This is a genomic window from Microcoleus sp. MON1_C5, assembly GCF_036701875.1.
GTDB lineage: Bacteria > Cyanobacteriota > Cyanobacteriia > Cyanobacteriales > Microcoleaceae > Microcoleus.
Genome location: NZ_JAUBRN010000016.1, coordinates 1 through 57671, shown reverse-complemented (window position 1 = coordinate 57671; position 57671 = coordinate 1). Strand labels below are relative to the sequence as shown.

The window sequence follows — 57671 nt, the reverse complement described above, 5'->3', positions numbered from 1 at the left end:
TTCTAAATTGACCTTGGTTTGACCAGCCGAAATTGTGCCCAAAGATCGAATTGCAGCCAAGCGCAAAGCTTGCGGAGTACCGGCGGCGGTGTATTTCAAAATTAGATTCAGCGCATCTTCAGAAGTTTTCATCTGCGCCAAACCTGCGATCGCACCCGATCGCACTACCTCATTCCAGCCCTGACGCTCTTTCAGCACCAATTTTAACTCTTTCAGTACCTGTTCGTCGGTCGGTTTTTCGTCGGGGTTAGCCCCTGCAATGGAGCCCATAGCACTCGCTGCTGCTGCTTCTACGTAATAGCTGTCGTCGCCTTTTTCCACGATCGACCTCAGCGCTTTATAAGTTTCGTGAGTTTGGATTTTACCCAGCGCATTCACCACAGCCCGACGAACACGAGCATCTTTATCTTTTAAACCACTTACTAAACCTTCAAAAACTTGGTCTAGTTTAATTTCAGCTAACTGACCGGCAACTTCGGCCCGTACTGCCCAAAACGGCTCTTTCTTGAGAACTTCGGACAGCGTTTTCACCGCTTCCAGCCCTCCCTTTTTCGCCAAAGCGTGGGCAGCGTAAATCCGGGAAACTGGGTCTGGATCGAATTGCAACTGAGCTTTGAGTTCGGCAACTCCATACTCTAAAACGACTGTTTTTAAGTAACTATTGCCCACATCGAAACTGATAAACGCCGGCTTCTCTTCTAGGGGGAAATAGAAGCTTTGCTCGCGTTCGTATATTCTGACGGTGAAAGTTTTTAGATTAGCAGTAGAACGGGCATAACTGTTATCTTCTGCATCTTTTTCCGGCTTGTAACCGAAGCCTATGGGAATTTTTAGGTCAAAGACCTCTTTGCTGTTGCCGTTGCCATTTTTGCTATCTTTTACCTGAGTTTGGGTGACAGTAACTTTTGCTAATTTGCTGTCGCCATCCCAGGAATAAGCAACTTTATAATCTGGATGACCGCCGCGATAAACGTACTGGTCAAACAAAAACATGAGATTGCGACCAGTAGCCTTTTCTATCGCCCTGAGCAAATCGATGGTTTCTACAGTTTTGTGAGCGTTATCCCGCACAAAAGTGTGAATTGCTTTGTAAAATAATTCGTCGCCCAACTCGGCGCGAATCATGTGATAGACGCAAGCGCCTTTTTCGTACAAATGGCGATCGTACAATTCAATTGCTTCGCGGTAAACGTGAGTAACGATCGGGCGGCGGTAGCGGGAACTGTCTTCAGCTAAATAATTGCGGGCTTCATTTAACATATAGTAAGCCGCGTCTTCTTTGCCGTATTCTTTGTCAGTCCACAGCACCTCGGAATAAGAAGCCATGCCTTCTTTTATCCAAGCATGAGACCAATGTTTAATTACTACTAAATCACCGAACCACTGGTGAGCCAATTCGTGGGCGACTAAGCTTTCAGTACCTCGATTGTCGAGGGTGGCACGTTCGTCTAACAAGCACCTATCTGTTAGCAAAGTTGTCGAAGTATTTTCCATACCGCCGAAGATGAAATCATCGACGCAGACTTGAGCGTATTTGGGAAAAGGGTAAGGATAGCCAAATGCTTCAGAGAAGAATTCAATCATTTGAGGCGTTTTGCCCATGCTGCGCTTAGCGTCTGCTTCGCGGCTTCTTTCCACGTAATAATTAACTGGTTTGCCGTTCCATTCGTCTTTAATTTCGGCAAAATCACCGACTGCTAAGGTCATTAAATACGTCGGATGTACCTGGCTTTGAAACCAGTGATAAATTTTATCGTCGCCTTCGTTTTTTGTACTAATTAATTCCCCGTTGGAAATAGCAAATAGTTGTCTGGGAACTTGGACTCGAATTTCTGAAGTAGCGAGTTGTCCAGGATAGTCGAAACACGGAAACCAGAAGCGGGAATCTTCGTCTTCGCCTTGAGTCCAAACTTGTGTTGGTTTGTCTGGATAGTGTTTGTCCGGGCCGACGAAATAGAGGCCGCGCTGGGGTTTTTCGACCGAGTATTCGATCGCAATTGTAATTGGTTGGTAAACTTCGGTGGGTTCGTGCAGTTGAATTTGCAGCACTTCGCCATCGCTGTCGAAATTTTGCTCAATTTCGCCCACTTTTACTGATTTAATATTCAGGTTGACCGCATCTAAGGTTAATTTGTCAATACCGCTGCGGACTGGATTGAGGCGGATACTGCAAGTGCCGCGAAAGCTTTGTTTGGGAATATTCAGCACTAAGTCGAGGAAAATATGCTCTACTTGACCGGGGCGATCGGGATTGTAATGCGGCCGAGCACCGGGCATCTCGAAGGATTTGTGACCGTTTTCAGAATCAAAGTAAGTGTGTGACATTGTGGTGGCAAAGTTGTGAGTCGATCGGCGATCGCTGGCAGCGCAGATCCGCCTGAAGTGCCAGCTTATTATAGAGTAGCGCGTCCTACTTGCTGTTGTCCCTAATCTGGTTAAAAACTGGGTCGATCGTTGACTGAAGGGAAAATATGATTTTTTCGCTACAATATCAGCAAGGCTAATGTCTGTAATCATCAGCCTGCAATTGAAATTGAGAGGGAAATCTGTATGACAGCTACACTATCAGTTCCCAGTTCGATCGAATCTTGGCTTGGCGACGAAGCCGAAGACTTGCTCACCCATCAAGCGAAAGTTTCTAAAGATTTGTTGCACCTGCCGGGGCCGGATTGGGTCGATCGCATTTTTGCTCAAACCGATCGATCTCCCCAAGTTTTGCGATCGCTTCAGCAACTTTATTCTAGCGGACGCTTGGCAAATACCGGCTATTTATCCATCCTGCCGGTAGACCAAGGAATCGAACACTCGGCGGCCGCTTCTTTTGCACCGAATCCCATCTATTTTGACAGCGAAAACATCATCAAACTAGCAATCTCTGCTGGCTGCAATGCTGTCGCGACAACGCTGGGAGTTTTGGGAAGCGTATCTCGCAAATACGCGCATAAAATCCCTTTTATTGTCAAGCTCAATCACAACGAGTTGCTAACTTATCCCAATCAATTCGACCAAATAATGTTTGCGACCGTCGAGCAAGCTTGGAATTTGGGAGCGGTTGCAGTGGGAGCAACAATTTATTTTGGTTCGCCGGAATCGACGCGACAAATCCAAGAAGTCAGTCAGGCTTTTGCTCACGCTCACGAATACGGAATGGCGACTATTCTGTGGTGCTATCTCCGCAACGATATCTTTAAACAAGACAAAGATTATCACGTTGCAGCCGATTTAACCGGGCAAGCAAATCACTTGGGAGTAACAATTCAAGCTGACATTATCAAGCAGAAATTGCCCGAATGCAACAACGGCTATGGAGCAGTTGCTAAAGCTAGCGACCACAGTTACGGCAAAACCGACAAGCGGGTTTATTCGGATTTGACAACGGATCACCCGATCGATCTAACTCGCTATCAAGTGCTCAACTGTTATGCGGGAAGGATGGGTTTAATTAACTCGGGCGGTGCTTCCGGGAAAAGCGATTTTGCAGAAGCAATTCGCACGGCGGTAATCAACAAGCGCGCTGGCGGCTGCGGCTTAATTTCCGGCCGCAAAACTTTTCAGCGTCCTTTTGAAGAAGGCGTAAAATTGTTCCACGCCATCCAAGACGTTTATTTGTCGCCAGAAATCTCGATCGCCTAAAAATTTACCGCACAGAGATTTGCCTCAATATTACAACCTAAATGTAGGTGGACACGACCCACAAATCGTCGTAAACGTAGGGTGCACACTGTGCACCTTATGTGATTTAAATTCCTTAATCTAAGTTGCAACTTAGCTGTAGTATTAATACTAGCTGAACATCTATACAGACACCGTATATAAATTTAAAAATGCCCTACAGCCTTGTTTTAAACCTGCGGCCAGTTGCACCAATTCCATCCCAGTTTTTAACGGGACGGCATCTCCACGCTTTGTTTTTGAACCTTGTGAGTGCTGTAGACACCGATTTGAGCGCGTACCTGCACGACCAATCTCAGGAAAAAGCTTTCACTTTAAGCCCTTTCCAAGTAAGGAGAAAAGAGCCTTACAAAAGCAGTACGCCGCAGCCGCAAAAGAGAGTTTTGCCTCCTGCTGCGCGCACAATTTCGCAGGCTGTACAATGGGAACACAAGCAAGCTATTCAGGAAAATACGCCGATTTGGTGGCGAATTTCTCTGCTGGATGACGGTTTGTTCGATCGCCTAACTCAACTTTGGCAGCAACTTAATTTCGAGAGCCCTTGGCATCTCGGGCCGACAAATATATACATTACTAATATTTTGAGCGAACCGCAATCAAACCAGCCTTGGGTAAACTTTTGTAGTTACGCCGAATTGTTCGATAGAGCTTCGGAAACTGAGCGCCAAATTGCTTTTACTTTTTGCACTCCTACTAATTTTCGGCAAGGTGTATACGATAGTGCTATGCCAACTCGTGAGAGTATTTTTGGCAGTTTAGCGAATCGCTGGAACAAATACAGCCGGATTGCGATCGAACCTACTTTCACAGAAGCTATTTTCCCCAGTTTCTTCGATATCCGAACAGAAGTTAGTACGGATTCTCGCAGTAAATTTATTGGCTGCGTCGGCGATATTAGTTACCGAATTATGGGAGATATAGCTCCTGCTACTATCAAGCAAATTAACACTTTAGCAGATTTTGCGCTTTACAGCGGAGTCGGGCGAAAGACGCCCATGGGTATGGGAATGACTCGCCGGTTGCAGGATTTTTAATCATTCACTTTTGGGCTGAATTTCACTGACGATTTCATAAACATCAGTGTCGGGAAGTTTCGCAAACAAAGGCGTCATCTGCTTTAATATTTCCTGATAAGCTTCGCTTTGATTGGCGGCCATCTCTTCTACGCTTTCCCAAAAAATGATGGCAATACCTTTGTCTGTATTGGGCAATTGCAGCAGGTATGCTCCCTTAAAACCTGTGGCATAAGTTGCAACGGCTTTTTCAAAAAGTTCTTCTGCTTCTTTAAATTTTCCCGGTTTAAATTCGCCAATGGCCACGTAGGCAAACTGATGTCTGAGAAAGTCTAGAAATTCTGACATATCTTTTTCCTCACTCAATAGCGATACACCAAGTTATATTTTACCCGATCGCCCGAAATTTGTGAACTTCACAGGTTGCAGTTTCGCCCTCAGCTCATCGGCGGATTTATTAATTACACGTAACTGCGATCGCCACTCAAATACAAACTTTTTGAGTCAGGCGGCTGGAATCTTTATTAAATAAACTATTGAATCGCTGATTTTAGACGTTCACAATCCTCGGTACCCTGGAGCGACTTCTACCGCTAGTACCCAAGGTAAAGCTGCGGATAACTCAAGTCTTGTGTGTAACTGCGAGCCTACACAAAGCCGTAAAAAGTTGCCAGTCAAAAGCGGTTTTTTGCAATAACCCTATTGAATTCTTTAAAACTCACCTGTAACAATAATAACAGAGGAATACAAACAAAGTAAATATCCAGCTCAAACCAATGAAAAAAATATTAGTAATTGAAGACGATGATTTAATTCGAGAAACGGTATTAGAACTTCTGCAATCGCGCGGTTTTGAAGCTGTGGGTGCTGAAAACGGAAAAGTCGGTATCCAGTTAGCAGCCGAAATTCCCGATTTAATTTTGTCTGATGTCATGATGCCAGAACTAAACGGTTTTGAAGTATTCGCAGCCGTGCGATCGCACCCTGCAACCGCCAGCATTCCGTTTATTTTTATGACGGGTTCAGAAATGGAAAAAGCGCTGGAACTTAAAGCAGACGGCTATCTCAAGAAACCTTGCAGCCTCGCAGAAATGCTCCGGGCGATCGCCACTCAACTCGAAAAACCGACAGTTGCCAACCCAAAATATCAAAAAGTACAGGACAATTCTGCGCCATCAAATCTTAGCTTGCGCGCCAGGAATCAAAAATCTCGGTTTGAGATTGCCTCGGCTTGCTGACAATGACGCTCACAGTAACGTTAGTGATACAGAAGTTGAGGGGATTTCAAATTGGTTCCAGCCAGGGGTGGCTTAGACTGGGTATGTTGAATTTGGTTAAATATTTATGAACGCACAACCCAAAGGCCGCCTAGTTTGGAATCACTCTACCCACCTTCCCGGTTTGATACCAATTTTAGAGCGCCTCACCCTAAAAATCGGCATTCAAACTGTCACTCCGGGCGTCATCAACAAAGTTAAAGGACACATCCCCCGCATGACATTAAGAGTGTCAGTACCCATCCGCGGGGGATTTAAAATCATCGCCAGACAGGGCAAAACCGTACAAGAAGTCTTTATATTAACCACTCTCAGTCAAGGGGACTTGGAAGAGACGATCGCCCAAACCCTAGCCAAGTGACAATATTTTCTTAGCAAGCAAAGCCCGAGCCCTAACTGAAGTAGTTTCATCGCTGTGGGTGATTTCCTCAAGTCTGGCCGAAACTTCCGCTAACCAATCCGGTTTAACAGTCGCAGCACCCGCCAAAGCTTGCAAACCCCCCGCTGCTGCGTAGCGAACCACCCATTCGGGATCTCGGGACGCTTGCAGTAGCGTTTTCACAGCGCGAAGTTGAGCATCTGCTATTTGTTCTGCCGGCATTAGTTCCCAACAAATAGTCCCCAAACCCCTCGCCGCGGCCCGCCGCACGCTCAAAGCAAAGTCATTCGCTGCTGCATCGAGCAAAATCTCCAAACCCCTGGGGTCGCCAATTCCCGCCAAAGCCCGAACAGCCCAAGCTCTCGCCCCGTAATTGTAGCCGTCAAGCTGTTCTAGAAGCGGCAGCACCGCAGGTTCTCCGAGCTGAATTAGCCCATCAACGGCGGCAACAGCGGCGCCTGGGTTGTTGTAACCGAGCACTGTAATTAAGGTAGGAATTGCTTGTTTTGAGGAAGCTGCAGCCAGTGCTTTGACTGCGTTTAACAAGCCTTCGGAAGAATCTGCTTGTTCGACAGCCTGAATTAGTTCTAATGCCATTTATTTGTAAGCTTTACCGTGACTATTTTGACACTCCCTGGCCTGAAGGCACAGGGATTCTTGGATCAATCAGTCGATTTGCTCGTTGATGCTACCACCAACGAGTAGAGATCGGTCTGTCCCCAAGCGTTAATTTCGGTGTGTGCCACCGTATTTAAGTTGACACCTGCCTGCTTCAACCCTTTAGCCAAAATGTTTTTTCCAGCGTTGTGGTCGCGATCTAATGTTGTACCACAACCGCAAATGTGAGTTCGGGTTGACAGCGTTTTTTTGACTAAATTGCCACAATTTGAACACGCCTGGGATGTGTATTGAGGTGGAACAGCAATTACCGTTTTACTGTACACTTTTCCAAAGTATTCTAACCATTGAGCAAATTGTGACCACGCTGCATCGCTAATTGATTTGGCAAGCTTACGGTTTTTAACCATATTCTTAACCTGAAGGTCTTCGTAGGCTACAAAATCGTTAGATTTTACCGCGCACAACGCCATCTTAATGGCGAAGTCTTTGCGCTGTCTACTCACCTTCAGGTGTTTTCTTCCTAACTTGTTAATCGCTTTTTTTCGATTCTTGGAACCTTTTTTCTTTATAGAGACGCGCTTTTGCAATCTCTTTAAAGCTTTTTCACTTTTCTTGAGATAGCGTGGGTTGGCGACTGTTTTGCCATCGCTGTCGGTATAAAAATGGTTCAATCCCACGTCTATTCCAATGGCTTTACCAGTCGGAACAATTTCCTCTTTGCGTTCAACGTTGATGCAAAATTGGGCGTAGTATCCGTCAGCACGACGCACAATCCTGATTCGCTTAATCTCATCGGGCGCGTAGAAATGCAAGTCCCGGCTACCGATTAATGTGAACTTTCCAGCAGCAAAGCCGTCCTTAAATGTTAGGCATCTTTTGTCCACAGAAAGCGCCCAACCTGATTGCTTGTATTCAAGTGAGCGAGTATATTTTTTGAACTGCGGATAGCCCTTTTTTCCTGGTTTTTTAGCCTTGCAATTAGCGAAAAAACGTTGGATAGCAAAAATGGCCCGCTCCGCCGAAGCTTGACGTGCCGTTGAGTTAAGTTTGCCTGCCCATTCAAACTCTTTTGCCATTACGGCGCATTGCTTGTACAGATCGACCAGCTTAATTCCTTGATTTTCTGTCCAGTATCTAAGAGTTTTGTTGCGAACAAATTGAGCTGTTCTGATCATCTCGTCGATGATCCGATATTGCTCCGCTTTGCCTTTTAATTTAAACTCTAATACTATCATGGGAATAGTTTATCATCCTTGCAAACACTTTCACCTGCGAAATGTGTGTATTTCACAATTATTTACAAAGTGTAGAAATTAAAGCCGTCCTATAAGGACGGGGCTTTCAACCCAGTTTCTTGGTAATTGTAGGTTGGGTCGATCGCGCGCTCGAACTTTTTGCCACCTCACCCACCAACATTCTCATCAAAATAGGTAGGGAAACAGCACTGCTGTGTCCTGCCTAAAATACAGATATGCCGTAGGGAAACAGCACTGCTGTGTCCTCAATATACTGTGTCCTAAATATACGGCAGACAATTGAGCATTGCTACAGCAATACTATTTCAGTTATGAACTAATTTTTTAAAGTAAACTATCCATTAAGTTCATAACTTGGATAGCTTCATCTGACAAAGATAGAGATTCTTGTTGATTGAGGTGATGCTCCAAAACTCCTTTGAGCGCTATCAATTTCAGGCTATTTTCTGCTAAAGTTTCAGAAATAGCTTGCGCTCCCGGCAAATAGCCGATCGCCCCCAAGTCCATCAAAGCCGAGCGCCTCAACTGCAAATTATCCCCATTCAAAGCACTTACCAACCGCTCTCCGTAAACCCGCTCACCAGTTAACTGATACATCGCCCGCGCCGCAGCGTACTGCACCCGCTCCACAGAATGTTCTAAAAAAGGTGAAATTAGGGGTATTGCTTCTGTGGCTTTCAGCGTTCCCAAAGCTTCAATTACCGAGTCGTAAGGTTGCACGAGGTGCGATTTTCCTGGCACTCGCACGGCCACAGGTACGCCCCCATCCAATAGCTTCATTAGCGGCCCAATAGAATCGATCTCGCCCAGCATTTCTAGAGCTTGAGCCGCCGCTTCTCGCACGTAATAATCAGCGCATTCCAAACAACGAATCAGGGCCGGTAAGGCTTGTTTGTCACCCAATTTACCCAGAGCCCGCGCCGCATTTCGTAATAGGGAATAGTCGCCGATTTTTGTTTGTTCTGACTCTTCTTCCAATGCGGCAATTAAAGCTGCAATAGCTGCCGGTTCCTTGACTCGAAATCTGCCAACCCACCAAGCAGCATAATACCGGAGACTGTAATCTTGGGAGTGCAAATTTGCGATCGCCTGTTCAACAGTTAAAGACTCGCCCTCAGCTACACCCGCCGGCGGTGAGTCGGATTCGTAATAATCCATAGTCATTAGTTATTAGTTATTAGTTATTAGTTATTCGGCGATTGAAATCGCTGCTAAACAGACAAAACCCGCCTGCGCGGGTTGCATTAACTCTTATTCCGCGCAGGCGGACTTGGTTTGACAAGAAGCGATTTTCATCGCCCCTTCTAGCTTGTGCAGGAGCGATTTTCATCGCCCCTTCTAGCTTGACAAGAAGCGATTTTCATCGCCCCTCCCACCAAACTATTGGTGATCACCAGATGACTCATGGGATGATTCATGGGATGATTCATGGGATGACTGATGGGATGATTCTGCACCCGCGTTTAAAGGATGAATGCTGACAATTTTCCCGCCCATGCGAGTAATCCGCTGCATTTCTTGATTCATCCGATTGTAAGGCACGTTGATAAATGTACTCGCGCTCGATCGAATCGAATAATCCACATTATTTGTTTCATCGCTTTGGCGCAAACCGACAACTTCATACCGAAAGCAGCGACCAGCCGAAGTTGTATTGCCACTTATTCCAGCTACAAATTGACCCAACATAAGCTTCTTGGTAATTGGTAATTCTGACTGTTGACTGTTGACTGTTGACTGTTGACTGTTGACTGTTGACTAAAAGCTAGTAACTGCCAACTGCCAACTGCCAACTGACTAAATTGGAGTAATGCTGGCGATTTTCGCGCCCAGGCGTTGAAATTTCTGCAGTTGCGAGGACAAATCCTCAACAGGTACGATGAAAGCCTTGCTGCTGCGGCGCACGCTAGGATAGCCGCCCGTGCGAATGCCGGAAACTTCCACGCGCACCAGCCGCCCTTCTTTGCCGTAAGCTGCAGCGCCGCCGAAAGTGCTGCTGGGAGTTACGTTTCTGGCAGAAGGCCGATATGCCCAACCTTCGTTACCGCCGGAGGGACCGACTACAGGCGTAGCGGTGTTAGTGCCGAGTTCGACAGCTAAGCGAGAGTTATTGCCTTCTAGTTGAGATGTATCGCTGTTTGCATAGCCGCGATACAGGCGAAACATCCGGGTAAAACCAACGGTTTTTTGACCACGCTGGGTGTTAAAACCGCGGTAGTAAGGCACGATACTGTCGCCGAAGTTTTCTTGATACTCTACTGAATCGATGTAAGAATCAATATCAGCGTCGTAGCCTTGTGTTTGGTACAAATCTAAGTGCTCAACTACTTCAGATTCGTCGTAGGGAGCCCGACCGAGCAAGTGTTTGTAGTTTAGTTCGATCGTCCGAGTTTGGAAGCTGTTGTAGAAAAACTTGGTTTTGTACAGTTCTGACTTAGCTACAGCGCGTACAAATTCTCGTACCGTCAAACTGCCGTCCCGCAGCAAAGACTCGGAACTTGTAAGTCGATCGGATTTCATTAAATAGTCGTTGCCCAGCACCTGACGGTAAACCGCACGAATCACAGTTTCAACGTCGTCTTTGCTGTAGTTCGGGCGCAATTCTACCTTCGGCGCATCGCTCAATGCGGATGTTCCCAGTCTGGACGCTGCTGTTGTAATCGCCACCAGATTTCCTCCTAAATTATTAATGACAAAAGTTTAATGCTTGGTTGCACTTGAAATTTTTAGGACTAAGGATAATATGCCTCAAAGTAGGGTGTGCACTGCACACCTTACCTATACACATAAAATTGAAGAATTTTTTAGCCTTAGTCCTAATTTGCTAAAGACGTTTCAAAAAAACGTCAATACACAAACTTTAAGCTGTGGTAATACTTACCACTTTGCCGCCACGTTTGTTGATTTGCTGCAAGCGGCTCGAAAGTTGCTCGTAAGGCACGAGATATTCGGTAGTAGTCCGCCGCACTTGGGGCGAAAAATTAGCCGAACCTTGCATTGCGGTGACTCGGTAGAGCTGGTCGCGAGAACCGCCGGATGTGCCGCCAAGGGCTTTTCCGGTGGAGGCCGTGTATATCGGCGAAGCCATATTTCTCGCTACTTCCCAAGTCAGCCGGGCTTGGGTTTGGTTTTGCGATCGATCGCTAGAAGCAAAACCCCGGTACAGTTGAAACATCCGGTTAAAACCGACGGTTTTTTGACCTCTTTGAGTCGCGAAACCGCGATAGTAAGGCACTATACTTTCGCCAAAATTTTCTTCATACTCAAGCGAGTCAATGTAAGAATTAATTTCAGCTTCGTAGCCTTCTGCATTGTACAAATCAACGTGGAAAGCAATTTCCGACTCGTCGTAAGGAGCGCGGCCCAACAAATGCTTGTAGTTAAGCTCGATTAACCGCGTTTGCGAGTTCGGATAAAAAAACTTTTTCCGATAGGTTTCGGAATGTGCAATTGACCGCACAAAATCTTTCACTGAAATCTGCCCTTGCTGCAGCAGAGATTCAGCACTGGTAAGTCGTTCGCTCGACATTAAATACTCATTACCGAAAACTTGGCTGTAAGCAGCGCGAATTACTGCTTCCACATCCTCTTGCGTCCAGTGGGGGCGCAGTTCTACCCGTCCGGCTTCTTCAAATGCTTTTATTCCCAAACGTTCTGCTGCACCTAATCCCGCCATTTTTGCTTCTTCCTTTTTTGCTTTAAAAATTGAAAACTGCTTAAAAAAGTATTTGCAAAACTAGGCTTGGATCGCAGATGCCCGGAATTGTAAACAACCGCTAACACTTAAGCTAACAGCAGCTTACAATTCCGGGCATCACGCAAATCTAGCTTAGAGCGTTGATTGCGTAGTCGATGTAGGAATTCGCTTCAGTTGCAGCGTCGCCACTCAGACCGTGGTTGCCTTTGATGTACTTGAGAGCTTCAACGTACCAGCTAGGAGACAATTCAAATGTCCGGTTGATTTCGTCAACACCTGCAATCAGGTACTCGTCCATCGGACCTGTGCCGCCTGCAACTAAGCAGTAGGTTACCATCCGCAGGTAGTAGCCGATGTCGCGAGAGCACTTCGCTTTACCTGTTGGGGTAGAAGCGTAGTTCGGGCCTTGCATTTGTTGGGTGTACGGGAATTTGTTGTACACAGCTTGAGCTGCACCGTCGATCAAGCGCTGAGAGTTGGCGGTCAACGCTTTGGCTGCTTCCAAACCTGCTGCTGCTTGGCGGAAACGGCCGAAGGCGACTTGCAGTTCAGTGCTGCTCAGGAAACGGCCTTGAGAATCGGCTGCGGTTACTGCTTCAGTCAAAGGGGTTTTCATTGTTCTGGTTTCTCCCTAATGTTGTGTTGTTTTTGTACAAAAATGATTGTTTGCAAAAATGCGATGCTCGCTTCTTTACAAGAAAGGTTCGCTTGGCTATTTTTAGCCGACTGCATTGGCTGCGCGGTCGAAGTAGCTGCCGATTTCAGACATCAGCGAGCTGCAATCACCACGGGTAACACCGTTGGGGTCGTTAGCGATCGCGATCGCTGCTTCCTTCATTTTTTGCACGCCGGCTGCAACTGAGCCACCGGGAACTCCCAGAGCTTGGTATGTTTCACGCAGACCGTTCAAGCAGCGGTCGTCCAAAACGCTGGCGTCGCCTGCAAATGTTGCATAGGTGACGTAGCGCAAGATGATTTCCATATCGCGCAAGCAAGCTGCCGCGCGGCGGTTGGTGTAGGCATTGCCACCAGGAGCGATCAGTTGCGGCTGTTCGGCGAACAGGGCGCGAGCTGCATTGGCTACGATGCTGGATGCGTTGCCGGTGATGCGGTTTACTGCGTCAATCCGCTTGTTGGCGTCGGAAACCATGCTGCTGAGAGCATCTAGTTGACCCTGAGCTAGAAATTCGCCCCGAGCGTCAGATTGGGAAACCACTTTTGTAAATGCGTCAAACATGAAAGAACTCTCCTATTTGAGTTAATTGAGTTTGGTTGCGGTATAAAACCGTTAAGTTAAATTTGTTCAGGCTACGAGTGCCTGCAAGGGTTGAAATTTGATGCCAGCTAATCTGCTGGTCCCATCGATCTCTCCCTTTCCGCTACCTGCACTATTGTTACATTGCAACGGAGGTTTAAGAAACCTTAGAAAATTTTACACCTTTTATGAGATGCGACAAACCTTGTCAATCAGGGTTTTTGTTAACTTTGGCCTGTCGTTTCAACCCTCTGATAATCTTTATACAATGCTCGCCTGCGTTTGTTTATTACAAATTATTACAGAAACTTATCTCTCTAAGAAGGTAAATCTCGGGAGGGCAAGTGCGGGCAAATCTCCTTCCTCGGGTAGATGCGGGGTTGTCCAAATAAACGCAGAGTTTGCTTCTATCGCCCTGCTGTGGCGGTAGAACCGCCCGGAACCGTCCCGTGGCCCGATCGCCTTTGTTGGCTTTCTCTGGAAAAGCCGAATTGTTAAGAAGTATTAAGTAAATTAAAGTTTTCGTAAAAGAAGGCTGGGGGAATAGGGAAAAAAGCAAAAATTCTGCCCCAAGTCAGGATGGCTGCAGAATTGGGTGTGGGCAAAATCCAAAAGATTGGGAACCCGATCGCCACAGCCTCAGCTTTTGCCGGAAATATCAGCATTTAGTGACAAAACTCAGCCGTTGGAAGTTGAAAGACCGGGCCCGGTCTTTCATAACGCGGGGATGCTGGCTCTGGGGAGTCATGGGACTTGACCCCAGAGCCAGCATCGACTGTTTGTCCTGCAACGGTTGCAAAAAAACTTTCATCTATATGTTCTATGTTCTGCTTCCCACAGGCTAGTCGCACGGAAGGGTGTGGCAAGCTGAGCATTGTAGATGGTGAGAAAACCAACAGAGGCGATCGATACCTGTCGCCGCAGCGGCATTTTTCTTTTAACATTAAACAATGCAAAATAGATGAGTTCGGATACGAGCGTTTTATGACGTTTTTTTTTAAGGTAGGTTTTAACCTGCAGCGCACGGTTGCATCCCCGTAATAAAATCACTCTTGCTTTCAGCTTCTTTTGTGTGTAATAGCCGAAGGAATTGCTAATTTTTAGTAGTAAGGTGGATAGGTGCTATCAGCCGTAGGCCTACAAACGGCGCGATCGAGCCACCAGACGCAGTGAAGTTAAAAGCTTTTTGCTTCCCCGGCATCGAACCGCCCAAAACGAGTCCCAAGTTAAACAGTTTTTGATTCAGAACTCAAAACTTAAAAGTCTCTGGCTGTAATCAGCCACATCCATCGGCTGTAGCTGTCCGGCCTGATTCGCCTAATTTCCCCATGCGCGATCGTAATTTATGTCTTCAACTTCTCCCTCTTCTTGGCACACCGTAGCAATTGACAAAACTCTCCAGCAGCTAAGCAGCAACAAAGACGCTGGCTTGAGCAGCCAACAGGTGTCAGAACGCTTGCAGCAATACGGCCCCAACGAACTCGAAGAAACAGGAGGCCGCAGTCCGTGGTCGATTTTTGTCGATCAGTTCACCAACATCATGTTGTTGATGCTGATAGGTGTGGCCGTGATTTCGGCTTTTTTGGACATTCGGTCGAATACTTTTCCCAAAGATGCGATCGCCATTTTTGCGATCGTCATACTCAACGGCATTCTCGGCTATTTCCAAGAGCAAAGTGCTGAAAAAGCCCTCGCAGCCCTCAAAAACCTCGCTTCCCCCCTAGTCAGAGTCGTGCGGGACGGCAAAACTTCGGAAATAGCAGCCAAGGAACTCGTACCCGGAGACGTGATGCTGTTGGAGGCTGGGGTAAAAATAGCAGCAGACGCACGCTTGATCGAAACATCAAATCTGCAAGTCAGAGAATCTGCTTTGACAGGAGAAGCTCTAGCAGTAACCAAGCAAGCTGATCTAGAACTTCCCGAAGATGCTTCCTTGGGCGATCGACTCAACGTGATTTTTCAGGGCACAGAAGTTGTTCAGGGACGAGCAAAGGCGATCGTCACCAACACAGGAATGCAAACTGAACTGGGCAAAATTGCCGCCATGCTTCAGTCAGTAGAAAACGAACCGACTCCCCTGCAACAGCGGATGAGCCAGTTGGGAAATGTTCTAGTCTCCGGTGCCCTAACCTTAGTCGCAATAGTCGTCATCGGCGGCATGATTACCTTCCAAAACGGCGGCATCGGATTCGATACCAGCAGGTTTGAAGACTTGTTAGAAGTTTCTCTGAGTATGGCTGTGGCTGTGGTTCCCGAAGGACTCGCAGCAGTCGTGACAGTCACTCTAGCACTCGGAACTAGGCGGATGGTGAAGCGAAACGCCCTGATTCGCAAACTACCTGCGGTAGAAACTTTGGGCTCGGTAACTACCATTTGTTCTGATAAAACAGGTACTCTGACTCAAAATAAAATGGTAGTTCAGCTAGTGTCTACAGGCGACTGCACAGTCGCCGTCGCAGGCGATGGCTATGCCCCGATCGGAGATTTTAGCGATCGCCTGACATCGGCCAAAATTAATAATTTAGAGGAATATCCAGAACTCGAATCTTTATTAATTGCCTGTGCAGTTTGCAACGACGCAGTATTGCAACAAGAACAGCAAGAATGGCAGATTTTAGGCGACCCTACAGAAGGAGCTCTGCTGTGTGTAGCGGGAAAAGCAGGCATTTATAAGGATAAACAGTCTCAATTGCTGCCGCGGACGGCGGAATTTCCTTTTTCTTCCGAACGCAAGCGCATGAGCGTGATTTGCGAAGTGCCCGGCCGATCGGGAAATTCGGGATTTCCCGCAGCAGAAGGACAGCAGCCGAATTATTTGATGCTGACCAAAGGCTCTCCAGAGTTGACTTTGGAGCGCTGCAAAGGCATTATAGTCGGCGATCGAGTACAACCTTTAACGCAGGAAATGCGCGATCGCATCCTCGCCGAAAACAACAACATGGCAAGCGGCGGTTTGCGAGTCCTCGGGTTTGCGTACAAACTCTGGGAAAACGTGCCGCCCGAAGGTTCTGAGGAAACCAGCGAACAAGACATGATTTGGCTGGGACTCGTCAGTATGCTGGACGCCCCGCGCCCGGAAGTGCGGGAAGCAGTGGTGAAGTGCCGCAATGCTGGCATTCGGGTGGTGATGATTACAGGAGACCACCAGTTGACAGCAAAGGCGATCGCCTACGATTTAGGTATTGCTAAAGAGGGCGATCGAGTTCTCACCGGTCAAGAATTAGAAAAGCTCAGCCAAGAAGAACTCAAACAGCAAGTCGAACAGGTTAGCGTTTACGCCCGCGTTTCCCCCGAACACAAATTGCGAATAGTCCAAGCTTTGCAAAGTTGGGGCAAATTTGTCGCAATGACCGGCGACGGCGTTAACGACGCCCCCGCCTTGAAACAAGCCGATATCGGCATCGCTATGGGGATTACCGGCACCGATGTCAGCAAAGAAGCTAGCGATATGGTGCTCCTCGACGACAACTTCGCAACTATTGTCGCCGCCGCTGAAGAAGGGCGAGTGGTTTATAGCAATATTCGCCGCTTTATTAAATACATTTTGGGCAGCAACATCGGCGAAGTTTTGACAATTGCGGCCGCACCTTTAATGGGTTTGGGAGGAGTGCCGCTGACGCCGCTGCAAATTTTGTGGATGAACTTAGTAACAGACGGCGTTCCCGCTTTGGCCTTGGCTGTGGAACCCGGGGAACCGAACGTGATGAAAAGGCCTCCTTTCAGTCCGCGAGAAAGTATTTTCGCGCGGGGTTTGGGTTCTTACATGATTCGGATAGGGATTATTTTTGCAATTTTGACGATCGCGATGATGTCCTGGGCTTACGGATATACTCACTCTCCCGGACACGGAGATCCAGATGCTTGGAAAACAATGGTGTTTACAACTCTTTGTTTGGCGCAAATGGGTCACGCGATCGCAATTCGGTCTAACACTCAGCTAACTATTGAGTTAAATCCCTTCACTAATGTTTTTGTGTGGGCGGCTGTAATTGTGACTACTATTCTGCAATTGATGCTGATTTACGTTCCGCCGCTGAGAGCATTTTTCGGCACTCATTATTTAACGGGGTTTGAGTTGCTAGTTTGCTTCGGTTTCAGCGCTCTGATGTTTGTCTGGATTGAAATGGAAAAACTGTTTTTGCGCTTTTACAAAGCTAGAAAATAGTGTTAACGGCTGACGAAGACTTAGCGAGGTTTCATTATTAGCTAGCACCCTCGCAGGCAATATTCTCTCTTCACATCCGCCAGGGGTTTCAACCCCTGGCTCACTGCCAAAGTCATCGCTAGGAAGACTAAAGAGATTGTGTCACAATAAAACATTTATTACTTCGTTATAATGTCATTGCGAGGGCAACGATCGGCGAAAATCGCAATCGTAAAAGCGCTCGGTTGCCAACCTGTAAAGTGCGCCCGGTCGTGTACCCCACGATGGCTGTATTACCAATAATTACCAATTACTAATAGTATGTATTTAAAAACGCTGCACCTACGGCAGTTTCGGAACTACTTCGATCAAAAGGTAGCGTTTGACGCTCCCAAAACCATTTTAGTAGGAAATAACGCGCAAGGAAAATCTAACTTGTTAGAAGCGGTAGAGTTGCTTTCTACCTTAAAAAGCCACCGGGTAGGGCGCGATCGCGATTTAATACTCGACTCAAAGCCGATCGGGCAAATTGATGCTACACTCGAACGTCAAACCGGAGCAATCGACTTAGCTTTAACTCTTCGCTCTGGGGCGCGTCGAACACTGAAGATCAACGGTGAACCGCTGCGTCGCCATTTAGACTTTTTGAGCGTCTTAAATGTAGTGCAATTTTCTTGTTTGGATTTGGACTTAGTGCGCGGCGGACCCGAAGGAAGGCGCAATTGGATCGATCGGCTCGTCATCCAGTTAGAACCGATTTACGCTCACATTTTGCAGCAGTACAACCAAATTTTGCGCCAGCGAAACGCTTTGTTGAAACGTTCTAAAGAAATCAGGAAAGCGGAATTTTCCGAAGGTTTTGACAAAATGCGATTTATTGCACCCGAAAGTCCCGAACCGGAAAATACAGAAGACTTCCCAATCCCCAATTCCCAATTCCCCATTCCCACTTCCCAATTCCCAATTCCCAGTTCGGAATTAGCTTTGTGGGACGCGCAGTTGGCGACAGCGGGCGCTCGCGTCATCCGCAGGCGCGATCGAATTTTGGAGCGTTTGATGCCTTTAGCTCGAAATTGGCACCGTTCAATTAGCGGTTCAGGAGAAGTTTTAGATGTGAAATACGATGCTAATATTGAAGTAAGTTCGGAATTTATCGCTAAAGACAATCTCGAAGGAGTGCGACAAGCATTTTTAGAGAAAATTCAAAAAAGGGCGATCGCAGAACAGTTTCAAGGAACCACTTTGGTCGGCCCCCACCGCGACGACATTACATTTACAATTAACAATACCCCAGCTCGTCAATACGCATCCCAAGGTCAGCAGCGAACTCTGGTATTAGCATTAAAATTAGCAGAACTGCAGCTTATTGAAGAAGTCGTCGGCGAAGCGCCTTTACTATTGCTCGACGACGTACTTGCAGAACTCGATCTGAGCCGCCAAAATCAACTTTTAGAAACAATTCAAGAACGATTTCAAACTCTGATTACTACAACTCACCTAGGCGCTTTTGATGCTCAGTGGCTGCGACAAACCCAAATTCTCTCCGTCGTTGCTGGACAAATCAATCGATTTTAGATTTTAGATTTTAGATTTTAGATTGACAAATTTTCGGTTTCATGGTATGAGAACAAAAAAATGTAGAAAGTGGCATTATTAGCTCAATTCGAGATAGGATAAAGGTTAATTTTGATTGCCGCTTTCGCTTCCATTTTTCTAAACCTTGTCAACGACCCAGGTCTAAAGACAGTGGGCTTCTAGCCTAAGACTTAAACCACAGTTGACCAGACTAAGTACCTCGCGTACTACGTTAACGGTAAGAGTTTAAAGACCTACCAAGGGATGCGAAGCTAGTTCCTTGCTCTAGAAATTTAGGATTAAACAGACTTATTGGGTTAAATCAGTGTCCTAGATATAGTACCGGCCGTTAACTTTGTCGAAGCTAACATTACCCCGAAAGGGAGGCTCATAAAGGAGCGAACATTATGCGTACAGGGTTGCGAAGTTTGAGATGGTAATTGTCCCATCGAAAGTACACTACAAAAGTACACCGAATCTAGCAATCCCAAGGCGGTAATGGAAAGATTCACGCCGGTTTCAACCGCCGAGTCGTTTCCCTCTCAGCACTCTTCGTGACTGAGTTTCCCACTTACCGAATTTTTTTATGAAGCATTACATTTCCCGTCTGTTAGCCCTGGTATTAGTTGTTGTCATCGGCGTAGCGGGCTGTACCAATGTTCCGGCCACTCTGAGTGGAGATTATGGCCAAGACACATTAGCATTAGTGAACAGCTTGAGAACAGCGCTCACTTTGCCAGAGGGCACGCCGGAAAAAGCAGCGGCTCAAGCCAAGGCTCGCACAAGTATCAACGATTTTTTTGCTGAATACCGCCGCGATCCCGCTCTTACCAAGCTGGCATCTTTCACGACAATGCGGACGGCATTAAACTCTTTGGCAGGACATTACAGTTCCTATCCAAACCGTCCCGTTCCTGAAAAATTGAAAAAGCGTCTTGAGTCAGAATTTCAGCAGATTGAAGCTGCTCTTAACAGAGGAGCTTAATCTCAAAATTTAGGATCAAGGAGAAATTTTAATAATTCATCTTTCATCCTTGATATTTGAGTGTTAACAATTTTTAGTAGAAATATCAACTGCTTTTAGCGCCCACTCTACCCAGGCGCTTTTTTATGCAGCATTTAGGGAAAAAATACTGAAAAATAGAACGGGATATGATATCAAATCCGGGCTTTTTACCCCCTTTATTTTTGAGTCCGCGAAGGCGCGTGCCTGCGCGCCAACACTTAGGTAGAGAAAAGTTTGTATAACATAGCAGCGGTGGAATCACCGAGTTTTATCTGGCCCGATCGCCCTTATTGAATTTAAATAGCCGCCAGATAGAATTTGCATTGTGCGATCGACTTGTGCCATAACTAAGTCAACGGAAAAAAGTAGAAAATTTGTAGCTGCTTGTTGAGCGCGATCGTAAAAATGCGATCGCCACCCAATTTAAACCAGAAAACCCCATTCCATTCTCCCATGAAAATTGCACCAACTCGCATCGCGAATTTTCAACACCAGCGACGCTTTTTAAGTGCGGTAACTGCTGTTTTAACCAGTAGCTTCATCAGCCAGCTTGGTTGGCCGTTTATCGGAAATCAACCAGCTTTTGCCCAAACATCAGCCTACTGCCAATTATCCCAAGAACAGGTCAATCAAAAAGAAGACTTGCGCCGCGCCGCGCTGTCGGGAAAACGGGAATCTCAGCAAGCATATTTTGCTGTTTTGAACAAACACGCGCGGGAAATAGCAGAATGCCGCCAAAAAACTTGGCCGGAAACCCAAGCAGTTTGGCTGCGTTTGTATCCCTGCGATGTCAGACCCGGAGAACTCGATCGAGTATTAGACAAAGTTGTGAATAAAGGCTACAACCAAGTCTATGTTGAAGTGTTTTACGATGGTCAAGTGCTGCTACCAGTCGCAGACAATCCTACGGCTTGGCCTTCTGTTTTGAGAAATCGCGGTTACGAGAAATACGATTTGTTAGAAAAGGCGATCGCCAAAGGCAAACAGCGAGGTTTAAAAGTTTACGCCTGGTTATTTACCATGAACTTTGGCTATAGCTATGCTCAGCGTCCCGACAGACAGCAAACCCTCGCTATCAACGGTAAAAATCAGACAAGTTTAACAGTAAGTGAAGAGGCAGCAATTAACGAGGACTTCGGAGAAGTTCCGGGCAACCAAGCCTTTATCGATCCGTACAACCCACAAGCACGGCAAGACTATACTTTGTTAGTAAATCAAATAGTCAAGCGCAAGCCCCAAGGAATGTTGTTCGACTACATTCGCTATCTACGGGGCATCGGACCCGCTTCAGTGGCTACCAAAGTTCAAGACTTGTGGATTTACGGCCCAGCATCGCAGCAACTTCTTTTGCAGCGGGCTAACAATCAGCAAGGGCGAGATTTAATTCAGCGGTATTTGACTAAGGGATTTATCAATCCTAATGACGTTCAAGCAGTAGTCAAACAGTATCCAACTGAGCGAGAACCTCTTTGGCAAGGGCGAATTCCGCAGGCGATGTCAGTAGCAACTCCACCTTCTAGAAGGGAGAATGCCGCATCAAGATCGGCCTCAACAACTCCCGCCGCTAACAAGCCAAACGCTGCAACTGCCACACCAAAACCGACACCGCCGCTTCCCGATACTGGCATTCTGCAAAAAGATTTGTGGAAACTGAGCGTTGCTCACGCAGTCCAAGGGATTTTAGATTTTTTGGGGATAGCAATTCAACCAGCTCAAAGGATGGGAATTCCTGTAGGAGCGGTGTTTTTTCCCACTGCAAATCAAGCCATAAATCAAGGGGGATATGATTCGAGATTGCAGCCTTGGGACACCTTTCCGGCTGCAATGGAATTCCACGCCATGTCTTACGGAAATTGCGGCGATGTAAGCTGCATTGTGCCACAGGTGCAGCGGACAGTGAGTTTAGCGCCTGCGGGAGCAAAAATTATTCCTGCCATTGCTGGAGATTGGGGAAAACCTCTGAAAAATCGGCCGTCTTTGGAGATTCAAATGCGGGCAATTCGCTCGGCGACGCCGCAAATTAATGCGGTGAGTCATTTTGCTTTTGGGTGGCAAGAACCCGAGGATGAAAGGGCACGGCAAACTTGCCGATTGTAGATAGTCCTTGACAGATAGGGTGTCATCACGTTGTTTTATTGTCGCGGAAAGAGCCTGAAAGTGTAGATTTTTTATTAATAAGAAACCGGGTTTTGATAGCGGAAAGGGTGGCTAGCCACGATTGATTTGCCTAAAAAAACCCGGTTTCTGCCTAAGTCTAGCTTTAGTGCGATCGACGTTTTGCAAAAAAAAATAATTTACCAAACTTTTAAGCTAGCAGAACAATCAGGCATAATGAGATTGTTCAAAATAACTCCTATACCTGATGAGTCGCAAAGGCAATAAAAAACGGGGTATTAAAACCGTTATACTTATCGGATTGAGCATCACAATTTCTCTCTTGTCGGAAAACAGAAAAACCGCCAATTCAAATCCGCTAATACCGATCGCACCCGTTGAAAACCCCCCGCCAAACCTGCTGAAACCCCGAAAACTAAAAACACCTCCTTCTCCCCCCGCAACTCCCTCTCACAAACCTCCAGAACAACCTTTAGTCTTCGCACCGCCCGCGCAATTTCGCAGCCAAATTGTTTATAAAGCCAGTATTAACAACTCAAAAGTTATCGCCCTGACATTTGACGATGGCCCTTCGCCTGAAACTTTGAAAATATTAGAAGTTTTGCACAAACATAACGCAGTAGCTACATTTTTCTGTTTGGGGGCAAATTTGCGGGAGTATCCAGAAATTGCGAAAAGAGTTGTGCAAGCGGGAAATGCGATCGGCAACCATACTTGGCATCACTATTCTCACAATGTTACCGAAAAAACAGCATCAGATGAAATAGATAATACTGGGGTTCATATTTATCGATCGACTGGGGCCAAAAGTTTCTTGTTTCGCCCCCCCGGCGGCCGCTTAAATAACGGTTTGGCAGCTTACGCTAAAAAGAAAAATTATGTAGTGGTGATGTGGTCGATCGACCCTAAAGACTTTTTGCAACGTCCGGCCGCTGCGATCGCCCTTACCGTGCTATCCCAAGCGACATCGGGGGCGATCGTATTGTTGCACGACGGCGGCGGCAATCGCCAGCAAACAGTCGAGGCACTATCTGCAATTATTCCCAAACTCAAACAGCAGGGATATCGTTTTGTAACCGTGCCGCAATTGCTGGAAATGCAAGCAGCCCAAAAACAGCGAATTGCCGATCGCAAATCCCCATAAACAGACATCTTACCCAAATTCACTTACTCGGAATTTCATCTGCGTTCATTTACGTTCATCTGCGGTTAAAAATCTCAATTCGGCTAAACTTATTAATAACCATAAAATGCTTTATTAAGCATAATGCAAAAACTACAAATAAGAGATATCAACCTCTGCTATCTAATCGATAACTTCGGCTTGCAGCGAGTTCGCAACAGTGAATATTTCCGAGAATGGCAAGAAAAATTGCCCGAAGTAACAGACTCAGAAAAACAATTGCTCGATCGCGTCCAAGACATATACTTCAACTTGGTAGACACCCCGCCTGTATGGGAAAATGCTGTCAATCTAACAATCATCAGCCCTATTTTGTTTATTGCCGGTCTGTATGAGTCTCCTTTTCAAGTCAAAGCCGAAAAGTCGATCGCCATTCAAGAGGAAGACGAAGGCAGAATCATCGAAGGCAGAATAGATATCCTAATTATGAAAGCAAACTTGTGGGTGACAGTAATTGAATCCAAACAACTTTCGTTTTCAAGTGACGAAGCACTTGCCCAACTCCTGACATATATGCTGGCAGATCCCAATCCTGAAACTCCTACTTTTGGAATGATTGCCACAGGTGCTAACTTCAATTTTGTCAAGTTAGTAAGAGGCGAAACTCCCCAGTATGCGCGATCGGCGGAATTGGTTATTTCCAATCCCGGCAATGAATTGTACCGGGTTTTGCAGATTTTAAAACGCCTGAGTCAACTTCCAGACTAGCAATAAAAGCCATTTTGAGTTATCTTTCAAAGCAGACAATATCTAATATCTCAAATTTCAAACTGGTGCGAGCATGGTAAATTACTGGATAGTCGGCGCTGTGGCAATAGCTTCTGTCTGCTGGGCAGAAATAATACGAGACTTTTATCACGTCGTGTCCCATTATTGGGCACCCCTGCAAAAGCTGCACACTTGGCATCACCGCGTTTTCCGCCCCAATTTGACCCCCGTCAGCGAGACAATTTACAAGCAAGCACACTGGCGTCACGACGTACCCGAAGCTGCGGCGATGATGGTTTTGGGCTTGTTGCTGTGGGTTGTAGCTTATTTTGGGCTGCCGGAATATCACTGGGGCGCAGCAGCGGGTTGTATTTATACTTTAGGCTTTTTGTTGAGCGCGATCGCCCGCGCGTGCGGCATCAAAGGTGCAGACGAATTAACCGACATCACCCACCAACCGGGAGACTTCCTTACTCCCCCTGGCAAGTGGTTAGTTAATAAACCTTATCACTGGCGGCATCACTTCGACAATCAAAATGCTTACTATTGCGGTACTTTCACCTTAATAGATAAACTTATGGGTACAGCACTTTCTCTCAAAGGCAAAACTGTAGCCGTCACCGGTGCATCGGGAACTTTAGGACGTTTGCTTCTCAAACACCTGCACAAAGCTGGTGCAAAAGTGATCGCCCTCTCCTCTGGAAATGAGGAAATTACTTTTGATGTAGACGGCGAAAATTTACCTGTAAAAACCGTAACTTGGCAAGCTGGCCAAGAGGCAGACTTAGCCCTATTGTTAGAAAAAATCGATATTCTCGTCATCAATCACGGGATTAACGTACAGCGAGAAAGAACAGGAGAGGCGATCGCCAACTCATACGAAATTAACACTTTTTCCGCGTGGCGGCTGATGGAACTCTTTTTCTTAACAGTCCGCACTAACGAAAACATCGCTTGCAAAGAAGTCTGGATCAACACTTCAGAAGCAGAAGTAATTCCCGCTGTCAGTCCCCTGTACGAACTCAGCAAGCGCGCCCTGGGAGATTTAGTCACCCTGCGGCGGCTAGACGCACCCTGCATCGTTCGCAAACTGATTTTAGGGCCGTTTAAAAGCAACTTAAACCCGATCGGCATCATGTCTCCCGACTGGGTAGCGCAGCAAGTTGTCAAACAAGCTAAAGCTGATGCCCGCAATATCATCGTCACAATTAATCCTTTGACTTTTATCGTTTTTCCAGTCAAAGAGTTTTTTGTTTCTCTCTACTTCCAAATTTTCAGCCGGAAAGCGATTTCAGAGATAAAGGAAGCTGCGGCATCTGAAAAATCTAGCGCGGAAGCAAAGATTAATTGACCAACTAAAACCGGGTTTCAGCAGGGGCGGCGGCTGTGACTGTCCGCCCTGCTGCTAAATTTCACAAAACTAAAGCCTTTGTCATATCGTCACGAGTAAGCTGACGCCCCCACTCCCACAGCCGCAAACCCGCTCTTCTGACTCATTGGGTCAAAACCGTTGGCGGGGAGTGGAATCGAGAGCTGTTTCGGGCCCCATTGCCAACAGGGTTATGCTTACTGATATAAATTATTAAGTATTTTTACTAACTACGGTCTCTCCTGAGTCACTTCTATCCGCAATAGCACTGTAAGTGCCAGTTGCGGGTGCTGAATATAGTTGTCAACTATGCTCGTTGCTTAGTTGATACGTCCAGGACTCATAAGTGTAATTTGATAGTGGTGGAATTGGTTGAGCGCGATCGTTAAATAGAACAAGCAGCACACCGCTCTCGATCGCCAAAAATAAACTTTTGTAAAGCTTCCCGAAAATCCCGGAACTTACTTTGGGAGAGACGTAATCAGTGAAATCACCGATCAGATAAAGACTTTTGATAACAAGTATCAATTGATCAACTCTTTTCACGCGTTGTGAGAAGAAGCAGGCAAAAGTTTGGCGATCGGGATCTTCAGGATGCGTCTTTCGATCGAATCTACCTTTTCAAAAGGAAAAACTAAAATGCCAAGATCGCTTGAAATCTTCGGCGATGGTCGCGTGTACGAAATAAAAGACGACCTAGCCGTTAAAGTCACGGAGACAAATGGGCAAGTAAAAGCCTTAATCGAGGCTTTAAAGTTCAGCGTAGCTAAAACATACAACATTAATCCTCCAGACGAACAACCGCCTGAAGTGGCAGAACGCAGAGGTTCAAAGCATATCAATGGAGAAGGCTTTAAGCTTCTCACTACGTTTGAAGGATGCGAGCTGACTGCTTATGATGATGGCGGTGGAGTTTGGACAATTGGTTACGGACACACTGGCGACGATGTTTTTCCAGGACTGACGATTAGCCAAACGCAAGCAGAAGAATTGCTGCGCCTAGATTTAGAAAAATTTGAATCTTTTGTTGAGGATGCCGTTGAAGTTCAGCTCAATGACAATCAGTTTTCTGCACTGGTTTGTTTCTGCTTCAATGTGGGTCCAGGAGGTTTTGGAGATTCAACTCTTCTGAGGCTTTTGAACCAGGGAAATTATCAAGGAGCAGCTAATCAGTTTCCTGTGTGGAATAAGGTAAATGGTCAACCTTGGCTAGGGCTGACACGCCGACGATTGGCTGAACGAGCACTCTTTTTGGGAAAACCCTGGCAGTCATTCTTAACCTATGAAGGAACAGGCGAAGAAGTAACAGGTGAAATAATCTCAGAAGCACCTCGCACCTTGAAACTCACCGCTCCTGTCATGCAAGGTGAGGATGTTCGTCAAGTGCAAGAAGCTTTGAAAACAGCAGGAATTAATCTCGAACCTGATGGATTTTTTGGCAATGATACTGACAAGGCAGTGAGGCAGTTTCAGCAGCAGAAAGGGCTAACGGCGGATGGTGTGGTAGGTGCCCAAACACGAAAAGAATTGGGACTATAACATCGATTGTGTAACCAAATTCAAACCGATAGGAGAAAACCATGACTGACTCAAGCGATCATCTCTTTAATCAACCTGTAATTGTCGAAGCCTGTGAAGAATTTGTCCAACGGGATATGTTGGGAGTTAGAGGCAGTTTCGCCGGATTGGTCCAAGATGCACCCATGTTTTCAACGGCGGTGGTCAATGGCTTATCCCAGCAGTTGATATATCAACTGCAACTGATGATGCCAGATGCCTTTGTCAGTTTTGATGACCTCAATGTACACTTGCTGGAGGCAGCCTTTCCCTATGTACAAGCCCCTGCAAAACAGGCACTTCAGAGAGCGATTCAAGATCGAGGTCAAACTATGCAGGTGAACTCTGCCTACCGCACGATCGCTCAGCAAATGCTGCTATACAACAATCGCAAAAACAATCCTAATCCTGTAGCTCCACCGGGAGCCAGCAACCACCAAACTGGGTTAGCGATCGACATTGAAGATGCAAGAGGCTGGGAAGTTTATTTGATGCGGTATGGCTGGAATCCATTACCAAGCGATCCACCTCACTTCAACTACGAAGGCGGCGGCACGATCGATCTTCGCAGCAAATCAATACTCGCATTTCAGCAGCTTTGGAATCAGAATCATCCTAATGAAAGGATTAGCGAAGATGGCGGTTTTGGTCCTCAAACCGAGAATGCACTTAATCTCTCTCCTGCTCCAGGGTTTCCTAAAGCGCCGTGGAATGACAAACCCAGAACGTTGCGCTTGGCGATGCCCCGAATGGAAGGCTCGGATGTACTCAAGCTTCAGGAAGGCTTGAAAAAAGCTGGGATTGTAGTTGGGGCTGATGGTGAATTTGGGCCAGCAACAGATAAAGCCGTCAAGGAATTTCAGCAGAAGAAGGGTTTGAAGGCAGACGGAATTGTCGCTGTCAAAACCCGCGAACAAATGGCTTGAAGTGTTCGCTATCGAATTAACCCAACCTTGAATGGTTCGACTCCGCTCACCAACCACTGAAGGATACGTTGCTGAATAGGCAGAGTTTTGTGAAAAGCTTGAACTGGCGGCTCCAGAACTCTGTCGTTCAGCAACTATTTAAATTATAAAAACACACCGGAGTAATGAATAAAAATGGGAAATCTACCTGAGACAACACCGAATATTTATGCCTTATTAATTGGCATTGATGGCTATAATCCGAATGGGTTGTACAAGGATCTTAAAGGATGCGTTCGTGACATCAATCTTGTAGCAGACTACCTTTTAAAGACGGTTAAAATTCCATCCGAACGGATTTTCAGGCTGACTTCTCCGAATCCTGAAGTTGCTCAAACGATCGCAACCAAAGACCCGGAACCAACTTATGCAAACATTGTGGCAAAGTTTGATGCCATTACAGAAATAGCTCAGCCGGGAGAGCAGGTTTACATTCACTATTCTGGACATGGAGGACGGACGACAACCATCTATCCAGAATTGAAGGGGAATGACCAACTAGATGAGGGAATTGTGCCAATAGATGTTGGCAACGAATCTGGGCGCTACCTGCGGGATGTGGAATTGGCTACACTGCTGAAGCGGATGACGGACAAAGGGTTAATTGTCACGCTTGTCTTGGATAGCTGCCACTCTGGAGAAGCAACTAGAGGCGACGATGTTGCAATTCGAGGTACTGGAGAAACCGATACAGCACCGCGAGACTCCGAAAGCTTGGTTGCCCAGCGACAAGAGCTGATCGAAAACTGGCACGCTCTGACTGATGGAATTCCTGCAAGTATTACCCCCGGGCACTGGCTTCCTCAACCTAGAGATTACGTGTTGCTAGCTGCTTGTCGTCCTAGCGAGTATGCCTACGAGTATGCGGTGAGCGGTAAGGAGCGGCATGGGGCGCTGACGTACTGGATGATCGATACGTTAACCAGTAGCCCTTCAGGATTGACATACAAAACATTACACGATCGCGTCAGTGCGAAAATTCAAAGCAAGTTCCCTCAGATGCCAATGCTGGTGGGGGAGAGCGATCGCTTTGTCTTGGGAGTGGAGCATGGCTCCTTACAATATTCTGTGAATGTGCTTGAGGTGATTGAGGAAGAGGTAACTGAGGCAGACTCACTAGCGACGAAAAAAGTCCCCAAGCAAGTCCGGCTGGATGCGGGGATGGAAAACGGTCTCAGTCCAGGTTATCGTTTCGCGATCTATGCGTTTGGCACAACAGATTTTACCCAGAAAAACAAGCAAGTGGCGATCGTTGAGATTGCAGGAGTCGGTGCTTCGGATGCTTGGGCAGATGTGATTGAGGTTCTGCGTCAGGACAAGATTGACCAAGGTTCTCAAGCAGTGATGCTGTCAGCCCCTGTCGAGTTGGTACGGGGAGTACGTCTTTTCAAAAAAGAGGTTGGTGAGAAAGACAATGAACTGCCTCAAGCTATTAAGAATCAGGAAGATACTGCATTGAAGGCAGTCGAGGCAGCATTGGCAGGAAATGGCTGGTTGAAGTTGGCGGATACACAACAGAAAGGAGATTATCAAGTTGCGGTTAATCTAAAAGGAGAGTATGAGATTTGTACTGGTACACCGATTGAAAACCTCACACCTGCGCTAAAGATTGATGACTCTGATGCTCCACAAAAAGTAGTGAAGCGATTAGAACACCTAGTAAAATATCAGGCGATTCAACAGTTGAGCAATCAATTTTCTGATTTGACGAGCAAACTAGAGGTGGAATTACTCACACAACCAAACTGGCGACCAGGGATGCCTAAAAAACCACAGCCATTTCCCGATAGGACTAATTTAGTTGTTCAATCTGGTGAGTACGCATTCTTACGAATTAAAAATACTTCCTCTCAAGTTTTGAATGTGGCCGTGCTGGATCTTGAACCAAATTGGGCGGTTTCCCGCATTCAACTCCAAATACCCGAAGCTATTTTTTATCCATTCAATCCTAATCAAGAAATGTTAATTCCGCTAGAAATCAAGCTACCTGCTACTTGGAAATTTTCCAAAGGAGCAGAAACGTTCAAAGTTTTTGCCACTGTCAGACCGAATGATTTTCGTTGGCTGGAATTGCCCTCACTTGAGCAAGAAATTCACACAAAATCAGCAAGACTTATTCGTGGAGATAATCCGCTGGGACAACTGATGGCTGCGGTTGGTGCTGATGTTGATACTCAACCAGAAATTCCCAGTTATCGTGCAACAGCGATTTTCGATCCGAGTGATGAGTGGACAACGAAGGAGATTCAAATCACACTAACGCGATAGGTGTTTTGTGAAGTACCTACACGCTCGCTAACGCTATAGGGCTATTCACCAGATTTTAACGGTTCAACTCCGCTCACCGACCACCGATTACTGCTTCTTTGCATAAGTTCTAGGTGGAGTTCTGCAATAGCTCTTAAATCATCATAGGAGGTTGCTTTGTATGTCAAAATTTGAACACAGTTATGCCCTAGTGATTGGCATTAACGATTACATCGAAGGTGGCATTTCTTCACTCGCAACTGCTGTCAGTGACGCGACAGAAATTGCCCACATTCTTGAAACCAAGCATGATTACACCGTTAATTTACTCGTCGATCGCGCAGCTAACCTCAGTCAGCTTCGGCAGGTGTTAGAGATAGAACTGCCGAAAAAAATTCAGCCGGGCGATCGCTTCCTCTTCTACTTCGCTGGACATGGGATTGCCCTCAACGGCGAGGATGGCCCCGAAGGCTATCTGGTTCCCCAAGATGCTCGCTTGGGCAATGTTAGCACTTACCTGCCCATGTCAGAGGTGAACAAAGCCTTGCTTCAGCTTCCCTGCCGTCATTTTTTGGGGATTCTCGACTGTTGTTTTGCGGGTGCTTTTCGCTGGTCGAGTCTACGCAAAGCGATTGCTGTTGAACTGGGTACACTCCACAAAGAAGGCTACGAGCGCTTCATTCAAGACCCCGCATGGCAAGTAGTCACCTCCGCTGCCTACGATCAATCTGCATGGGATGCCTTTGATCTGAAAGACGATCGCGGACACCTTGGAAGCCACTCACCGTTTGCCTGTGCTTTGATAGAAGCACTTGAGGGTAAAGCCGATGCCTTTCCACCAGCCGAACCAGGTAAGCCTGCAGGGGATGGGGTGATGACGGCAACTGATCTCTATGTGTATTTGCGCGATCGCGTTGAAGTTGCCACAGAGGCTCGTGCCATCCGCCAAACACCTGGTATCTATCCCCTCAAGAAACACGACAAAGGCGAGTACATTTTCCTGACACCAGGACACGCCCTGAATCTACCTCCCGCTCCCCCGTTGGATACTTCCAAAAATCCCTATCGTGGCTTGTTACCGTTCGAGGAAAAACACAGCGACCTGTTCTTTGGCAGAAATGCCTTAACGCAAAAGCTCTACGAGTTTGTCACGTCTCATTCGCTAACAGTCGTGTTGGGTGCATCTGGTTCGGGTAAATCCAGTCTGGTAAAAGCCGGACTTATCTCTAAACTACGACAATGTAAGGATGGCAACCCTTGGTTGATCCTGCCCCCTTTCCGACCAGGGGAGTATCCCTTCCAAGCTTTAAATAATCTACTGGCATCGGTCAATCTGCCTACGAGCGCGACTCCCAATGAAGCAGCATCTTCTGGTTTACTCACCCCAGCACGAAGCCTTGCAAATTGGTTCAAGGAGCATCCTCAAGCAAACCTACTGCTGGTTGTCGATCAATTTGAGGAATTAATTACACTCTGCCTTAATGACCAAGAACGGCAACAGTTTTTAGAGGCGTTGGCCGGGGCGATCGCCACTCATCCCAATCAACTACATCTCATACTGACACTGCGTTCTGCTTTTGAGCCGCAGTTTCGCAACACGGTTCTAGAGAAGAATTGGCTAGCTGCTCGATTTATCGTCCCTGCGATGACGCGGGAAGAACTACGACAGGCGATCGAAGAACCTGCCTCAGCAAGGGTGATGTATTTTGACCCCCATGAGTTAGTAGAGCAGTTAATTGACGAAGTGGCAAATATGCCTGGAGCATTGCCTCTATTGTCCTTTGCCTTGAGCGAACTTTATCTGAAATATTTGAAGCGGCAGGATGATGCTAAGAACCGAAGAGAAACTATTGATCGCGCTATTACTCAGACAGATTATGAGGATTTGGGAGGGGTGACGCGATCGCTCACTCAACGAGCCGATCGAGAATATGAGGCACTGATCGAGCAAGATTCAGCATACGCTCAAACCATTCGGAATGTAATGCTGCGTATGGTCGCTGTGGGAGGTGAACTAGCGCAGAGGCGAGTTCCGCTGTCAGAACTGGAATATCCAGAACCAGAAAACGGGCGAATTAAAACTGTCATCAAACATTTTGAAGATGCACGACTCCTGACTTTTGGCAATGATAGCGAAGGGCAGCCTTATCAAGAACCAGCCCATGAGGCTTTAGTGCGAGGATGGCAGAAACTACTGGAATGGAAGAAACAAGAGCTGACGAATGTGTTAGTTCAACGAGAACTGACTCCAACAGCTAACCAGTGGGCAAGTAGCAGTAAAAATGCTAGTTTTCAGGGATTACTGTGGAATAATGATCCCCGTTTACCGCTAGCCATGAAATTGTTGTGTGGTTCAGCTTACAAAGATACTTGGTTGAATTTTTTTAAATGGATGTGTGGAGATAATTTCTGGAAATCGCAATCCAATGATTTCTGGCTGAATTCCAACGAAGCCAAATTTGTTACAGATAGTTTCGATAAAAAATACACAAAACGCAGAAATGATGTCTCTCTTACATCGGGTATATTTATATATCTGTTGGTATTGAATATTTTAACTCAAAACAATGCAAATAAGGCTGAGAAAAGGAGAATTAATGCTGACATTACAAATTTGAGCTTATCGACAAAAAGCTATCTTAATCCAGAGGAACAGCCCGAAGCTATGATAGATGCCATTCGAGCCGGACGACTGATAAGAGATAACGAGGGAAGAATTGATTCAGATGCTCGCATACAAGCCATAACCGCTCTACAGTCTGTTACTTATAATCTCAAACCTAATCAGGCTAATTTTAGACAGCGAAATCGTCTTGAAACTCCTGTTGGACAAGTCAGTTCTAAAGCAAGAACAGTGACATTTAGCAAAGATAGTCTAATAGCAACCGCTTACGGAGACGGGACGATTAAGCTATGGCAATCCGATGGAACTCTGCGTTTAAGTATTAAGGCTCATGACAAAGCAGCCAGAAGTGTCAGTTTTAGTCCAGACAGTCAAACTTTTGTTTCCACTGGCGACGATTTTACCGTGAAACTTTGGAAACATGATGGTAGGTTACTCAGGACTTTAGGAAAACACAATGGGTCTGTTCCCAGTGTTAGCTTCAGTCCTAGTGGCAAAATTATCGCATCAGGAGGTGCTGATGGCACCATAAAACTGTGGACTTCAGAGGGGAATTTAATCAAAACAATTGAAAAAGCGCATCTTCCTTATGTGCAAAGTGTCGAATTCAGTCCTGATGGATTATTACTTGCTTCAGCAGGCAATGATGGCATGGTGAAACTGTGGACTTCAGAAGGAAAGCTGCTCAAAAGCTTCCGACATGGTTATATTGTCTTGGATGTCAGCTTTAGTCGAGATGGAAAAGTTATTGCTTCAGCAGGAGAAGATAAAAATATTAAAATTTGGAGTCGTGATGGAACATTACTGAAAACTTTCACAGCACCTAATAGTTCTACTAGCCATTTCAATAGTGTGAGAAATGTCAGTTTTAGCTCTGACGGAAAAATTGCCTCAGCGAGTACCGATCATACTGTCAGGATTTGGAAGCTTGATGGTACGCTTTTGCAAACACTTAAAGCTGATAGTTTTTATGTGTGGGATGTGAGTTTTAGTCCTGATGGCCAAACACTTGCCTCAGCAGGAAACGATGGCGCAGTGAAGCTCTGGAGCGATAATCAAACAACTTTTCAGCGACTTAGTAGTGCAACAGGAGGAGCAGCTAGCTTTAGTCCCAACAGTCAGCTTCTTGCTTACAGTACACCATTCAATGAAATTAATGTTGTGAATGTTCAGTATCCAGAAACTCTCTCTTCTCTTCAAGGAGATAGTGCTGAAATTAGCGAAGTTAGCTTTAGCGGTGATGGACAGATGATTGCTTCATCGAGCTGGGGTGACACTGTAAACCTTTGGTCACTGGATGAAACATCAACAAAAATCTTAACAAGTCAAATAATTCAAGATAAAGATTACCCTCCTCTTTCTAATGTGTTTTCAAGTGTGAAATTTAGTCCTGATGGTCAACTTATTGCGGCTGGAAATTGGGACGGAAGAGTCAGGTTTTGGACACTCAATGGTCAAGAGATTAGACCTTTTGAAACCAATCAACCCGCCGTCTCAGAAATAAGCTTTAGTCCTGATGGACAGTTAATTGCAATCGGAACTTGGGAGCCATTTCTTTCATTTCACGGTACAGTAGTTCTAGGCAAGGTTGATAATAATCAAATTACCCTGTATAAAACTCTTATAGGACATGGCGATAGAGTTACAGGGATAAATTTTAGCCCTGATGGAAAAATAATAGCCTCCGCTAGTCACGATAGTACCATTCGATTATGGTCAAGGGATGGTTCTCCTTTAAAAACTCTAAGAGGACATACAAATTCCGTTATCAGTTTCAGTTTTCATCCCGATCCAACAATTAGAATACTAGCCTCAGCAAGTAGCGATCGTACTGTCAAGCTTTGGAATATTGACACAGGTAGGGAAATTGCAACATTAAAAGGACACGCTGACAAAATTGGCAATTCACTTCAGTACGTTGTTCGCTTCAGTGCTGACGGGAATTTACGGGCTGCGACTGGTAATGACAAGACCATTGTCCTTTGGGATTTCAATTTGAATAACTTACTTGAGTTAGCTTGTAGCTGGTCAGGAGATTACATCAGAACCAACTCTAATGTAAGTAAAGATGATAAGAAACTATGTCCGCGAACAGCCGATCGGTAAGCATTCATATTTTCAGCCAATGGGTAATTAGCTCAATGATATCAATTCCGGTTGCACTCATACATGATATAGAGGACACGGCAATGCCGTGTCCCTACCGAAAATAATATTGTAGGGACACGGCACTGCCGTGTCCTAATTTTGGCTAATAATTCCGATGCTACCGGAAACGATATGATTTACTAAATGCAGTGGGATAGTAACATAACGAACTTCGATCGCAATCTAGCAGTCGTCATCGGCATCGCTCGCTAAAACAGTAAGGTTATCCATGAGCTGAAAACAGCCTTTAGCGATACTAGCACTATCGCCTCCTCACAGAGTTTGTGTTACTCATGTTTGTATAAAGCTAAAGCTCAGCTTGCAGGTTTTACCAAACTTTTCTCCCAAGTCTCGCAAATGCCAGTAGCCACGTATTTGGAAACTTTTTTGATAATTAGAGTTGCCAGGAGAGTAGCAACAGCAGGAGCTAACCCAACTCCACTGACTAAAACAGGAGCCAACATCCCAGCCGCTTTGGTATAGTTCTGATTTATTGTTTCATCTAAAATCTTCTGAGTCTCTGCATCGTCTCCGAGGGGTTTGCACATCAGCTCGTAAGTTAAAGGGTTGACGCGATCGACAAGCTGCCGACCAGCATTTAAAAATCTTGGATCGATCGATGCTCTAGCCGCAACGTTCACATCAATAGATTCCAAGGAAGCTGGGTCTATCCCTCTTGCTCCACGTCCAGCAACATCATCCCCTATGGCTTGTACGCGAGAGCCTAGCTGAGCTTCCAATACATCATCATCCAGCTCCCACAAACTTTCCACAATGGCTTCAAATTCTGTCATTTCTACTTATCTCCAGGGTTTAGTTAACAAGACTGTTACTGATTATTCTGGGAATATACAAAAATCTCCGGAAACCAATCAAGGTAGTTTAATCCAAATATAGTAATCTCTCACAAATCTCAACTATTCTTATCATTTTTTGATTGAGCAATTATCTCTCTGGAGATGAGCCGTGTTCGCGACTAATATCATTCCGGCGGTGCCGGAATGATATTACTTAACAAAACAAGTCGGGGTAGCGCGCGAGAGCGTTTTACGTTTAATTAGAACGACCTACTTAATTACTAACCTCAGCCATTTCAATCACGCGGCCGTCGTAATCCTTGACTAAAAAATTCAGCGGCTTTTCCCGGCGAATTTTATAACTAATCCCGCGAGTTTGTACCCTCATCAATAGCTGATCCAAACACTCGCGATCGAAACAAACGTGACGCTGGCGATTTTTTTCCCCTGCACCGGCGCCGCTAATAATGTGCAGTTGGGTATTTTTCATCAACTGATACCACAAACCATCCGGACTCCCCATCGTTTGAGAGCTCGTTGCCCTCCCGACATTCGGCGACAAATACAGCGGATCGATGCCAGTGGTGCCCAAAGTTTGCTCGTAATTGTAGTAGTAGTGCAGCGGCACTTCTGCTACGGGCAGGTTTAGCATACCTTCATAGAACTCCCTCGCTTGTCCGAGATCCGATACCATCACCGTGTGTACCTTCGGAGCACTGGTGAGAAACATCCACATCGCCCCCGCATAGGCGGCCAGCAGCATTACCATAATCCCTTGAGTCGAAAACAAGCTGTCCAGGGGCAGGGACGGCAAGAAAGAGCTCAAGTACAAAGGCCGAAGTCCAAAAGCAATAAAACTAACTGCTAGAGTCATGAATTATAAGAAAGGGTAAACAACGAAATTTATCAAGATTGCAGTCGCGATCGCCCGCGAGACTTAAACTATTAGCTTAGCCATCTATGTTAGCAAAAACTAGCGGTTAAGCCCTACCCGATGAAAGTCTTTGTATACGGCACACTCAAACCGGGCGAGTCCAACTACCTCCGCTACTGCGAAGGAAAAGTTGTGGATGCTTGCCCCGCGATCGCCCGGGGTCAACTTTTTGCCCTGCCGATCGGCTATCCTGCGATGATGGCCGGAGATGGCACAGTCTGCGGTTTTCTCCTCTGTTTCGCAAACTCGGCTATTTTGGACGATTTAGACCGATTGGAAGACTATCATCCGCTGCGGGAACCGACACAAAACGAATATCAGCGACAGGAAATCGAAATCTTCGATCGACAGCTCAAACCTTTAGGCACGGCTTGGGCTTACTTCATGTTACCCGATCCCGTTCGTTCCCTAGGAGGCATCTGGCTGCCCCACGGCAGGTGGGAAAATAGGTTTTTCACCAAATAAGGTGGTTAATGCCGATGAGCTTAGGAAATTGCCATTGCCGTGCGATCCTCTTCGAGGGCTTCGCTAACGGGCGGCTCGAACCTGTAACCGTAACCCCGAATAGTTTTAATAAACTGCGATCCAGTAGCATCAACTTCAATCATTTTCTTGCGAATCTGACCGATATGTACGCTAACAACTTTCTCTTCTCCTGTATCGTCGCAGTTCCACCCCAAAATTTTTTCGATTAGCTGTTGGCGACTCCAAGATTGACCAGAATGACTTGCCAAAAAATACAATATATTAAATTCCAAGGCTGTTAACTTGATAATGCGATGGTTGAGTGTTGCTTCCCGGCGCGCTGAATCGATCGCGAATCCATCGAATACAATACGTGATGGATTCACAGGCCTCATGCGTCTCAACACAACTTCTATACGAATTGCCAACTCGGCCAAACCAAAGGGTTTGCAGATATAGTCATCAGCACCGGCGGACAGGACTTTAATTTTATCCGCTTCGTCTGTACGGCTGCTTAGCATTACCACAAAAACATCAGTACGGCGCTGCATTTCGTGGCAGAGGTGATAGCCTGTAGTATCCGGCAAATTCCAATCAAGAATTACTAGCACTGGCTTTAATTTGTCCAACAATTCTAAAGCCGTATTGCCATCTGCTGCCGAATCTACTTGATATTTCTGATTTTAAAAGCGATGAACTAGATTGCGGATGGCTGCGTCATCATCCACAACGAGAATCTTGGGAGTAGTATCAGTAGTCATCACAAAAAAGTTTCTTTTTATTGTCAATTTAAAGCTGGCAACTACAGAACAGCTTTAGTGAAGCGTCAATCCCACATAGTTCCAACTAATACAGATTTTTTTGGTGCAATTCTTCTTTCAACTTCGCTTGAATGTCAAAAGGCTCTCCCCAATCCCAAATTTTTACTTCTAGGTGTTCGTTAAATACCCTTATTTCAAGCTCTATCGGAGTTTCTAATGGCAGATTTTTGTGAGCGTGGCGAACAGCATTCGTAAACCCTTCAATCACAGCAAGTTTACACTGATGCAAAACGGCTAGGGGAATTGGTAGAGGATCTAACTGTTCAACCCACGATAAAACTTGAGCAACCGCCTTGATATCAGTATTTACTTGAAGGATAAATTTTTGAACTTGCTGGTTATAACTTGGCTCCGGTGGGCGATTTCGTTGCTTTTGAAACCTGAAATTAAAGCTGTTTAAAACATCGATCGCGCGCTTAAAAAAGCCATCTTGACTGCTGTGTTGGGATGGTAGTAGACCAGGCTGCTGATAATATTTTACAATGAACAGACAGTTTCGACTGTCAGAAGTGCGGGTATAACTTAGCTCATCGGCAATTTTGCCAATAATTTTTATACCTATCCCACCTGACGGAATTTCATCTATGTTATCTCTCATGGTGCTATCCTTTGTCATCATTTAATGTGTACTTTTTTACCTAAAAAAGAGAGTGACATTCTAAACGATTAAGTTTGCATGATTTATGCCTGACTTTTCCCGTATGCCGTGCAGTTGTTGTCCCGCTCATTTTCTCTTTTTTGCTTGGGTCTTGACAAACTCAGTTTGCGATCGCTAAACTGAGCGAAAACTGACATTGACAATGAGATAAGTAAATTATATAATGACCACCCTCAAAGCCTCTGAGGAGGGATTAGTAAAAATTAGGCAAGCTAGAAGAGAAAGGGGCTCGACGATAGAAGACCCCAGATGGCTAGTAGAAGCTAGTAAAGCATTAGATCCAGATCGAACTTGGACAGAAGCCGGACCCTATGCCGATGGCCTTTCGCTGCCCACTTGGAGGCGCTTTTTAGCAGGAAGAGAACCCATAAAAGCCAATGCTTTCAAGGCCTTCTGCACGGTTTTGCAGTTGAATTGGGAAGAAATTGTCGATCGTCCTTCTTTAGCCTCCTCTTACCAAGGGGGGGTTGGGGGGGTTAGAGATTTTTGCCAACAGCCTATTGATTCGGTAGTCCAAGAGATCCGGCAAAAATGCCACAGCAAAATCCAACAGCTTTACAGCAAAATGCAACTGTTGGATATTGCACAGCCCGTTGATGTCAGCAACCTCTACGTTGAAGTCAACATTTTGGAGGAAATTACCAGTTGGCAGCCGGGAGAAATTCGCGATTTACTGAGAGACTTCAACCCAGATGCAGATAACTTTAACCGCTTAGGTTTAGGTAAAGTACGCCAGAAACGAGTATCAGGATTGGATGCGGTGAAATCTCACTCTAAACTCATGGTACTCGGCAAACCGGGTTCCGGTAAAACTACTTTTTTGAAACACATCGCCATTCAGTGCGATCGCGCCAAATTTGAAGCCAACAAAATACCGATTTTTATCTCTCTCAAAACCTTTGCTGAAATCGCTAATGTTGACTTATTAGAATATATCAGCGACGAATTTGCCAGTTGCGGAGTTGAGGCGCGATCGCAAACTGAATTCGCACTCAGTCAAGGCAGAGGGCTGATTTTGCTCGACGGCTTAGATGAAGTGCCAGAATCAGATAGCGATGTAGTCGTCAGACAGATTCGTCATTTTGCCGGAAAGTATTACAACAATCAGTTTATTATTACCTGTCGAATTGCCGCTTCTAAGTACAGATTTCACGAAGAAGGATTTACCAATGTTGAGGTAGCCGATTTTAATAACAAGCAAATCGCTGCCTTTGCTCGCAATTGGTTTGTGGCATTTTCCCAGAAGGTGGAGGCAGGGAAAGCTTTAGCTTCTCAATTTGTAGAGCAGCTAAAAATGGGTAAAAATCAGCAAATTCGAGAACTGGCAGTAACGCCTATATTGTTGAACTTGAGTTGTTTAGTATTCCAAGCCAAAGCAGATTTTCCATCGAACCGAGCCAAGTTGTATGAGGAAGGACTGGAAATTATGCTCAGAAAATGGGATGAAACGAGAGGCATTGAACGGGATGAAGTTTATCGCGATTTGAATTTGTGTCGCAAGAAACATTTACTTGCTTTTGTGGCAGCTATTACTTTTGAGCGGGGTGATTACTTTTTTGAAAAACATCAAATTCAACAAGTGATTGCCGATTATCTCGCTAATTTACCCGATGGCACAAGTGACCCCATTCAGTTGGAGATCCATAGTGAGGTTGTCCTGAAGGCGATCGAGGCACAACATGGCTTATTAGTGGAGAGGGCAAGAGGGATTTATTCGTTTTCTCATCTAACATTTCAAGAGTATTTCACTGCTATAAAAATAGTTAATAATTCCGATTCACAAGCTTTGGAAAAACTGGTCAGCCACCTGACCGAGAAGCGTTGGCGAGAAGTATTGTTCTTAGCAGTTGGGATGTTGCAAAAAGCTGATGATTTTTTACGGTTAATGAAACAACAAGTTGATGGACTTGTCGCTGAGGATGAGCAGTTGCAGCAATTCCTACTGTGGGTAAATCAAAAATCCCTTTCTGTTGATTTTCCGTACAAACCTGCGGCAGTGAGATTCTTTTACTTTTCCCTTCTTCCATGCCTTGAGCTTGCTCTTAATCGTAATCCTGAACGTTTCCTTGACCCAGCCCTTTACCTTGCCGTTAAATATACCTTTGACCCTGCTGTTGAAATTACCCTGGACCTTGTTCTTGACCTTGCCATTTTGCCTGTACTCGACGGTGCTATTGACCCAGCCCTTAGTCTTGCCCACGACATTCTTCTTATCCCTCTTGTTGAACCTGAATTAATGCAAGCACTGCAAGAACTTAAGAAACAGCTACCTCAGCCAGATGGTGACAAGGAAATATTTAGGAAATGGTGGCAAGCTAATGGACAAGTTTGGACTAGCGAATTAAGAAAAATCATCATTTCCTATCGCAATATAGGTCACGATTGGCAATTTAGCGAACAGCAGAAGTCATTGCTGAGGAAGTATTACGATGCTAATAAAGTGCTGGTATATTGCCTCAATAGCGCTTCTAATGTATCTCCTGCTGTGCGGCAGGAAATTGAAGGAACATTGCTGTTGCCGATCGCAAATCTGCAAAAAATCGGTAACAAGTGCGATCGCCCGCTCTAATTCCACTCGCTACCCACTCCCATATTAAGATGCGCTCGCCCCACAATTCCTCATTCAAAGCGGGGAAAGTGTCACAGGATATATCCACCTTGAAAAACTGGGACAAATGGCAAAAAGCCCCCTTTTTTAGGGAGCTTAGTTAGCGACTTCAGTTATGCTCAAAACAGAAATCCTACTGCGCCTTTGGCAATTACTTTTGAGGGGTTGCTACACGAACTTTGGGAATATCCATTATCGGTGCATTCACCCCAAGCATCAAATCGTTAGGATTAACAATCTCCACCAGAGGCTCGTTCAAAGCCATAATCAAACCGTCAGATTCACCCTGAACTGGCGATCGAGCAAACTGGGGAGCAAACAATTGGCGATCTCCACCGACACCAGACACTAGCGCAATCAACAAAGCTGCGATCGCACCTCCACCCAAAATCCAATTTTGTTTCGGCTTGCGTTCCACCCGCTGCAAAACCTTCGTCGCCAACTCTTGTGCAGATTGTTCCGAAGCAGGCACCGGCATTGCCTGAAAACTCTGCTGCATCATCAGCAGTCGCGAGTACAAACGTTTCGTAGTGGGGTCATTTGTCAGCCACTCCTCAACTTGCCGACGTTCTGTCGCCGTCACTTCGCCGTCGAGGTAAGCACTCAGTAATTCAAAGCGATCGCGCATCATAGTAGTTACATTCCCCTGGGGATAATTGTTGTTAGCTTGAGTTTCAGCGAGTGAATCCCCGATACCTTGCTGATTCTGATTTTTATCCGATTCAAAGTTATAATTCATATTTCAAAATTGCTTTAATTGGAGAAAGGACGCACCCGCGCTTAGAATGATTTACTGCTTTTTTATATTTTAAAAAAGAAGTTTTGATGTGACAGCAAACATCACCAAATCTTCTTGACCGGCCTCTAAAAGCACTATTGCTAATTACCATCGAGATATTTTTGCAATTCCAACTGCAATCTTTGGCGAGCTCTAGCAATTCTCGACTTGACAGTTCCCAGAGAAACTCCAGTCATTTCGGCTATTTCCTCATATGCTAAACCTTCAATTTCTCTTAAAACAATTGTCGTGCGGAATACTTCTGGCAAATCGGCGATCGCCACCCGCAACTGGTCGTAAAATTCTCTAGTCGTCAAATCTTCATCAGGCCCCGGACTGTCGGCCGGAATTTCCCAATCTACCTCGCCATCTTCCAGAGCACGGGGTACGTCCAACGACAGCGGAGTTCGCACCCGCTTGCGCTTCCGCAACTCATCGTAAAACAAATTAGTGGCGATGCGGCTCAGCCAGCCCCGAAATTTAACAGGCTCTTGCAAGCGGTTAATATTGCGGTAGACTCGAATCCAGACTTCCTGAGCCAAGTCGGCTCGGTCTTGCCAGTCAGGGGCCAAGTGATAAAGTACCCTGTCTACGTGGGACTGATACCGCTTCAACAGTTCTGAAAAGGCAGTGCTCTCAGGTCGATTTCCTTCCTGACAACGCAATACCAAGTCATAATTAGAGAGTTTTTCGGCTGGCAATTGCACTCTTTGAACGGTCGCCACAACCGCAGACCAGGACACGGAAATAAAGTCGCTCATCGGTGGAATTGGCTCATCGAACATTCCACACTTTTTGACGCTAGCAGATCCCGATTGGTTCCCGCGCTCGGAAACTGCGATCGGCTTCAGTCATCAAACAGTCAATGACTGCTGACTGCTTACTAATGCCCGACAACCTCGCACGCTCCAATACTAACCCAACTGCTAGAACCGTCGGCCCAATGTTCCTTTTTCCAAATCGGTACATTGTGTTTTAGCGTATCTATCGCGTACTGGCAAGCTGCAAAGGCCTCCCCCCGGTGGGGACAGCCAACAGCCACCAGTACGCTGATTTCGCCCACCTGCAAGTGTCCGACTCGGTGGTGAATGGCGACCCGATTGACATCGGCCCACTGGCGGCGGATTTCCGTAGCGATTTGCTGGAATACTCGCACGGCCATAGGTTCGTAGGCTTGATATTCTAGGGAAACTACAGCTTGACCGTCAGTTTGGTTGCGGACTGTACCGCTCATCATTACCACGGCTCCGTTCGCGGGGTCATCTGCCAAAGCGTATATTTCCTCTACAGACAACGGCGCTAAGGTAATGGCGAAGCTGTCTGATTCATGGCGTTGAGGAATTGTGCCGATCGAAAGTGCAGCGCTAGAGTTCATTGCCAAAGAAGTGGTGGTGGGGAAGTTAATCGATCTTGACACAAATCAAGTCGCGATCGATCTTGCATCGTTGGCCGGGAAACGGGGTGGCTAATGTTGAGAGCCCTCTCGTAGCACGGGCGAGAACCCGACGCCATCACCCCGAACTTTTGTACCAGTGCGATCGGCTACAATATAACTCGCTCGAACCAAATTAAGAGCGTGATTGAAGACAAGCAGGATGCTTGTTCGCTCAAATTAACTGCCGATATTGCTGTAGCAACTCAATAAATAAGCACACGCAAATAAGTAGTGTCATTCGCAACTCAGTATAATAAATCTCAAACACCCCAAGCGATTACTTTTTTCCCTTTTGAATGACACAGTTAACTTTAATTCGATCCTCCTACTTATCGGGACCGCCAAAATTTTGAGCAGCAGATGTAAACTTTATTTATTTTTTGTTCCGGAAAGCTACTTAGATGACATGATATACCTGTGCAGGGTTGAGGCAAATTGGCGGATACTACGCAAAAGCAAAACCGTAACGCCCTCATGTGCCTTATATGAAACATAAGTTAATAGTTTGGGCTGTTAATTGAGGTTTCGACCTGAGTCTGCACCAATAAATGTTAAAAACAATTACGAGGAAACTATGGAAGCACTAGCATTGAGCCACTCTTTTGTTGCTTATGAATCTCCAGAGTCCGAACTCCAAGTCAAGTCCTTAGACGAGCTGGGCTTGAAAATTCCTAATTCTGCATGGGTAGGCGTTGCAGGTATGGCTGTAGCTTTATCTGTTCTGGGTGTTGGTGGCGAAGCGCAAGCAAGTTGCTACTCCCGCTGCGCCAAGAAAAGCCATCACGCCCATCACAGCTACGCCAAAGTTGTCACGAATGGCAGCCGACTGAATATCCGCAAACGCCCCGATAGCTGTTCTCATGTAATCGGCAAGTTACATTATGGAGACCACATCAAATTGACTGGTCGTTACAAAAACGGTTGGGCACAACTCAAAGGTGGCGGCTGGGTATCTGCGTCCTGGCTCTCCTAACTCTTAACTAGAGCACTTTACATTTTTAGAAAGAGTTTTAATCGTTACCCGGTATGACCGGGTAACGATTATTGTAAAGAGGCGATCGAGCCTGAAAATAATCGAATATCCGAAATTCATGACTCACAACTAACAGCCTAAACTTTACCACCGCCGATCAGATAAAGTAATGCCATCCGCACCGCCACACCGCTGGTAACTTGCTGAGAAATCAGGCTAAACTGGGCATCGTCCATCAAATCCGAACTAATTTCCACGCCGCGGTTAACTGGGCCTGGGTGCAATACCTTCACATCAGGCTTGCAGAGTTTGAGCCGATCGCGCGTAATCCCGTACAAAGAATGGTACTCTCGTAAACTCGGCAGCAAATGGTCGCTCATCCGTTCCTTTTGCAGCCGCAAAGTCATCACAAAATCAGCATCGGCCAAAGCAGGTTCAAGCTGCCAGTGCAAAAATAACTTGCCTTCCCTACCATCGCCACACTCAGCAAACAACAGCGGCAGCAAAGTCGGCGGCCCGGCCAAATGAACCTCTGCCCCAGAAGCCGTTAGACTCCAAATATTAGACCTAGCGACCCGCGAATGCAAGATATCCCCCACCACAGCAATTTTTTTACCCGCTAAAAGTTCCAGCCGCGGACGTTCGGTATCTAACAGAGTACAAATAGTAAATAAGTCTAGCAAACCTTGTGATGGGTGTTCGTGCTGGCCGTCTCCTGCATTGAGAACGCTGACTCTCGAACCCAAGCGATCCATTTCCGAAGCAATTGTGCTGGGAACTCCAGCTTGTTCGTGCCGGATCACCATCAAATCCGTTCCCATCGCCAGATAAGTCTTAGCCGTGTCCAGAATAGTCTCCCCCTTCGTCAGAGAAGAACTTCCCGGGGTAAAATTCAGCGTATCCGCTGAGAGTCGCTTCGCCGCCAACTCAAAACTATTGCGAGTCCGGGTAGAAGGTTCAAAAAACAAATTCGCGACCACTTGACCCTGCAGGGCAGGCACTTTCTTCGTGCGGCGGCCGAGCACCTCCCGAAAACTGGCTGCTGTTTGCAGCACCGTATCGTATTCGTCCGAGGTAAAATCAGCCAGAGTGAGAATGTGTCGCCTTGTCCAAGTCATACAATTTTAGATTTGAGATTTGAGATTTGAGATTTACTGAATCAAGACGGACGATGGGTTTGGAACTTGCGTGCGGGCCCGCGTGGGGCAGCCTAGAATGTTCGATCGACATTTAGGGGTGGCGATCAACAGTATCTAACAATTTTTGATCGCTTTTGCGGTGAGTAGAGTTATAATCAGTTTATGTAGCTCAGACCCCACTCTCACAGCGAACCCAGCGTCGAAGGTGAAACAGGTGTGGTTTACCCGCAGGAAAGCGGAAATTACGCTGTAGCAGCGAAAGAGCAGTAGTTGCAGTTTCTCCTACGCAAACTCAGCCTTGTCAAGAACAAGCCGAACGTAGCCCTTGCATCTGCCACTATGTGGAAACAACGATGTAAAAACAATCGAGGCGGCAAACCTCCCACTGTCGATCGACAGCATATAGCGGGACAATTTAAAGATGATTAATTCTTTGAAGTCGGTCTTGACTCTTCAGTCCTGCTTATAGCCCCTTGTCAAAACGAACAGTGTTAAGATACAAGTTGAATATGTAGCTTCCCGACAAAAATCTACACGTATCTTGGCGAGACTGTTCTTAGCGAAACTGCGGTAACAAGTGTGAGCTGGGAAGTTGTAATTACACAAGATTTAAACAATTCAAGAGGTATTATGAGCCAGCAGGTTATACAGCCGATGGTTAAGTTCCAGCGTCAGGTGCATTCTCTTGTCACGTCTGACATTATCAAGCCCACAGACAGTATTTGGAAAATAGCTCTGCTTTACGGCGACGAATGGCCGTACTGGAAACAGCAATTGCTAGAGTTTGATTTTTCTATGCAAGACCCCGTGAGCGAGTTGATAGCTGTAGAAGCTTGGGACGAGGAATAACAGAGGAGACGGAGGACTGGGGTGTCGGAGAGAAATTTCGAGGCGATCGGGTAAATTTTATTTCAGCAATTTCCGTTGCTAACTTCTTCCCTCTTCCCTCTTCTCTCTACCCTTTGCCATCTTCCTAAAGACTTTTAAATTTTGACTTCTGACTTCTAACTTCTGTTAAACGGAAGCGGCTAAAGCTCGAGCTAATTGTTGAGCAGTTTGAAAGCGATCCCCAGGCTTAGCTGCCGTGGTTCGCAAAATGGTCTCTCGCAGCTTGGGGGCGATCGTCGGAATATTTTCGAGCTTAAACCCGTAACCTCCAGCTATTTTCCCGTAAAAGTTTTGAGGGCTTTGGGCCGTCAGCAAAAAAATCAAAGTAGGCCCAATAGCATATAAATCTGACTGAGGGAGAGGCTGTCCCCGGTCTTGTTCTGGTGCGGTGTAGCCTTCAACGCCGATGCGAGTCCCTGGAGGAGTGCCGATTTCTTTAACGGCACCAAAATCCAGCACTGTAATGCAATTGTCGCGGTGGCGCACCAGCAAATTAGCAGGTTTAATATCCCGGTGGACGATCGGGGGTTTTTGAGAGTGAATGTAGTCCAAAACCTCACAGGTTTGGATCATCCACTCTATTGCTTGTTGGGGAGCAACAGGGCCGCGGTTGTAGATGCGTTTTTCTAAATCCTCGCCGTGGAGCATTTCCATCACCAAGTATTTTTTCCCCCCTTCCACAAAAAAGTCAAAAAACTGAGGAATTCCCTGATGGTGGAGGGCCTTGAGAGTTTTAGCTTCACGTTCAAACAGTTCTTGAGCTTTGACTATTTGAGCCATGTCAGCATTCATTTCCTTGAGAACTACCAGAGAAGCTGCGGGGGAACTTCCGGGTTGTTGAGCTTTTGCTTTATCTCGATCCCAGGCTAAAGTAGTTGTTCCCATACCCCCTTGGCCCAAAGTTCGCAGCACTTGGTAGTGGCGCACGGTGCGATCGACTTTAATCGGTTCGCCGCAGTGGATGCAGAATAAATTCCCCGGCGGGTTTCCCGCATGGGTACACCTCGGGGGGGCGAGATTGACGGTGGGGTTCGCCTCAATCTTGCCGCCGACTTCAATAGTAATAACTTGGAAATGCAGAATTGGGCCGCCCCGCGCCAACTGGATCAGGGCACCGTCGGATATCCAACCCTGAGACATGAGAATACCGTTTACCAAAGTGCCATTTGTCCCCGAATTGACTAAGTACCACTGACTGGCTCTCCCGTTATTAACTCTTTGCAGTTCCAGATGCTGCCGCGACACTAGAGCATTAGGGATCACAACGTGATTGTCTGGAGAGCGGCCGATGCGAATAATGGATTCGCTCTCGAAACTCCACTGTTGCAGGGGGGTCTGTTTTTCTGGGTCTAAAAGAGTCAGCAGCATTTTTGATGGATGTGGTTAATCTGCTAATAACTAGCAGGAGTTGCCCCGCTTCTGGCTGGGCAATTCTTTTGCCCAGCGCCAACTGTAATAGCTGGCTATTGAACGAGGAACTAATAACTAGCTCTGTTGCAGCGTTTAACCGTAAATTTACTAGAAATCGATCTGTTGCATCGTTCGCGTAATAGGTATTATTACTATGATTTCAGCCCTTAGCTTCATCAAATCTTGATTAAAGCACATTTTTTATTAAATGTTGCATAAAGATGCTATTGCTTTCTCATTTTTGTAACATATTTTCCCTATTATTGCTGATAAATAAATCGAGCTTTTTACCCAAGCATCTCTACTTAATCCTATCAAAATTAAGGACGGAATAACAATGACTAAAAACTTACAATAAATGGCTGTTGCTGCTATTTTGGGATAGGGGGCGACCGCAGTCAAATCTGCAGAGGCTGCATCAGTGAAATTAACTTTTTTTCAGGACACCGACACTCCTGTAGCTGTAGGCTCTTTCAGCTATGATGAATCGACTCCTTTTGACATACTCACCGACCTGAAGGTGCGGTGATTCCTAAGCCTCACAACTTAAGTTTCTGCTTCGAATGCAACTGCCTCTACCCACAAGGAGTTTATGGTCTTACGTTCGCTCCACAGACTAACCCCGCAAGCCCTGCGGTTTTTATGTGTCGAATATCAACAAAAATCTTTGTTGTTTGATTCTAGGGGTGGACTGCCCATTGCCCTGTCCTCTTTTCCCGGTCTACCGATTTTTCTTCCCCGTTGCGATTGTTCGCAAACTTTGGTGTTAGGGTTTATGTCTCCATCGTCACGGGTGGGTCATTGACCACTTAAATTATACCAATAAAGCCCTCCTAAAAGGACGGGGTTTCTACCCATTTTTTTTGATGAAGCTATTTTTCCGTCAAGAAGTGTGGGAACACCTCCTTTAGAAATTAAGGCCAGCGATAAATGGTTTGTAGTACAGGATTTTGCGGTAAATTTACTCGGGCTGTTGTGGAACTTGTCCCAGGCTACAATTGGCGACAGGGGTACAAGGCTTTGACCTTTCTTGTGGGCACCGTTTGGCCGACTTCAATTACAAGTTCTTACGGCAAGTTTTTCCCCTTTCGGTTCCGAAGAACCCAATCTGTGGGGAAATTGGGCATTTGGAAATATACGAACACCTCCAAATCTGGTCATCTTTGGGAATAGCGACGGGCCAGGATCTAGAATGAGCTGGCTGCAAAATGGTTTCCAATCAAACGGAAGCTACCTCAACAGCCGATATGTAATAGCAGAGGAAGTCAAGCCTTGCTCTGAAAACTCAGAGGCTGTTCCTGAACCTGGAACAATGGCAGGTTTAACTCTGGCAGCGAGCGGCTGGCTTGGGCTACGCCAAGAAAAAGTTTGGAGCATCCAAATTCTAAAATCGAAATGCGCCTACCTGCGCCCGAATGATAATTGCCGTGATATTGTCGTGACCGTTGCGTTTGTTACCCAGTTCAATCAACTGGGCAACTCCCTGGTCGAGATCGGCTTGGGGATTGAACAGAGGTTCGAGAGTGTTTTGCCAGTGAGTTTCCAACAAATCATTATCTGTCAAACCGTCGGAGGCCAAAATCAACAAAGTATCTTCGCACAAGTCTAAAAACTGCACGTCGGGCTTGAGAAAATTACTGTCTCGCGGGCCGATGGCTTGAGTTAGTTGATAGGCGTCTGGACGGGCATAAGCAGTTTCCGGGTCAACCCCGCGCTTTATTTCGCGCTGCCCTACTTCGTGGTCTGAGGTGATTTTTTCTAGGGTTTGTCCCTTTCTCAGTCGGTAGAGGCGGCTGTCGCCGACGTGGGCAACGGCGAATTTGGTGTCTTGAACTAAGACTGCGACTAGAGTTGTACCCATGCGGGCGCTGCCGGAGCGTCCGTCCTTTTGATTGATTTCAAAGATGGCTTTGTTGGCTAGCAGGACTCCCTCGCGGATGGTGTCGGCAGGAGGTAGTTGATTTTCCCAACTGGTTTGAAAAAATTCTCTGAGGGTTTCAGCGGCTAGTTGACTGGCTACTTCTCCCCTCTCGTGTCCGCCCATGCCGTCGCAGAGAATGTAAAGCCCTTTGGTTTGAAAGATGCGACCGAAGGAGCTTTCGAGTTTGTTGAGCTGAGTCCAGATGCTGAAGAAGTCTTCGTTGTGGTCGCGCGTGCGGCCAACATCGGTGAGCCCTGCGTCTTCTAAGCTGTAAATCTGGACTGGCATGGGCTGGGTTAAGACCTCGCCAACGTCGGGGGGGGACTGGTCTGGGCTGCGGAAAGGCCCGCGCGTCGGGGTTGAGGTTGGTGAAGGTGCGGGCTGGAGTTCGAGGGGAACAGTTTCTAGGCGCGATCGCAATTCTTCGATTGTGTTAATCTCGCCTCTGTACATTTGTTGCAGCAGTTCGAGCAAGGCGCCAAACTGAGTGCGACCATCGGACTGGCTAAATATCACCTGCCACAATTGCCCCAAATCTACCAGTTGCAGGTTGGAGCCGGCGGGTTCGGGATAGAGGTACTGCAGCCGCAAAGAAGCCAAGGAAAAGGAAGAGTCGGGGTTGACTCGCAAATTTGTCAGTTCCAACAAGCTTTGCCGACAGCGCCAGGGTTCTAGGGCAGCCCACAGTTCTGTCATTTCGTGCAGCCAGTATAAAATTTGCTGGGTGGAAGTTTCGGGTCGATTCCACCGTTCTACCAGCAGCGGCCATTGGGAGCAGTCTTCTAGCAGCAGCACTGCCTGTTCGTTGTCTGACCAGCTATCGTGAATGACGGGCAGGTTTTGAGAGAATTGCCACCGCAGTGCCAGATAAGGTTCAGCTATGCCTTGGCACAGCTCTGCTAAGGCGGAATTGGTTGAATTTTCTCCGCGTTTGATTGCTGCGCTATAGGGAGATGTTCGTCTGGCGACGCTGGCAGAGTTGGCTGCTAGCATGGCTTTTAGGGGTGACATTTCCAGCGGCTGGCAGTCCAATACTGTTACTGCTACTGTGTCTGAGCGTTTTCTCGGCGGCACGGTTTCTAGGAGTTGGTAGCGCTGCTGAGTGTCTAAATAAGCCCCGGCTGGCTGGGAAGGGATTAAATATTCTGAATTGGGGACGGGGAATTGTGAAGATTGGGGGGAGAGGTCAGCTATGTTTGGGCTGTCGGGGTTCTCGGTTGCTTCCTGGATTTGTTGAGGGTGTGGTGCGGTTGTAAAATTCTGCTCAGGTGGGGTTATTTGGCGCTCGGGTGCTGTATTAGAGCTTTTTTCTGTTGTTTGAAAGGATGCTGGTGCGATCGCCCCCACGGCTACCACAGCGTCTTCAGGGCTGCTGAATTCGGCGGCTTCGGTCAGTGGAGAAGTTGGTTCTACGGCTGTTTGGGGTTCGGCTGGGGTGGTGATTTCTGTTTTAATGGCGTCTGTGATTGGTTCAGCAGAGTTTTGAGGCGATGCGATTTCTGGAACCATCTCTGGTTTTTGGGGAAACTCGGCTGGGGGTAGGGTGGATTCGTCTGGCTCGACTGCTGGAAAATTCGATCGACCGCAGATAATGGCCCGCCACACTTGACCTGTTGCGACGCCGCAATTCTGACATTCTTTGGCGCTAAAAGCGACTTGGGCACCGCATTCGTGGCAAGGTTTGTAAATTAGGGAATTTCCGCATTGTTGACAAAACTTGTTTGGATTGGGATTTTCAAATTGGCAGCGGGGACAGAGAAGCATAGGGGTTTTAAATTGGAGATGGGCGATCGAGTTTGGCGGTGGGGAGTTTTGGGTTTTGGCCTGTGAGTTAGGAGTTATGAGTTTTTGGTCTGACTCGCAACGGATAACTCCCATTGCCCTATGCCTTATTTTATCGGGATGAATTCCGAACTAAGATATTTCTTAGAACTGAGATGTTGCCTCCGTGTCAGGAATAGGCGTGTTAAGCCACATCTATAAAAACCTCTCTCGCTTCACAGGCGAGAAAGGCAGCCCCACCGGCGGGAGCAAGTGCGGGCCCGACAAGAAAAGTTATCTCATGAGTGGAACTGTCATCCTGCCTATGCTTAACAATGGTGCTAGATCTCAGTTAGAAGGGATTTGCTGTAGAATCTTCTTGGAAAACGGTCTCTCGGGCGATCGACACAATGGTGGAGAGGGGTACTTCACAGAAATATTTCCGCCGGAATTGTTCTTCGGAGACTGCTGCTAGAAATTGCGCTGCAAAACGCGCGGCAATCGGGGAATTTGGCACTGAGAATTGAATGGATTGGCTATCTAATAAGGGTTTGGGCATTTGAGCGAGCGCGTCTTGCTGCTGTGCGGTTTCGGGTTGTCTGGCGATGTGGAAAGCTCGATCGCGGTAATGGATTTGGAAACCGAGATATGTTAGGGTTTTGAACCCTAGTTGCAGCGATGTGTCGCTGATGCCGAGTTTTTGGCGGAGTTGCTGTCTGGTGACGGGTTTGTTGGTGCGGCTGAGGTATTTGGCGATGCCGATTAGCTGTTGGCAGATTTGCTGTGGGGGTACGAGTGGAGGTAATCTGTAGGCGATCGCGAGTTTTTTCTGAGTGTACTGTGCTTGCCGAAACCAGATCCGCAGTTCGTCCCAGCTTGCGGGGCATTCTTTGAGGACGATCGAGTTTTCGCGATCGACCTTTTGGGAATTGTAAACTAGATTGTCGATCGGCATTTGAGATTCTAAATTTGTGCTAGCGCCTAATAACTCTTCATCGTTATTTCTATTACGCCAGTCTACAATCCAATCTATTGGAGTCTGAGAATTTATTTGATTGTCTTCCGTGCGTTCTTGCACTGATACGAGGCGCACTTCATACCGCGATTTGTAAGTATTAAAATCGAGTTCGACGGTGACATCGCAGCGGCATTGGGGAACTTCATTTTGATTGTGTCCCCACCAAATGCCGGGAAATCCCGTATCGCTCGATTCGTCCCTAATGGTAAATTCTGTTTTGATATATTCTACTTTTTGCCCTTTCAAATCCTTAATTTTTTGATTCCAAAGATTTTCAAACCAGCAGTTTTCAATCAGCAATTTGGGTGCGGGGTTGCCCATACCGCAAGGTTCGAGCAATTTTAGTTCTTGAAATAAGTCCTTGCCTAATTCGGAGACAGTAATTTTTAAGTCTGCTTGAACGGGCGCGGCTGTTAAACTATCAGTGCTGTATTGTTGCCGCAGTTGCTGATTTACCGCATCTGTAAATAGGGGGATATTTTCAACGGGGAGACTCAATCCGGCGGCGAAAGGATGACCGCCAAATCTGTGCAATAAATGCGCTTGATCTTTGACTAATTGGTAAAGGTCGATTTGATTGGCGGAACGTGCGGAACCCCTGGCAATTTTGGATGGGGAAATTGTTGGTGATTCTGAATCTAAGAAGGAGGTAAATTGCATTTCCGGGGAATTGTCATTAATTTTTTCGCTTCCTTCTGTGCTGAATAAAATCACGGGGCGGCCGTATTCTTGGGCGATTTGTCCCGCTACTAATCCTAATACTCCTACGGGCCATTGCGGGTCGCTGAGGACGATGACGCTAGTAGTTGAAAGGTCGAGTTTGGCTAGTTTGTTAGCGGCATCTTTGGCAACATCTTTTTGTAAAGATTTACGTCTGCTGTTGGCAATTTCGGTTAAATTTGCTAGTTCTTCGCAGCGTTTTTTGTCGCGGCTGGTGAGGAGTTCTACGCAGAAGCTGGCGTCACCTTGAATGCGGCTGACGGCGTTGATTCGGGGGCCGAGGCCGAAGGAAATGTCGGTTGGGCGATCGCCCGATCTTTTGCACAGTTCGAGCAATTTTGCAACTCCCGGTCGGGTGGGATTTGCGATTTGTTTTTGCAGTTGTTGGATGCCGATTTGTGCTAGGTAGCGGCTGTCTCCTGTAAGTTGGACTAAATCGGCAATTAAGCCGATCGCTACTAATTCTAATAAATCTGTGAGCGGGCGCTGCGGAATATCCGGTAATGTGTGATACAAGGCTTCAACTAATTTGTAGGCTACTCCAACTCCTGAGAGGTTAAATAGTTGGTGGTTTGGGGGAAAGTAGCGGGGATTGATAATGGCTGTAGCTGGCGGGCGATCGTCTGGTAATGTATGATGGTCGGTGATAATTGTATCGATGTTTAAGCTACTCGCATATTCGATTTCTGCGATGTTTGTACTGCCGGTATCGCAGGTAATAATTAAGCTAATTCCCGATTTTGCTAAGGTATCTATTGCCGGGATATTGAGTCCGTGAGATTCGGTTAAGCGGTTGGGAATGTAATAAATTAGTTGGTCATTTTGAGCCAAAAATTCTCCCAGTCCGTCCCAAAGTACGGAGGTTGAGGTAATGCCGTCAGCGTCGAAGTCTCCCCAAATTGCGACTTTTTCGCCGCTGTTTCGTGCTTGCTGGATTCTTTCGATCGCCCAGTTCATTTCTAGTCCGAATTCAAAGGGACTTGCTGGTTGGTAAAGTTGGGGATTTAAGAAACCGGGTATTTGTTCGGGATTCTGAATTCCTCTATACCAGAGAAGTGCAGCGGCATAGTTTCCGGGGAGTTCTGGTGCGTGGTTCCTGACAGCTTCTATCAGCCAAGCTGGGGGTTGGGGTAAGGGTTGATTTTGCCAGTTTTGAGGGGTTTCTGTCATTCGATTTTAGATTTTAGATTTTAGATTTTAGATTGTGACTACAGATGAATCTAGGGGCTTTTTTGTATTTTAAATAAAACTTAAGCGAGTCACTGGTTCCCCGGCTCTGCCTGGGAACCCATTTCCAGAGGCTGTGCCTCGCTTACGATCGGGAAACTTGGAGGCAGAGCCTCCCTATCGGCGTTACTAGGCTCTGCCTGGTAACGAGTAAAATTGGGGGGGTTTGTTTATATATTAAATAAATATTTCGTCGATTATAGCAAGATTTGGCAGCCAATCCGTGGGAGTTTCTGCTGCAAGATTGGGTAAGAAAGCTGTGTTGTCTGTTGTGCGGTTGCAGCGAGTGGCAAATTGACAGGAATTGCAAAGATTGGAACTAATTTCTACTTGGGGTAAGAATTCGCCGCCTTCGGTATAGCGCTGCCGCCAGTCGGTTAGCTGCTGCAAGAGGTGGGTTAAATCTTGTTTTGTCCGATCGTGTTCTGTTTGACTGTAATAAAATGTGAGTTTTTGCGGCGGTTCTTCTCCTTGCAATTGTACGAACCAGTATGTCATGGAAACTTGTTCGGGGGAATAGTCGCTGGTTTCTACTAAGACGTATAAATAGAGGCGAGTTTGCCAACTTTCGGCTATCCATTTTGATTTTTGAGGGCGGGGATAGGTTTTCCAGTCGAGAATTTGGGCGGCGTTTGGTTCTGCTATTAGCAAGTCATATATAACGGTGAATAGGTAGTCTTGGAAAATTAGGGTGCGGGGGTGTTCGGCTTGGCGAAAAATGTTGTCGCTATTTTCTGAATCGGCGAAAAGTTCGGGGGCGGTGTTGATAAATGCTGCCACACATCGTCCCAGTTCGGGGTCTTGTTGAATGATAAATTCAAGGGGAAGTCCGAGTTCTCGCTGCTGCATTAATAGGTGAAAGTGGCTTCCCCATGTGAGTTTTTCTTTGTGTTCTGGGGAGGCGGTGGTGGCTAGGAGTTCTAGGTAGCTGTGTTGGAATTTGCGGGGGCATTCTTCGAGGATTTTGAGTTGGGTTTGCGAGAGTCGGAGCATTTTTTTGTGTGATTTTGTGGGTTGGGGGTAGGGTTTTGTGATACTAATTATTGCAATAAAACACGGCGGTTAAAACCGCTACTATACAAACGAAGTTTCTCTCGCTTGAGACAAAAAAATAAAGATTGACGAGCGATGTAGTCTGCAATTTGCTCGATGTCTTGAATTGCAGGTTCAGTGAGACGAAATTGTGGAGTCATGCTTGCGATCAACTGTAGCGCGATCGCAGGTTGGCGCGAATTTGTGTGATTGCGATTGCACCGTCTACGACTTCACCACCTTGGGATGCTTGCTGGCCAATGAGTGCGTCTCGTTGAAGTTCTTGCAGTCGTCCTTGATAAATGTCTTCTTGTTGTTCGAGGAGTTGAATGGCTGCGAATATGACTTCGATCGCACTTTTGTATTTGCCAGTCGTGAGTTGACGCTGCACGAGGGCTTCGACTTCAGGTGACAAAACAATTTGCATGGCGCTTGAGAGGAGAAGTGTTGATTCTATTGTAGGCGATTCCCTACGGGATAGCTGCGCTCGTGCGTACTTCAGTTATATTGTTTTGGATTAACGGGCGATCTTAATTTACTCACCCAATATAGAATAATTTTATTGTTTTACTTACGAGTAATATTGACGCTTCATGAAAACACGAAAAATTGATTGATCGCAGTCACATTTTGTAGAATGTGGATTTAACATGACTTTGATGGGAAGATGTCCAGGTGGAGCTGTTAGAGAGTATTTAATATCAGAGTAATATATCCAATCACCCTTCACGTACCAGCCCACACACTCATCAAACTCCTTACCACCGCAACCATCAAAGGTTGTAGGTTTACGCTCAGTACGAACAATGCTTTCCCAAATCCGCTTTTGTACGCTGAAGCCAAAGCGTCCCTTGCTATGTTCTAGCCAGAGTTTATTTATATTTCTGAGTTCTGTACCCGGTAAAATTTCAATATCTTTGCCCGATAAACAGTTGTTATAAAAAGCCATTGTTTTATCAAAATTTGCTGCTGATAAAATATTTCCTGATGGTAGTTCTACTTTTTCTCTACCTAATAGTTTGAATATCATTTTCTCTGTTTCCTCATCGGCTTCTTTCCATCTCCTAGCTTGGAGCAAGCTATCTAACTTAGAATACTTTCCCCCGAGCACTGAAATAGATTTAGCAGACGAAGTATATTGAGAAGCAGCAGCATATTTAATAACTTCTCTAGCTGCCTCAGCTTCATTATTTATTCGAGTAGACGTATTATTTAAAGACTTTGCCCAATTAACCACTCTTTTTTTGACTTTCGGGTTAATGCGGGCTTTTTCTTCTAAATCTTGGGCTACTTGCTCCTCAGCTTTATCCGCACTATATCCCTGATTTTTAAGTCGATCTACAACCTCGCGAAACTCTGCGACGACATCAGATAATTCTTGATTAGTGTTAATGTAACAACCTTGTATTTCTATATAGTCTCCCTGAATATAGTTGCCATGAATAGATTCGTTATAATTACCACGGTCTATGTTAATATTGCGATCGCCAGTTTGGCTATTGTCTTCTAAGTTAGTTCTTGATTCTTGTGGAGTATTAACACCTAAATTCCATAACAATTTAGAAGCTCCGAATATTACCACGCTAACTATCAACCTAGTTAGAGTCAGAACGCCCGTGCCAACAACCGCAAAACTTATTAGTCCCAGTAATACGCTAAAGAAGTAATATCGTTGCTTTTTACTTCCTGGTAGCCTAGATATTAAAATACTGAATTTATTAAAAATTTGTCTTATTTTACCTATCATTAATTTAGCGAAATAAGCTGTTCGGGATTAAGATTTAACTTGTAGGGCGGCCAGGATGCCCACCCTACAAGAGTTTGAATAAGCAGGGCTGTCCAGATTAAATGCGCGACAGCTTATCTGTACTTCAAAGAGGAATACCTAATAATCCTAGCGTTAGCTTGACTACCTCTACCACTGCTTCACCAATCAGACCATTAGCAGCACCATCAAGTACATACTGTGTCCACTTGACTAACCTGCTTTTGGCTTGAGAATCATTATTAGCCTGAGACACTAAGTCACTAGCGACTTTCTGCTGAGCATCCTCTGGAGTGTATCCCTGTGTTTGAAGTTGAATTAATGATTCTTGAATTTGAGCCGTTACTTGAGATAAGTCCTGACCCGTATTTATGAAATTGCCTTGTATATAATTGCCTTGGATTGATTCGTTATAGTTACCCGAACCCATATAACTGTAGTTTAGACTAAAAAATGATTGCAGCCAAAAGTAGCTGCCTTTGAATATCCGGCAAGCTGTTACTCAAAAACT

The 57671-nt window shown here is 46.1% G+C and carries 46 protein-coding genes and 2 pseudogenes (1 of these 48 running past the window's edge); 20 read left to right on the top strand and 28 right to left on the bottom strand.

What is annotated here, in order from left to right; translation table 11 throughout:
• Positions 1 to 2325 carry the 5' portion of a M1 family metallopeptidase gene (locus tag QUA71_RS10645; RefSeq protein ID WP_333284771.1) on the bottom strand. The gene continues 306 nt to the left of window position 1, outside the view, so only the first 2325 of its 2631 coding nucleotides appear in the window; the start codon lies at positions 2323 to 2325; its stop codon lies beyond the left edge, outside the window.
• Between the two features lie 225 nt (positions 2326 to 2550).
• On the opposite strand from QUA71_RS10645, the gene QUA71_RS10640 reads away from it, so the two are divergent.
• Positions 2551 to 3633, top strand: a complete 1083-nt coding sequence (locus QUA71_RS10640; protein ID WP_190661658.1) for a class I fructose-bisphosphate aldolase — start codon at positions 2551 to 2553, stop codon at positions 3631 to 3633.
• Between the two features lie 191 nt (positions 3634 to 3824).
• Positions 3825 to 4706 (top strand): CRISPR-associated endoribonuclease Cas6, encoded by an 882-nt coding sequence (gene cas6, locus QUA71_RS10635; RefSeq protein WP_333284702.1) that lies wholly within the window; start codon positions 3825 to 3827, stop codon positions 4704 to 4706.
• Here the strand turns inward: cas6 and QUA71_RS10630 are convergent, their stop codons facing one another.
• Complete coding sequence (locus tag QUA71_RS10630) at positions 4707 to 5033, bottom strand: antibiotic biosynthesis monooxygenase (protein ID WP_190661662.1); 327 nt, start codon at positions 5031 to 5033, stop codon at positions 4707 to 4709. It lies immediately after the preceding gene.
• 428 nt (positions 5034 to 5461) lie between these two features.
• Here QUA71_RS10630 and QUA71_RS10625 point away from each other — a divergent pair, with 428 nt between their 5' ends.
• Positions 5462 to 5923 carry a response regulator gene (locus tag QUA71_RS10625; protein WP_190732611.1) on the top strand — a complete coding sequence of 154 codons (462 nt, stop codon included), beginning with the start codon at positions 5462 to 5464 and terminating at the stop codon, positions 5921 to 5923.
• Between the two features lie 106 nt (positions 5924 to 6029).
• Positions 6030 to 6323 carry a DUF2103 domain-containing protein gene (locus QUA71_RS10620; protein ID WP_190732612.1) on the top strand — a complete coding sequence of 98 codons (294 nt, stop codon included), beginning with the start codon at positions 6030 to 6032 and terminating at the stop codon, positions 6321 to 6323.
• On the opposite strand, the gene QUA71_RS10615 is transcribed toward QUA71_RS10620, so the two are convergent.
• From QUA71_RS10615 to QUA71_RS10575, 9 genes are all read right to left on the bottom strand, one after another.
• Complete coding sequence (locus QUA71_RS10615) at positions 6312 to 6938, bottom strand: HEAT repeat domain-containing protein (RefSeq protein ID WP_190732613.1); 627 nt, start codon at positions 6936 to 6938, stop codon at positions 6312 to 6314. The two genes, QUA71_RS10620 and QUA71_RS10615, sit on opposite strands and share 12 nt — an antisense overlap.
• A gap of 65 nt (positions 6939 to 7003) precedes the next feature.
• A complete protein-coding gene (locus QUA71_RS10610) occupies positions 7004 to 8197 on the bottom strand; it encodes a transposase (RefSeq protein WP_333284698.1) in 1194 nt (397 codons plus the stop codon).
• A gap of 345 nt (positions 8198 to 8542) precedes the next feature.
• Positions 8543 to 9382, bottom strand: a complete 840-nt coding sequence (locus QUA71_RS10605; protein WP_333284696.1) for a HEAT repeat domain-containing protein — start codon at positions 9380 to 9382, stop codon at positions 8543 to 8545.
• A 216-nt stretch (positions 9383 to 9598) separates the two neighbouring features.
• Positions 9599 to 9907, bottom strand: a complete 309-nt coding sequence (locus QUA71_RS10600; protein ID WP_333284694.1) for a phycobilisome linker polypeptide — start codon at positions 9905 to 9907, stop codon at positions 9599 to 9601.
• A gap of 108 nt (positions 9908 to 10015) precedes the next feature.
• Positions 10016 to 10885 carry a phycobilisome linker polypeptide gene (locus tag QUA71_RS10595; protein WP_333284692.1) on the bottom strand — a complete coding sequence of 290 codons (870 nt, stop codon included), beginning with the start codon at positions 10883 to 10885 and terminating at the stop codon, positions 10016 to 10018.
• A 193-nt stretch (positions 10886 to 11078) separates the two neighbouring features.
• Positions 11079 to 11894, bottom strand: a complete 816-nt coding sequence (locus tag QUA71_RS10590; RefSeq protein ID WP_333284690.1) for a phycobilisome linker polypeptide — start codon at positions 11892 to 11894, stop codon at positions 11079 to 11081.
• A gap of 148 nt (positions 11895 to 12042) precedes the next feature.
• The gene (cpcA, locus tag QUA71_RS10585) at positions 12043 to 12531 is read right to left on the bottom strand and encodes a phycocyanin subunit alpha (protein ID WP_006631256.1); all 489 of its coding nucleotides are present in this window, start codon (positions 12529 to 12531) and stop codon (positions 12043 to 12045) included.
• A 102-nt stretch (positions 12532 to 12633) separates the two neighbouring features.
• A complete protein-coding gene (locus QUA71_RS10580) occupies positions 12634 to 13152 on the bottom strand; it encodes a phycocyanin subunit beta (protein WP_190661678.1) in 519 nt (172 codons plus the stop codon).
• Positions 13153 to 13835: 683 nt separating this feature from the next.
• Positions 13836 to 14114 (bottom strand): hypothetical protein, encoded by a 279-nt coding sequence (locus tag QUA71_RS10575; protein WP_333284687.1) that lies wholly within the window; start codon positions 14112 to 14114, stop codon positions 13836 to 13838.
• 401 nt (positions 14115 to 14515) lie between these two features.
• Here QUA71_RS10575 and QUA71_RS10570 point away from each other — a divergent pair, with 401 nt between their 5' ends.
• From QUA71_RS10570 to QUA71_RS10520, 11 genes are all read left to right on the top strand, one after another.
• Entirely contained in the window at positions 14516 to 17335 is a 2820-nt protein-coding gene (locus tag QUA71_RS10570) for a cation-transporting P-type ATPase (RefSeq protein WP_333284685.1), read from the top strand.
• 300 nt (positions 17336 to 17635) lie between these two features.
• Positions 17636 to 18889 carry a DNA replication/repair protein RecF gene (locus tag QUA71_RS10565; protein ID WP_333284683.1) on the top strand — a complete coding sequence of 418 codons (1254 nt, stop codon included), beginning with the start codon at positions 17636 to 17638 and terminating at the stop codon, positions 18887 to 18889.
• A 586-nt stretch (positions 18890 to 19475) separates the two neighbouring features.
• The gene (psb27, locus tag QUA71_RS10560; protein ID WP_333178376.1) at positions 19476 to 19874 is read left to right on the top strand and encodes a photosystem II protein Psb27; all 399 of its coding nucleotides are present in this window, start codon (positions 19476 to 19478) and stop codon (positions 19872 to 19874) included.
• A 474-nt stretch (positions 19875 to 20348) separates the two neighbouring features.
• Positions 20349 to 21992, top strand: a complete 1644-nt coding sequence (locus tag QUA71_RS10555; RefSeq protein ID WP_333284681.1) for a family 10 glycosylhydrolase — start codon at positions 20349 to 20351, stop codon at positions 21990 to 21992.
• A gap of 265 nt (positions 21993 to 22257) precedes the next feature.
• On the top strand, positions 22258 to 23154 hold the full coding sequence (locus QUA71_RS10550) for a polysaccharide deacetylase family protein (protein ID WP_333284679.1): 897 nt from the start codon (positions 22258 to 22260) through the stop codon (positions 23152 to 23154).
• A 123-nt stretch (positions 23155 to 23277) separates the two neighbouring features.
• The gene (locus tag QUA71_RS10545) at positions 23278 to 23901 is read left to right on the top strand and encodes a restriction endonuclease subunit R (RefSeq protein WP_333284677.1); all 624 of its coding nucleotides are present in this window, start codon (positions 23278 to 23280) and stop codon (positions 23899 to 23901) included.
• A 73-nt stretch (positions 23902 to 23974) separates the two neighbouring features.
• Positions 23975 to 25252, top strand: coding sequence for a bifunctional sterol desaturase/short chain dehydrogenase (locus tag QUA71_RS10540; RefSeq protein ID WP_333284675.1), 1278 nt, complete (start codon positions 23975 to 23977; stop codon positions 25250 to 25252).
• Positions 25253 to 25909: 657 nt separating this feature from the next.
• A complete protein-coding gene (locus tag QUA71_RS10535; protein ID WP_333284673.1) occupies positions 25910 to 26809 on the top strand; it encodes a glycoside hydrolase family protein in 900 nt (299 codons plus the stop codon).
• 41 nt (positions 26810 to 26850) lie between these two features.
• Entirely contained in the window at positions 26851 to 27753 is a 903-nt protein-coding gene (locus tag QUA71_RS10530; protein ID WP_333284671.1) for a peptidoglycan-binding protein, read from the top strand.
• A gap of 174 nt (positions 27754 to 27927) precedes the next feature.
• Positions 27928 to 30060 (top strand): caspase family protein, encoded by a 2133-nt coding sequence (locus QUA71_RS10525; protein ID WP_333284669.1) that lies wholly within the window; start codon positions 27928 to 27930, stop codon positions 30058 to 30060.
• Between the two features lie 160 nt (positions 30061 to 30220).
• Positions 30221 to 34768, top strand: a complete 4548-nt coding sequence (locus tag QUA71_RS10520) for an nSTAND1 domain-containing NTPase (RefSeq protein WP_333284667.1) — start codon at positions 30221 to 30223, stop codon at positions 34766 to 34768.
• A gap of 356 nt (positions 34769 to 35124) precedes the next feature.
• Here the strand turns inward: QUA71_RS10520 and QUA71_RS10515 are convergent, their stop codons facing one another.
• Complete coding sequence (locus QUA71_RS10515) at positions 35125 to 35604, bottom strand: hypothetical protein (RefSeq protein WP_333284665.1); 480 nt, start codon at positions 35602 to 35604, stop codon at positions 35125 to 35127.
• Positions 35605 to 35881: 277 nt separating this feature from the next.
• Positions 35882 to 36481 carry a glyoxalase-like domain protein gene (locus QUA71_RS10510; RefSeq protein WP_333202074.1) on the bottom strand — a complete coding sequence of 200 codons (600 nt, stop codon included), beginning with the start codon at positions 36479 to 36481 and terminating at the stop codon, positions 35882 to 35884.
• A gap of 120 nt (positions 36482 to 36601) precedes the next feature.
• On the opposite strand from QUA71_RS10510, the gene QUA71_RS10505 reads away from it, so the two are divergent.
• Positions 36602 to 37006: a gamma-glutamylcyclotransferase gene (locus QUA71_RS10505; RefSeq protein ID WP_333284663.1), complete on the top strand. Its 405-nt coding sequence runs from the start codon at positions 36602 to 36604 to the stop codon at positions 37004 to 37006.
• 20 nt (positions 37007 to 37026) lie between these two features.
• Here the strand turns inward: QUA71_RS10505 and QUA71_RS10500 are convergent, their stop codons facing one another.
• The 3 genes and pseudogenes from QUA71_RS10500 to QUA71_RS10490 form a co-directional block, all read right to left on the bottom strand.
• A complete protein-coding gene (locus QUA71_RS10500) occupies positions 37027 to 37401 on the bottom strand; it encodes a response regulator transcription factor (protein WP_333284769.1) in 375 nt (124 codons plus the stop codon).
• A 30-nt stretch (positions 37402 to 37431) separates the two neighbouring features.
• Positions 37432 to 37674 (bottom strand): annotated as a pseudogene (locus QUA71_RS10495) (response regulator); the annotation flags it as partial.
• A 178-nt stretch (positions 37675 to 37852) separates the two neighbouring features.
• The gene (locus QUA71_RS10490) at positions 37853 to 38425 is read right to left on the bottom strand and encodes an ATP-binding protein (protein ID WP_333284661.1); all 573 of its coding nucleotides are present in this window, start codon (positions 38423 to 38425) and stop codon (positions 37853 to 37855) included.
• A gap of 223 nt (positions 38426 to 38648) precedes the next feature.
• On the opposite strand from QUA71_RS10490, the gene QUA71_RS10485 reads away from it, so the two are divergent.
• Positions 38649 to 41054 (top strand): NACHT domain-containing NTPase, encoded by a 2406-nt coding sequence (locus tag QUA71_RS10485; RefSeq protein WP_333284659.1) that lies wholly within the window; start codon positions 38649 to 38651, stop codon positions 41052 to 41054.
• Positions 41055 to 41244: 190 nt separating this feature from the next.
• Here QUA71_RS10485 and QUA71_RS10480 read toward each other — a convergent pair whose 3' ends face one another.
• The 3 genes from QUA71_RS10480 to QUA71_RS10470 all read right to left on the bottom strand — a co-directional run bounded on the left by QUA71_RS10480 (position 41245) and on the right by QUA71_RS10470 (position 43246).
• Positions 41245 to 41832, bottom strand: a complete 588-nt coding sequence (locus QUA71_RS10480; RefSeq protein ID WP_333284658.1) for a zf-HC2 domain-containing protein — start codon at positions 41830 to 41832, stop codon at positions 41245 to 41247.
• Between the two features lie 140 nt (positions 41833 to 41972).
• Complete coding sequence (locus tag QUA71_RS10475) at positions 41973 to 42632, bottom strand: sigma-70 family RNA polymerase sigma factor (protein WP_006631278.1); 660 nt, start codon at positions 42630 to 42632, stop codon at positions 41973 to 41975.
• Between the two features lie 122 nt (positions 42633 to 42754).
• Complete coding sequence (locus tag QUA71_RS10470) at positions 42755 to 43246, bottom strand: molybdopterin synthase catalytic subunit (protein ID WP_190659969.1); 492 nt, start codon at positions 43244 to 43246, stop codon at positions 42755 to 42757.
• Between the two features lie 634 nt (positions 43247 to 43880).
• On the opposite strand from QUA71_RS10470, the gene QUA71_RS10465 reads away from it, so the two are divergent.
• Positions 43881 to 44279 (top strand): SH3 domain-containing protein, encoded by a 399-nt coding sequence (locus QUA71_RS10465; RefSeq protein WP_333284656.1) that lies wholly within the window; start codon positions 43881 to 43883, stop codon positions 44277 to 44279.
• 137 nt (positions 44280 to 44416) lie between these two features.
• Here QUA71_RS10465 and QUA71_RS10460 read toward each other — a convergent pair whose 3' ends face one another.
• Positions 44417 to 45397, bottom strand: coding sequence for an aspartate carbamoyltransferase catalytic subunit (locus QUA71_RS10460; RefSeq protein ID WP_333221254.1), 981 nt, complete (start codon positions 45395 to 45397; stop codon positions 44417 to 44419).
• 651 nt (positions 45398 to 46048) lie between these two features.
• On the opposite strand from QUA71_RS10460, the gene QUA71_RS10455 reads away from it, so the two are divergent.
• Complete coding sequence (locus tag QUA71_RS10455; protein WP_006631282.1) at positions 46049 to 46267, top strand: DUF4327 family protein; 219 nt, start codon at positions 46049 to 46051, stop codon at positions 46265 to 46267.
• A 165-nt stretch (positions 46268 to 46432) separates the two neighbouring features.
• Here the strand turns inward: QUA71_RS10455 and QUA71_RS10450 are convergent, their stop codons facing one another.
• Entirely contained in the window at positions 46433 to 47674 is a 1242-nt protein-coding gene (locus QUA71_RS10450; protein WP_333284654.1) for a protein kinase domain-containing protein, read from the bottom strand.
• Positions 47675 to 48908: 1234 nt separating this feature from the next.
• On the opposite strand from QUA71_RS10450, the pseudogene QUA71_RS29230 reads away from it, so the two are divergent.
• Positions 48909 to 49073: pseudogene (locus tag QUA71_RS29230) on the top strand (PEP-CTERM sorting domain-containing protein); the annotation flags it as partial.
• Between the two features lie 27 nt (positions 49074 to 49100).
• On the opposite strand, the gene QUA71_RS10445 reads toward QUA71_RS29230, so the two are convergent.
• The 7 genes from QUA71_RS10445 to QUA71_RS10415 form a co-directional block, all read right to left on the bottom strand.
• The gene (locus QUA71_RS10445; RefSeq protein WP_333284652.1) at positions 49101 to 51401 is read right to left on the bottom strand and encodes a serine/threonine phosphatase; all 2301 of its coding nucleotides are present in this window, start codon (positions 51399 to 51401) and stop codon (positions 49101 to 49103) included.
• Positions 51402 to 51750: 349 nt separating this feature from the next.
• Positions 51751 to 54306, bottom strand: coding sequence for a DHH family phosphoesterase (locus QUA71_RS10440; protein WP_333284650.1), 2556 nt, complete (start codon positions 54304 to 54306; stop codon positions 51751 to 51753).
• 234 nt (positions 54307 to 54540) lie between these two features.
• Positions 54541 to 55356, bottom strand: a complete 816-nt coding sequence (locus QUA71_RS10435; RefSeq protein ID WP_333284648.1) for a PD-(D/E)XK nuclease family protein — start codon at positions 55354 to 55356, stop codon at positions 54541 to 54543.
• 47 nt (positions 55357 to 55403) lie between these two features.
• Positions 55404 to 55556, bottom strand: a complete 153-nt coding sequence (locus QUA71_RS10430; RefSeq protein ID WP_333284646.1) for a hypothetical protein — start codon at positions 55554 to 55556, stop codon at positions 55404 to 55406.
• A gap of 8 nt (positions 55557 to 55564) precedes the next feature.
• On the bottom strand, positions 55565 to 55822 hold the full coding sequence (locus QUA71_RS10425; RefSeq protein WP_333284644.1) for a type II toxin-antitoxin system ParD family antitoxin: 258 nt from the start codon (positions 55820 to 55822) through the stop codon (positions 55565 to 55567).
• 144 nt (positions 55823 to 55966) lie between these two features.
• Positions 55967 to 57142 carry a GUN4 domain-containing protein gene (locus QUA71_RS10420; RefSeq protein ID WP_333284642.1) on the bottom strand — a complete coding sequence of 392 codons (1176 nt, stop codon included), beginning with the start codon at positions 57140 to 57142 and terminating at the stop codon, positions 55967 to 55969.
• 124 nt (positions 57143 to 57266) lie between these two features.
• Positions 57267 to 57590, bottom strand: coding sequence for a hypothetical protein (locus QUA71_RS10415; RefSeq protein ID WP_333284640.1), 324 nt, complete (start codon positions 57588 to 57590; stop codon positions 57267 to 57269).
• Positions 57591 to 57671 lie beyond the last annotated feature (81 nt).

Coding starts and splice junctions, on each gene's coding strand:
- QUA71_RS10640 (WP_190661658.1), top strand. CDS start 2,551: ATGACAGCTACACTATCAGTTCCCAGTTCGATCGAATCTTGGCTTGGC.
- cas6 (WP_333284702.1), top strand. CDS start 3,825: ATGCCCTACAGCCTTGTTTTAAACCTGCGGCCAGTTGCACCAATTCCA.
- QUA71_RS10630 (WP_190661662.1), bottom strand. CDS start 5,033: ATGTCAGAATTTCTAGACTTTCTCAGACATCAGTTTGCCTACGTGGCC.
- QUA71_RS10625 (WP_190732611.1), top strand. CDS start 5,462: ATGAAAAAAATATTAGTAATTGAAGACGATGATTTAATTCGAGAAACG.
- QUA71_RS10620 (WP_190732612.1), top strand. CDS start 6,030: ATGAACGCACAACCCAAAGGCCGCCTAGTTTGGAATCACTCTACCCAC.
- QUA71_RS10615 (WP_190732613.1), bottom strand. CDS start 6,938: ATGGCATTAGAACTAATTCAGGCTGTCGAACAAGCAGATTCTTCCGAA.
- QUA71_RS10610 (WP_333284698.1), bottom strand. CDS start 8,197: ATGATAGTATTAGAGTTTAAATTAAAAGGCAAAGCGGAGCAATATCGG.
- QUA71_RS10605 (WP_333284696.1), bottom strand. CDS start 9,382: ATGACTATGGATTATTACGAATCCGACTCACCGCCGGCGGGTGTAGCT.
- QUA71_RS10600 (WP_333284694.1), bottom strand. CDS start 9,907: ATGTTGGGTCAATTTGTAGCTGGAATAAGTGGCAATACAACTTCGGCT.
- QUA71_RS10590 (WP_333284690.1), bottom strand. CDS start 11,894: ATGGCGGGATTAGGTGCAGCAGAACGTTTGGGAATAAAAGCATTTGAA.
- cpcA (WP_006631256.1), bottom strand. CDS start 12,531: ATGAAAACCCCTTTGACTGAAGCAGTAACCGCAGCCGATTCTCAAGGC.
- QUA71_RS10580 (WP_190661678.1), bottom strand. CDS start 13,152: ATGTTTGACGCATTTACAAAAGTGGTTTCCCAATCTGACGCTCGGGGC.
- QUA71_RS10575 (WP_333284687.1), bottom strand. CDS start 14,114: ATGTTAAAAGAAAAATGCCGCTGCGGCGACAGGTATCGATCGCCTCTG.
- QUA71_RS10570 (WP_333284685.1), top strand. CDS start 14,516: ATGTCTTCAACTTCTCCCTCTTCTTGGCACACCGTAGCAATTGACAAA.
- QUA71_RS10565 (WP_333284683.1), top strand. CDS start 17,636: ATGTATTTAAAAACGCTGCACCTACGGCAGTTTCGGAACTACTTCGAT.
- psb27 (WP_333178376.1), top strand. CDS start 19,476: ATGAAGCATTACATTTCCCGTCTGTTAGCCCTGGTATTAGTTGTTGTC.
- QUA71_RS10555 (WP_333284681.1), top strand. CDS start 20,349: ATGAAAATTGCACCAACTCGCATCGCGAATTTTCAACACCAGCGACGC.
- QUA71_RS10550 (WP_333284679.1), top strand. CDS start 22,258: ATGAGTCGCAAAGGCAATAAAAAACGGGGTATTAAAACCGTTATACTT.
- QUA71_RS10545 (WP_333284677.1), top strand. CDS start 23,278: ATGCAAAAACTACAAATAAGAGATATCAACCTCTGCTATCTAATCGAT.
- QUA71_RS10540 (WP_333284675.1), top strand. CDS start 23,975: ATGGTAAATTACTGGATAGTCGGCGCTGTGGCAATAGCTTCTGTCTGC.
- QUA71_RS10535 (WP_333284673.1), top strand. CDS start 25,910: ATGCCAAGATCGCTTGAAATCTTCGGCGATGGTCGCGTGTACGAAATA.
- QUA71_RS10530 (WP_333284671.1), top strand. CDS start 26,851: ATGACTGACTCAAGCGATCATCTCTTTAATCAACCTGTAATTGTCGAA.
- QUA71_RS10525 (WP_333284669.1), top strand. CDS start 27,928: ATGGGAAATCTACCTGAGACAACACCGAATATTTATGCCTTATTAATT.
- QUA71_RS10520 (WP_333284667.1), top strand. CDS start 30,221: ATGTCAAAATTTGAACACAGTTATGCCCTAGTGATTGGCATTAACGAT.
- QUA71_RS10515 (WP_333284665.1), bottom strand. CDS start 35,604: ATGACAGAATTTGAAGCCATTGTGGAAAGTTTGTGGGAGCTGGATGAT.
- QUA71_RS10510 (WP_333202074.1), bottom strand. CDS start 36,481: ATGACTCTAGCAGTTAGTTTTATTGCTTTTGGACTTCGGCCTTTGTAC.
- QUA71_RS10505 (WP_333284663.1), top strand. CDS start 36,602: ATGAAAGTCTTTGTATACGGCACACTCAAACCGGGCGAGTCCAACTAC.
- QUA71_RS10500 (WP_333284769.1), bottom strand. CDS start 37,401: ATGAGGCCTGTGAATCCATCACGTATTGTATTCGATGGATTCGCGATC.
- QUA71_RS10490 (WP_333284661.1), bottom strand. CDS start 38,425: ATGAGAGATAACATAGATGAAATTCCGTCAGGTGGGATAGGTATAAAA.
- QUA71_RS10485 (WP_333284659.1), top strand. CDS start 38,649: ATGACCACCCTCAAAGCCTCTGAGGAGGGATTAGTAAAAATTAGGCAA.
- QUA71_RS10480 (WP_333284658.1), bottom strand. CDS start 41,832: ATGAATTATAACTTTGAATCGGATAAAAATCAGAATCAGCAAGGTATC.
- QUA71_RS10475 (WP_006631278.1), bottom strand. CDS start 42,632: ATGAGCGACTTTATTTCCGTGTCCTGGTCTGCGGTTGTGGCGACCGTT.
- QUA71_RS10470 (WP_190659969.1), bottom strand. CDS start 43,246: ATGAACTCTAGCGCTGCACTTTCGATCGGCACAATTCCTCAACGCCAT.
- QUA71_RS10465 (WP_333284656.1), top strand. CDS start 43,881: ATGGAAGCACTAGCATTGAGCCACTCTTTTGTTGCTTATGAATCTCCA.
- QUA71_RS10460 (WP_333221254.1), bottom strand. CDS start 45,397: ATGACTTGGACAAGGCGACACATTCTCACTCTGGCTGATTTTACCTCG.
- QUA71_RS10455 (WP_006631282.1), top strand. CDS start 46,049: ATGAGCCAGCAGGTTATACAGCCGATGGTTAAGTTCCAGCGTCAGGTG.
- QUA71_RS10450 (WP_333284654.1), bottom strand. CDS start 47,674: ATGCTGCTGACTCTTTTAGACCCAGAAAAACAGACCCCCCTGCAACAG.
- QUA71_RS10445 (WP_333284652.1), bottom strand. CDS start 51,401: ATGCTTCTCTGTCCCCGCTGCCAATTTGAAAATCCCAATCCAAACAAG.
- QUA71_RS10440 (WP_333284650.1), bottom strand. CDS start 54,306: ATGACAGAAACCCCTCAAAACTGGCAAAATCAACCCTTACCCCAACCC.
- QUA71_RS10435 (WP_333284648.1), bottom strand. CDS start 55,356: ATGCTCCGACTCTCGCAAACCCAACTCAAAATCCTCGAAGAATGCCCC.
- QUA71_RS10430 (WP_333284646.1), bottom strand. CDS start 55,556: ATGACTCCACAATTTCGTCTCACTGAACCTGCAATTCAAGACATCGAG.
- QUA71_RS10425 (WP_333284644.1), bottom strand. CDS start 55,822: ATGCAAATTGTTTTGTCACCTGAAGTCGAAGCCCTCGTGCAGCGTCAA.
- QUA71_RS10420 (WP_333284642.1), bottom strand. CDS start 57,142: ATGATAGGTAAAATAAGACAAATTTTTAATAAATTCAGTATTTTAATA.
- QUA71_RS10415 (WP_333284640.1), bottom strand. CDS start 57,590: ATGGGTTCGGGTAACTATAACGAATCAATCCAAGGCAATTATATACAA.